This is a genomic window from Aeromonas sp. QDB31, assembly GCF_027707605.1.
Taxonomy (GTDB): domain Bacteria; phylum Pseudomonadota; class Gammaproteobacteria; order Enterobacterales; family Aeromonadaceae; genus Aeromonas; species Aeromonas media.
The window spans coordinates 56,411-102,945 of record NZ_JAPCIX010000014.1 but is presented as its reverse complement, the minus strand read 5'-3'; the positions used below and the strand labels follow the sequence as shown (position 1 = coordinate 102,945).

36 protein-coding genes and 1 pseudogene (1 of these 37 cut by a window edge) are annotated in these 46,535 nt (G+C 61.9%); 19 read left to right on the top strand and 18 right to left on the bottom strand.

Translation table 11 applies throughout. The features are described 5' to 3' along the window. Window positions 1–286 precede the first annotated feature (286 nt). Window positions 287–913 (bottom strand): annotated as a pseudogene (locus tag PG898_RS14645) (methylated-DNA--[protein]-cysteine S-methyltransferase); the annotation flags it as partial. 158 nt (window positions 914–1,071) lie between these two features. On the opposite strand from PG898_RS14645, the gene PG898_RS14640 reads away from it, so the two are divergent. Continuing rightward, window positions 1,072–2,433: a leucine-rich repeat-containing protein kinase family protein gene (locus tag PG898_RS14640; RefSeq protein WP_270824337.1), complete on the top strand. Its 1,362-nt coding sequence runs from the start codon at window positions 1,072–1,074 to the stop codon at window positions 2,431–2,433. A gap of 117 nt (window positions 2,434–2,550) precedes the next feature. Further along, window positions 2,551–3,198, top strand: coding sequence for a thiopurine S-methyltransferase (locus PG898_RS14635; RefSeq protein ID WP_226173092.1), 648 nt, complete (start codon window positions 2,551–2,553; stop codon window positions 3,196–3,198). Between the two features lie 300 nt (window positions 3,199–3,498). On the opposite strand, the gene PG898_RS14630 is transcribed toward PG898_RS14635, so the two are convergent. Continuing rightward, entirely contained in the window at window positions 3,499–6,273 is a 2,775-nt protein-coding gene (locus tag PG898_RS14630) for an insulinase family protein (protein WP_270824336.1), read from the bottom strand. 162 nt (window positions 6,274–6,435) lie between these two features. Here PG898_RS14630 and sixA point away from each other — a divergent pair, with 162 nt between their 5' ends. From sixA to PG898_RS14615, 3 genes are all read left to right on the top strand, one after another. After that, window positions 6,436–6,903: a phosphohistidine phosphatase SixA gene (sixA, locus tag PG898_RS14625; protein WP_043130778.1), complete on the top strand. Its 468-nt coding sequence runs from the start codon at window positions 6,436–6,438 to the stop codon at window positions 6,901–6,903. Window positions 6,904–7,036: 133 nt separating this feature from the next. Beyond that, a complete protein-coding gene (locus PG898_RS14620) occupies window positions 7,037–7,243 on the top strand; it encodes a DUF1107 domain-containing protein (protein ID WP_005324080.1) in 207 nt (68 codons plus the stop codon). A gap of 198 nt (window positions 7,244–7,441) precedes the next feature. Continuing rightward, window positions 7,442–8,362 (top strand): DMT family transporter, encoded by a 921-nt coding sequence (locus PG898_RS14615; RefSeq protein WP_182785600.1) that lies wholly within the window; start codon window positions 7,442–7,444, stop codon window positions 8,360–8,362. A 49-nt stretch (window positions 8,363–8,411) separates the two neighbouring features. On the opposite strand, the gene PG898_RS14610 is transcribed toward PG898_RS14615, so the two are convergent. After that, window positions 8,412–10,028, bottom strand: coding sequence for a peptide ABC transporter substrate-binding protein (locus tag PG898_RS14610; protein WP_182785599.1), 1,617 nt, complete (start codon window positions 10,026–10,028; stop codon window positions 8,412–8,414). 372 nt (window positions 10,029–10,400) lie between these two features. On the opposite strand from PG898_RS14610, the gene fbp reads away from it, so the two are divergent. Continuing rightward, window positions 10,401–11,435: a class 1 fructose-bisphosphatase gene (gene fbp / locus PG898_RS14605; protein WP_042650393.1), complete on the top strand. Its 1,035-nt coding sequence runs from the start codon at window positions 10,401–10,403 to the stop codon at window positions 11,433–11,435. A gap of 78 nt (window positions 11,436–11,513) precedes the next feature. Here the strand turns inward: fbp and mfd are convergent, their stop codons facing one another. Both mfd and PG898_RS14595 read right to left on the bottom strand, forming a co-directional pair. After that, the gene (mfd, locus tag PG898_RS14600) at window positions 11,514–14,966 is read right to left on the bottom strand and encodes a transcription-repair coupling factor (protein WP_182788912.1); all 3,453 of its coding nucleotides are present in this window, start codon (window positions 14,964–14,966) and stop codon (window positions 11,514–11,516) included. 40 nt (window positions 14,967–15,006) lie between these two features. After that, window positions 15,007–15,582, bottom strand: a complete 576-nt coding sequence (locus tag PG898_RS14595) for a PilZ domain-containing protein (RefSeq protein WP_106886938.1) — start codon at window positions 15,580–15,582, stop codon at window positions 15,007–15,009. A gap of 312 nt (window positions 15,583–15,894) precedes the next feature. Here PG898_RS14595 and PG898_RS14590 point away from each other — a divergent pair, with 312 nt between their 5' ends. The 3 genes from PG898_RS14590 to lolE all read left to right on the top strand — a co-directional run bounded on the left by PG898_RS14590 (window position 15,895) and on the right by lolE (window position 19,167). Further along, the gene (locus PG898_RS14590) at window positions 15,895–17,130 is read left to right on the top strand and encodes a lipoprotein-releasing ABC transporter permease subunit (RefSeq protein ID WP_042650390.1); all 1,236 of its coding nucleotides are present in this window, start codon (window positions 15,895–15,897) and stop codon (window positions 17,128–17,130) included. Between the two features lie 97 nt (window positions 17,131–17,227). Continuing rightward, complete coding sequence (lolD, locus tag PG898_RS14585; RefSeq protein ID WP_042650389.1) at window positions 17,228–17,926, top strand: lipoprotein-releasing ABC transporter ATP-binding protein LolD; 699 nt, start codon at window positions 17,228–17,230, stop codon at window positions 17,924–17,926. Then, a complete protein-coding gene (gene lolE, locus PG898_RS14580; RefSeq protein ID WP_270824335.1) occupies window positions 17,926–19,167 on the top strand; it encodes a lipoprotein-releasing ABC transporter permease subunit LolE in 1,242 nt (413 codons plus the stop codon). The genes lolD and lolE overlap by 1 nt, the downstream gene beginning before the upstream one ends. 100 nt (window positions 19,168–19,267) lie before the next feature. Here the strand turns inward: lolE and yfbR are convergent, their stop codons facing one another. Then, window positions 19,268–19,858, bottom strand: a complete 591-nt coding sequence (gene yfbR, locus PG898_RS14575; protein WP_042650387.1) for a 5'-deoxynucleotidase — start codon at window positions 19,856–19,858, stop codon at window positions 19,268–19,270. A 90-nt stretch (window positions 19,859–19,948) separates the two neighbouring features. Then, entirely contained in the window at window positions 19,949–20,383 is a 435-nt protein-coding gene (locus tag PG898_RS14570) for a YccF domain-containing protein (RefSeq protein WP_043130771.1), read from the bottom strand. 133 nt (window positions 20,384–20,516) lie between these two features. Here PG898_RS14570 and PG898_RS14565 point away from each other — a divergent pair, with 133 nt between their 5' ends. The 7 genes from PG898_RS14565 to ppiD all read left to right on the top strand — a co-directional run bounded on the left by PG898_RS14565 (window position 20,517) and on the right by ppiD (window position 29,250). After that, complete coding sequence (locus PG898_RS14565) at window positions 20,517–20,771, top strand: hypothetical protein (protein ID WP_042650385.1); 255 nt, start codon at window positions 20,517–20,519, stop codon at window positions 20,769–20,771. 42 nt (window positions 20,772–20,813) lie between these two features. Beyond that, window positions 20,814–22,124, top strand: a complete 1,311-nt coding sequence (gene tig, locus PG898_RS14560) for a trigger factor (protein WP_042650384.1) — start codon at window positions 20,814–20,816, stop codon at window positions 22,122–22,124. An 86-nt stretch (window positions 22,125–22,210) separates the two neighbouring features. Next, on the top strand, window positions 22,211–22,834 hold the full coding sequence (gene clpP / locus PG898_RS14555) for an ATP-dependent Clp endopeptidase proteolytic subunit ClpP (protein ID WP_005324106.1): 624 nt from the start codon (window positions 22,211–22,213) through the stop codon (window positions 22,832–22,834). A 70-nt stretch (window positions 22,835–22,904) separates the two neighbouring features. Next, the gene (gene clpX, locus PG898_RS14550; RefSeq protein WP_005324108.1) at window positions 22,905–24,179 is read left to right on the top strand and encodes an ATP-dependent protease ATP-binding subunit ClpX; all 1,275 of its coding nucleotides are present in this window, start codon (window positions 22,905–22,907) and stop codon (window positions 24,177–24,179) included. Window positions 24,180–24,319: 140 nt separating this feature from the next. Beyond that, a complete protein-coding gene (gene lon / locus PG898_RS14545) occupies window positions 24,320–26,674 on the top strand; it encodes an endopeptidase La (protein WP_270824334.1) in 2,355 nt (784 codons plus the stop codon). A gap of 240 nt (window positions 26,675–26,914) precedes the next feature. Then, window positions 26,915–27,187, top strand: coding sequence for a nucleoid-associated protein HU-beta (gene hupB, locus PG898_RS14540; RefSeq protein ID WP_270824333.1), 273 nt, complete (start codon window positions 26,915–26,917; stop codon window positions 27,185–27,187). Between the two features lie 149 nt (window positions 27,188–27,336). Then, entirely contained in the window at window positions 27,337–29,250 is a 1,914-nt protein-coding gene (ppiD, locus tag PG898_RS14535; protein WP_270824332.1) for a peptidylprolyl isomerase, read from the top strand. Between the two features lie 301 nt (window positions 29,251–29,551). On the opposite strand, the gene PG898_RS14530 is transcribed toward ppiD, so the two are convergent. The 5 genes from PG898_RS14530 to PG898_RS14510 all read right to left on the bottom strand — a co-directional run bounded on the left by PG898_RS14530 (window position 29,552) and on the right by PG898_RS14510 (window position 35,843). After that, window positions 29,552–31,144: an ABC-F family ATPase gene (locus tag PG898_RS14530; RefSeq protein ID WP_005324115.1), complete on the bottom strand. Its 1,593-nt coding sequence runs from the start codon at window positions 31,142–31,144 to the stop codon at window positions 29,552–29,554. Between the two features lie 211 nt (window positions 31,145–31,355). Then, window positions 31,356–33,011 (bottom strand): cation acetate symporter, encoded by a 1,656-nt coding sequence (locus PG898_RS14525; RefSeq protein WP_042650381.1) that lies wholly within the window; start codon window positions 33,009–33,011, stop codon window positions 31,356–31,358. Then, the gene (locus tag PG898_RS14520) at window positions 33,008–33,319 is read right to left on the bottom strand and encodes a DUF485 domain-containing protein (RefSeq protein WP_005324119.1); all 312 of its coding nucleotides are present in this window, start codon (window positions 33,317–33,319) and stop codon (window positions 33,008–33,010) included. Before PG898_RS14520 ends, PG898_RS14525 begins: the two co-directional genes overlap by 4 nt. Before the next feature lie 107 nt (window positions 33,320–33,426). After that, a complete protein-coding gene (locus PG898_RS14515; protein WP_270824331.1) occupies window positions 33,427–34,053 on the bottom strand; it encodes a 3'-5' exonuclease in 627 nt (208 codons plus the stop codon). A 2-nt stretch (window positions 34,054–34,055) separates the two neighbouring features. Further along, window positions 34,056–35,843, bottom strand: coding sequence for a putative nucleotidyltransferase substrate binding domain-containing protein (locus PG898_RS14510; RefSeq protein ID WP_270824330.1), 1,788 nt, complete (start codon window positions 35,841–35,843; stop codon window positions 34,056–34,058). A 158-nt stretch (window positions 35,844–36,001) separates the two neighbouring features. On the opposite strand from PG898_RS14510, the gene PG898_RS14505 reads away from it, so the two are divergent. Further along, window positions 36,002–36,808 (top strand): crotonase/enoyl-CoA hydratase family protein, encoded by an 807-nt coding sequence (locus PG898_RS14505; protein ID WP_226169361.1) that lies wholly within the window; start codon window positions 36,002–36,004, stop codon window positions 36,806–36,808. Window positions 36,809–36,881: 73 nt separating this feature from the next. Here the strand turns inward: PG898_RS14505 and PG898_RS14500 are convergent, their stop codons facing one another. Further along, the gene (locus PG898_RS14500) at window positions 36,882–38,381 is read right to left on the bottom strand and encodes an alanine/glycine:cation symporter family protein (protein WP_041205868.1); all 1,500 of its coding nucleotides are present in this window, start codon (window positions 38,379–38,381) and stop codon (window positions 36,882–36,884) included. Between the two features lie 306 nt (window positions 38,382–38,687). On the opposite strand from PG898_RS14500, the gene PG898_RS14495 reads away from it, so the two are divergent. Together PG898_RS14495 and PG898_RS14490 are read left to right on the top strand one after the other, a co-directional pair. Then, window positions 38,688–39,119, top strand: coding sequence for a GNAT family N-acetyltransferase (locus PG898_RS14495; protein WP_270824329.1), 432 nt, complete (start codon window positions 38,688–38,690; stop codon window positions 39,117–39,119). Window positions 39,120–39,138: 19 nt separating this feature from the next. Then, window positions 39,139–39,948 (top strand): zinc-dependent peptidase, encoded by an 810-nt coding sequence (locus PG898_RS14490; protein ID WP_043130757.1) that lies wholly within the window; start codon window positions 39,139–39,141, stop codon window positions 39,946–39,948. A 78-nt stretch (window positions 39,949–40,026) separates the two neighbouring features. Here PG898_RS14490 and PG898_RS14485 read toward each other — a convergent pair whose 3' ends face one another. The 5 genes from PG898_RS14485 to PG898_RS14465 all read right to left on the bottom strand — a co-directional run. Then, a complete protein-coding gene (locus PG898_RS14485; protein ID WP_005315399.1) occupies window positions 40,027–40,623 on the bottom strand; it encodes an acetate uptake transporter in 597 nt (198 codons plus the stop codon). 761 nt (window positions 40,624–41,384) lie between these two features. Further along, window positions 41,385–44,288: a DUF748 domain-containing protein gene (locus PG898_RS14480; RefSeq protein ID WP_408850820.1), complete on the bottom strand. Its 2,904-nt coding sequence runs from the start codon at window positions 44,286–44,288 to the stop codon at window positions 41,385–41,387. Window positions 44,289–44,492: 204 nt separating this feature from the next. Further along, the gene (locus PG898_RS14475; protein ID WP_270824327.1) at window positions 44,493–44,906 is read right to left on the bottom strand and encodes a MerR family transcriptional regulator; all 414 of its coding nucleotides are present in this window, start codon (window positions 44,904–44,906) and stop codon (window positions 44,493–44,495) included. Window positions 44,907–44,978: 72 nt separating this feature from the next. After that, on the bottom strand, window positions 44,979–45,950 hold the full coding sequence (locus PG898_RS14470; protein WP_270824326.1) for a hydroxymethylglutaryl-CoA lyase: 972 nt from the start codon (window positions 45,948–45,950) through the stop codon (window positions 44,979–44,981). After that, window positions 45,947–46,535 carry the final stretch of an ATP-binding protein gene (locus tag PG898_RS14465; protein WP_270824325.1) on the bottom strand. The gene runs 1,373 nt beyond the window's last position, so only the last 589 of its 1,962 coding nucleotides appear in the window; its start codon lies beyond the right edge, outside the window — the gene reads right to left on this strand; the stop codon is at window positions 45,947–45,949. The genes PG898_RS14470 and PG898_RS14465 overlap by 4 nt, the downstream gene beginning before the upstream one ends.

Genomic DNA, 46,535 nt, shown 5'->3' with positions numbered 1-46,535 from the left:
AAATCGGCTCAAACATGAAGAAATGAAATGACTGAGTCAGCCGAGAAGAATTTCCCCGCTTATTCGCACCTTCCTTAGAAAACCTACCAAAGCCATATTCTGAAATAAAAGTTGGATACAATATTCCGGTTTTGAAGAAAACTCCTGATAATCAGGTTTTTGTTATATGGCTTAATGACAGAGACATTATCTCATCATGGAGTGAGAGCCGTGTGTTCACTGACGAGATAAGAGTGAATCTTTATAGGCGCTGATAAGAGAAAAGGCTGATTATGGAATCGGGAAACTACTCATACCTCGCCGCTTCCCAGGCGTGTATCGCCTGTTTGCGGGTCTCGCCCCAGTGATAGCCGCCGAGTTTGCCGTTTTGCTGGATGACCCTGTGGCAGGGGATCATCAAGGCGACGGGGTTGGCGCCCACCGCCAACCCCACGGCGCGGGCAGCCTTGGGGTTGCCGACGGCGCTCGCCACCTGGGCGTAGCTCACCACCCTGGCGGGCGGGATCTCGAGCCGCGCCCGCCAGACGCTGATCTGAAAGTTGGTGCCGCTCACGTGCAAGGAGATGGGGCGATCCGGCGTTTTGCTGTCATCGAACATGGTGTGGATGACCCCCTGGGTGCGTGATGGCGCCTCCCTAAGTTCTGCCTCTGGCCAGTTGTGGGCGAGGGCGGTCAGCGGCGCCTGTGGGGCCTGGTCATCGAGAAACGAGAAGTTGCACACCCCTCGCGGGGTCAGGGCGACGAACGCCTGGCCGAAGGGGGTGTCGTGCACCCCGTGATCGATAACCAGACCGGCCCCGCGCTGTTTGTACTCGCCCGGCGTCACCGCCTCGAGCTGCACGAAGTGATCATAGAGCCGCGAGCCGCTGCTCAGGCCCAGGGTATCGGCCACCTCCAGCAGGGAGCGCGACTCGTACTTTCTTTACGAGGCAGGCTCTTGTGCCTGAGTCCTGGTGGCAACAAAACAGGGGATCTCTGGCCGTCGTTCTTTATAATGCCCCTCCTTTGTGGTCTGGGGGGAGTGCCCCGCAGTGAGCCACCGCAAGCCCGAATGTTGATAGAGACGATCCCATGCATACCCTGGAACAGCTTCGCGCAGGCGAACTCTGCGGCGCCCGCCACCTCAAACTTGCTGAAAACCTGACGGTGTTCCCCTCCGAGATCCTGAACCTCAAGGAGACGCTGGAGGTGCTGGATCTCACCGGCAACGATCTGGATCGGCTCCCTGACGAGCTGGCCGAGTTTAGCAAACTGCGCATCATCTTCTGCTCCGAGAACCGCTTTACCGAGCTGCCCGAGGTGGTGGGGCGCTGTCCGGCGCTCACCATGGTGGGGTTCAAGGCCAACCGGATCGCCACGGTTCCCGCCGCGTCGCTGCCTGCGGGGCTGCGCTGGTTGATCCTGACCGACAACGCCATCGAACGGCTGCCAGACGAGCTGGGGCAGTGCGCCGCTCTGCAAAAGCTGATGCTCTCTGGCAACCGGCTGCGCGAGCTGCCGGCAAGCCTTGCCAACTGCCAGCGTTTGGAGCTGTTGCGCATCGCCGCCAACCGGCTGGAGGCGCTTCCCGAGTGGCTGCTCGGTTTGCCGCGCCTCGCCTGGCTGGCCTATGCAGGCAACCCCTTTAGCGACGAGCAGGAGCGCCGACTCGGCGAGACGACAGCCGCGGCCGAGATCCCCTGGCAGGCGTTGACGCTGGGGGAGCAACTGGGGCAGGGGGCGTCCGGGGTAATCCACGACGCAGCACTGCGCTCCGATGAGGGGACGCAAGGGGTGGCGGTCAAGCTCTTCAAGGGGGCCATGACCAGCGATGGCCTGCCTCGCTGCGAGATGGCGGTGTCGCTCGCCGCAGGCATGCACCCCAATCTCATCGGCGTGGCGGGGCGAGTCAACAACCACCCCTCCGGCATACCGGCCCTGGTGATGGCGCTGATAGACCCCGGGTTTGTCAACCTGGCGGGGCCGCCGAGCCTGGACTCCTGCACCCGGGATGTCTATCCGGTGGATCTGACCTTCACCCCGAATGCGCTGCTTGCCATGGCGCAGGGGGTGGCGAGTGCCGCGCTGCATCTGCACGGGCGGGGCATCCTGCACGGGGATCTCTACGCCCACAACCTGCTGCACTCTCTGCTGCACTCTGTTCAGGAACATGGCCGGGTGCTGCTCGGGGATTTCGGCGCCGCCTCCTGTTATGACGGCGCCGATCGCGAGCGGGCTGCCCGGCTCGAGCGCCTGGAGGTCAGGGCCTTTGGCTGTCTGCTGGAGGAGCTGCTGGCGCGCTGCCACCCCAGGGACGAGGCGCTTGGGGCGCTCCATTCACTGGCCGAAGCGTGTCTCCTGGAGGCTGTGTTGCAGCGCCCCTCGTTTGCAGAGATTCTTGCCCGGATAGACGCCGTGGCGACCACCATGGCTGCTGAGCCCGCCTGCGCCTGAGCGCGGTCGGCTGGACGTCATCGAGCCCTCTCTTCCGGTGCAGTGGACAACAAGGCTTGCGCCGTTCCGATGAAGTTGTGATATTGATGCATCAATGCAGATGACGAGAGGAAGATGATGGAAGCGGCGTTTTGGCATCAGAAGTGGAAAGAGAACCGGATTGGCTTTCATCAGGCAGATTTCAACCGCTGGCTGCAATCCTGGTGGTCGGCCCAGCAGCAGGGTGAGCCCGTGCTGGTGCCCCTGTGCGGCAAGTCCCGCGACCTGCTCTGGCTGAGCGGCCAGGGGCATCCGGTGGATGGTTTCGAGCTCTCCGAGCTCGCCATTACCCAGTTTTTTGACGAGAACAATCTGAGTGCAGAGACAAGCGAGGTGGGCCCCTATCGGTGCCACCGGCACGACGACCTGCGCATCTATCAGGGGGATTTCTTCGCCGTCCCCGAGCTTGGCCGCCGCTACCGGCTCGCCTATGACAGGGCCGCCCTTATCGCCCTGCCGACGGCCATGCGCCGCCAGTATGCAACCCTGATGAGCCGCCTCATCGAGGCGGGTGGTCAGGTGCTGCTGGTGACCCTCGAGTATCAGCCGGAGCAGCAGGTACAGCCGCCGTTCTCGGTGGGGGAGATGGAGGTGCGCACCCTGTTCGAACGCGACTTTAGCGTGGAAGTGCTGGGGCGCGCCGCCGAGCTGGATCACCCCAGGGTGCGCTCGGGGCAGCTCTCCTATTTCGATGAGGTGGCCTATCGCCTGATCCGTCGGGGCTGAGGTGACTGCGTGATCCCGCCACTGAAGAGGAAAAGCGCGCTTCTTTACCTCCTTTGACATAGATCAACGTGACAAATCGGGGGAATGCCTAAGATGAGGCTGTTTCTCAATCACTGCAGGTGTCGACCGATACGCTCTGGTTTGAACCATTCGGCCGTTCATCGACTCAGTGTCTGATTTTCACGCTCATGTTCACTTTTGGCGGCTCTGGTCGCAATTGACTATGGTTTTTCCAGCCGACCCTCAGGGGTCGGCTTTTTATTGCCCGCAATCTGCCGTGGGGAGGGAGTCGAGGCCTGATCAGGCCTCGAAGGTGGCGGCATTGAGCCGGAAGGCCCGGGGATCGTCGATGAACTGGCCGGTGATCCGCTCGTCGTGCTCGTGGCCCAGGCCATAGCTGCAGAGGATCAGCCTATCCGAGGTGCGTGAGCGCAACTGGGTGATGAAGCGCACCAGGTCGGCGCGGCTGAGACTGCCCACCTCCTCGCGCACCCGTTCGCGTTGATCGAAGCCGAGATCCTTGTTGCCTATGCTGACCCAGAGCCGCTGGCCGCGGCTGCGCAGGTTGGCATCCCGCTCGCTGAGCTGGGCCTGCAGCCCCGCCTTGCTGTCCTGCCACTGCTGCTCGGTGAACTCCAGCATGGCCAGCGGGAAGAGATCGATGAACTCCTCCACCGCATCCAGCAGGATCTGCGGCCCCGCCACCGGCGACTGTATATAGAAGATGAGGCCGGGGTGGCGATTGAGGGGCAGGTTGCCGGCCCCCACCACGTAACCGAGCTGCTGGCGGGTGCGCAGCTCGTGGAAGAAGGTGGAGGACATGATGTGGTTGGCCAGGGTGAAGCAGGCGAGATCCCGCGCCCGGGTGGTGCGGGACTGGTAATAGACCAGCAGCGCAGAGTCTTCGTGATCGCACCCCTGCTCGCGAATGAGGGTGCCCCTGTCCTGAATGGAGATGAGGGGGCGGCGGGTCTCGGCACTGGGCTGACTTCTGACGCCGAGGTGACGCTCCAGCAGGGCGGCCAGTTCAAGCGCCTCGGCGGCGGTCCAGTCGCCGTGCACCAGGGTCTCTATGTGCACCTCGGCAAAGAGCCGGCTGACGAAGTCAGGCATTTCGTCGAGTGCTATGGTGCGCAGGTGGCGCAGCAACTGCTCGAACGGCGGGTTGTTCGGTTGCAGCAAACTGGTGAGCTGGCTGAACAGCTGGGAGATGGGTCGGGTCTTGGACTGGTTCTCCCAGTTGCGGATGAGCTGCTCCTTGATTTCACTGAAGCGCGCCGGATCCGGGTAGCCCAGGGTCCGGTTGCCGAGGATCATGTCGAGCAGCAGCGGCAACTTGTCGGCAAAGCCGCTCAGGTTGATGGTAAAGCCCCCCTGATGGGCATAGATCTGGTAACCGAGCCCGGCGAGCTCGGCCGGGTAGGTGAGGGCATTGAGGTGATCCGTGAGCAGCTCCACCGCAAGCCTGGCCATGGCGATGTGGCGCGGGCTTCTGACCGCATGCTCGCTGTCGATGGAGATATAGAGGCTCCCCTTGGGCACCCCAAACAGGTGCTCGTGCAGATGCCAGAGCCGAAAACCGGGGCGGTCGACCAGACAGGCCGGCATGTCGGCGCTGAGGGCCGGCGTTCTGGCATCGAGGCGGCTGCTGATAAAGGGGTTGGGGGAGGGCAGGTGCAAGGCGGGATCCGGCTCGCTCTGCTGCCAGCGGATCTTCTCCGCCTCGGTGATGCTCTGGACGCTGTAGGGGGTCTGATACCAGCGGGCGAGGCGATCCGTGCTCACCTCCGGCGCCTGTATGGTCACCCGAAGGTTGTGGGGGGTCAGCTTGGCGAGGAAGCGCCGGATCAGGGGCTCATCGTACTCGCGCATCATGTAGTCGCCGTGGATCAGATCGTCCGGGGCATAGCTGAACAGGTTGAGCACGAGACCCGAGACGGTGTCGAGCGCCCGGCCCCGCTCCTGGAAGCGGAAGGCCGATTCCAGCACGCTGCGCTTCTCGTCATAACGCCAGGCCTGCAAGCCATCGCGTTCGATGAGCTTCAAGTAGCCGAACAGGTCGGCGATGATGTCGTCCACATGGGCAAGCCCCAAGGGAGTGAGGCCGAAGCTCACCCCAAAGTCCTTGAAGTTGGCACCGCTGATACCGCCTCCGGCGGCGAGCTGGTTGACCCAGCCTCTTGCCTTCAGCAGAGAGAGCAGGCTGCCTTCCCCTTCGTAGCCGATGAGGTGGCTCAGGAAGGTGAGGGGTTTCTTGTCGTAGAGTGCATCCACGCTCGGCAGCGGGAAGGTCAGCACCAGTTTGCGGGTCTCCTTGACCGGGGCTATCTGGATGCGGATGCCGAGATCATCGAGCCGGTAGAGGGGGGCCGAGAGGGCGGGGGGGCCCAGGCGGCGATCCAGAATGGTGCCAAAGAAGCGATCGCACCAGCCGAGCTGGGTTTCAATGGATGCCGGAGAGAGCATCACCAGCGCCATGCGATCCGCACTGTAGTGCGTTTCGTAGAACGCAATGAGGTCGGAGCGCAGATCCCGGCCGGGCAGATCCGCCAGGGTATCCAGGTTGCCGACCGAGAACTTGGAGAAGGGGTGGGCCGGGTTGACCGTCTCCTTGTGCACCTGATAGCTGCGGCGCACATCGTCTTGCAACTTGAGGCGGTATTCGGAGTCGACCGCGTTGCGCTCCTTGTCGACCCACTCGGGGGCGAAGGTGGGGCAGATGAAGAACTGGGAGAAGCGATCTAGCCCCGCTTCGAAGAAGCCGTTGTCGATGTCGAAGAAGAAGTTGGTGAACTCGGTGCCGGTCCAGGCGTTGTTGCTGCCCCCATGGCGACTCATGAACTGCTGGTACTCGCCGGGTTTGGGATAAGTACGAGTACCGAGGAACAGCATATGCTCAAGGAAATGGGCCATGCCCTGGCGATCGACTGGGTCATCGAAGTGGCCGGTGTTGACGGCCAGGGAGGCGGCCGATTTATCGGTCTCGGGATCGCAGATCAACAAGACCCTGAGCCGGTTTGCCAGCTCCAGATAGTGATACCGCCGATGGTCGTTGGGACTGGCATATGGGCTCATTGGGGAGTGACTCGCGGTGAATTTATTTGAATTTAAACATGATTATCGACCCCGCTATCTCACGAGGCAAACCCTTTTCTGAGAGGTAGCGCAATTGTTTCCCCCTGCATGGCGGGGTAAGATCCCCCCGCTATTTAAACAGGCCCCCTGGGCGAGGTTGTAATGAAAATCTACATCATGCGTCATGGCCAGGCTGGCATGAACGCAAAGACTGATGAACAGCGTCCACTGACCGAGCAAGGCATCGAAGAGTCCATCCACATGGCGGGCTGGTTGGCCCCTCAGCTGACAGGCTCTCTGAGCCTGGTGATCCACAGCAACTACGTGCGTGCCAGACAGACCTGGCAGGCCATCTCTGCCGAGCTGCCCGAGGCCCTGAAGGTCGAGGAGAGCGGCGAGATCACCCCCTATGGGGATCCGGCCTTCGTGGCGAGTTATCTCACCGCGCTGGCGGAGACCCACGACAATATCCTGATGGTCAGTCACCTGCCTCTGGTCGGGTATCTGGTGCAAAGTCTCTGCCCGGCGGCAGGGGCGCCCATGTTTGCCACCTCGGGTCTGGCCTGCATCGAGTGGCAAGATGGCAAGGGGGTCTTGCTCTGGCTGGAAGGACCGCATACAATACGATAAAAGTTAATAAAAAGTTACAGATTGGTTTTTTGGGGAAGAGAGAGTCGATTTTTCCGGTTTTTTATACAAATTTAACGGAATTATCTCGCATAAGCTGCTGTCATACGGATACAACTGCAAGAGGTTGCAAACGATGAGAGTGTTCAAGAAGTACCTGCCACTGATGGTGGCAAAGCATGTCAAAACCTTCTTCAAGGGACGGATCTACATCCACGGCAGGGGGCGCTTCGATTTCCAGTCGGGCCTGCTGATGATGCCACTGCAAGCCGATATTCCCCATCGTCAGACGGTGCTCGAAGTCAACGAGTTGATATCGAGGCTGCACATGGATGCCGCTTGAGTTGCATCAGCATGGCCATCTCCCCCTCATGCCCGCCCTGTGCGGGCATGATTGTATCTGGGGCTGAGTGAAGCAGTTTGAGCCCGTTCAAGTTTATTTCTGGATGAGGTTGTCGCGCCCCGCATCAGTGCGCTTGCTTATCCTGTTTGCCTCTCTATACTCCCGCGAAATATCCGCCCCCTTTCTCTGGACATAGTGATGCCCCTTGCCTTTCTGTTCCCCTTCTCCTGCATGGCCATCTGGGCCGGCAACGGCATCGTCAGCAAGCTGGCGGTGGGGGTGCTCTCGCCGGCCGCTCTGGCCTGGTCCCGCTGGATGGTGGCGGCCCTGGTACTGACTCCTTTCCTCGCGCGGCGGGCCTGGCGCATGCGTGACCAGTTGCGGGCCGGTTTCTCCCGGCTGACCATGCTGGCCCTGCTCGGCATGGTGTTGAACCAGACCTTCGGTTACTACGCGGCCCAGACCCTGGGAGCCACCGAGATCGGGCTGATGATGGGACTGACCCCGCTGATGACGGTGCTGCTCAGCATCTGGCTGCTGCGCGAGCGCCCCACCTGGGGCGCGCTGATAGGCGGTGTCATTTCCATCCTGGGGCTGGCCATCTTGCTGGGGCAGGGGGACCCGACCCGCTTGTTCACCCAGGGTATTCATATCGGCTCCGTCTACATGCTGCTCTCGGCGGCCACCTATGCGCTCTACAGCGTGCTGCTCAAGCGTTGGGATCTGGGGCTCGACAACTGGTCCATGCTCTACGGCCAGGTGCTCTGCAGCCTGCTGTTCCTCACCCCCTTCTACCTGCTGGTGGATGGCAAATGGCCGGATGGCAGCGCGCTCTGGCTCATCCTCTATGCGGGGATCCCGACCTCGGCCCTCTCACCCTGGCTCTGGATGCAGGGGATAGCCCTGCTGGGGGCCAGCCGTACGGCTATCTTCATGAACTTGCTGCCGGTGATGACGGCGGCGCTGGCCATCAGCTGGCTGGGGGAGGAGCTGACCAGCTATCACCTGATTGGTGGCGGCATGACACTGCTTGGCGTGCTGCTGGCGCAGCTGCTGGTCAAACCGGTGAGGGTGCGGCGGCGGGCCCGGCTCGCGATGGCCACCTGCCGGGAAGATTAAGAAGAAAGACCGCCGAAAGGCGGTCTTTTTGTATGCGGGATAGCGAACCTTATTGCGCGGTCAGATAGAGGTCTTTCGAGTAGACCAGATCCTGCGGGTTCTGATAGGGGTAGCCCTTGATGTTGGGCTTGAGAAGGCGGGATTTGACGTAGAAGTAGACCGGAGCGATGGGGGCCTCCGCATCGATCAGGGCTTCGGCCTGTTGATAGAGCTGGTTGCGCTCGGCCGGATCTCTGGCGTCATGGGCTTTGGCCAGCAGGGCGTCATACTGCTTGTTGAACCACTTGCCGCTGTTGGCGCTGCTGCTGGAGGTCATGATGTCGAGGAAGGTGGAAGCATCGTTGTAATCCCCGTTCCAGGCGTAGCGGCTGACCCCGAAATCTCCCTCGTTGAGGGCCGATACCATGGTCTTCCACTCCATGTTGTTGAGCTTGGCCTGGACGCCCAGGTTGTGCTTCCACATGGAGGAGATGGCCAGCGCTATCTTCTTGTGTCCCTCGTTGGTGTTGTAGAGGATATCTACGTCCAGGGGCTTGCCCGGGCCGTATCCGGCCTCGCTCAGCAGCGCCTTGGCCTGGGTGATCCGCTCCTCCTTGCTCATCAGCTCGCTCGCCGGGCGCTTGAGTTCGAAGCCGTCCACAATGGGCGGTGTCAGGCTGAAGGCAGAGAGCTGGCCCTGTCCCAGGATCTTCTCGGTGATGGTGTCCCTGTCGATGGCAAGAGACAGCGCCTTGCGTACCTTGGGGTTGTCGAACGGTTTGCGCTGGGTGTTGAACACGTAGTAGTAGGTGGCCAGGGTCGGTACGCTCACCAGCTCCTGCGGACTCTGCTGCTTGAGCTGCTTGTACTGCTCCAGCGGATAGCTGGTGTAGTGCAGCTCGCCGGCGCGATAGCGGTTGTAGGCGGCGGTGTCGGAGACTATCTCCAGATAGAGCACCTTGTTCAGCACCGTATGCTGGTTGTCCCAGTAATAGGGGTTGCGCTCGGAGATGAGACGCTCGTTGGGAGTCCACTCCTTGAGCACGAAGGCGCCGTTGGAGACGATGTTGCCCGGCTTGACCCACTCATGTCCGAACTTCTCTATGGTCGCCCTGGGGGCCGGGAAGGTGGTGTAGTGGGAGAGGGTCTTCAGGAAGAAGGGCACCGGGTTCTTCAATGTGATCTGCAGGGTATGGGCGTCGAGTGCCTTGATGCCCAGCGCATCCGGGCTCTTCTTGCCCTGCACCACGTCACTGGCGTTGGTGACACCGGTCAGCTCGATGAACCAGGCATAGTTGGAGGCATTCTTGGGGTCCGCTGCCCGCTGCCAGCCATAGACGTAATCGGCTGCCGTCACCGGCTCGCCGTTGGACCACTTGGCATCGGGTCTCAGTTTGAAGGTGTAGACGGTGCCCGTGGGATCGAGCTCGTAGCTCAGGGCGCCGGCAGGCTGCAACTTGCCGTCGCCATCCAGGGTGTAGAGTCCTTCGAACAGATCGTTGACGATGTCGCTGCCTGCGGTCTCTTCCACCATCTGGGGGTCGATGGAGGCGGGTTCGGTGCCGATGTTGCGGATGAAGGTTTGCTGTTCTGCTGGCAGCAGCTTGGTACCGGCCGGTACCTGGGCCGCCAGCGCGGGGAGCGCGAGCAGGGCGGCAACCGCACCGGCAATGAGAGTCCTTTTCATTGAATATCCTTATGTTTTTTTGCTTCCAAAGCCAGAGCAGTGTGCGGGATTGATGGCGAGATCTCAAGAGGGGGACCGACTGGCATTGCGGGGCGAATGCCGGATGGGGAAGAGTGGAGACAGGAAGTGTGAAGTAGCATTCTCGTCACGAATTAACATGATGAAAGACGCCAATCGAAGCCCTTTTTTCAGCGCTGCATGCCGTACTGACGGGGTTTTCTGGTGATTTATACGCCGGCTTAATTCGCTGCAAAAACAAAAAACAGGCGTTACATTGGGTTACAAAATAACGCTGCCGAGGATCGGCACTTTTTTTGCCGACACTTGCAAACGTTTTCAACGGCCAACGGAAACGATCTTAAAGGAACAAGAATGCGAAACATGATCACCATGGGCGAGTTCATCGTCAAGAAACAGGCGGACTACCCTACCGCGACCGGCGAGCTGACCTCCTTGCTCAGCTCCATTCGCCTGGCCGCCAAGGTGGTGAACCGGGAGATCAACAAGGCGGGGCTGGCGGACATCATCGGTTCCATGGGGGCCGAAAACGTGCAGGGGGAGGTGCAGCAGAAGCTGGACGTCTACGCCAACGAGCGCTTCAAGGCGGCGTTGGAGGCCCGTGGCGAGGTGTGCGGCATGGCGTCCGAGGAGGAGGAGGACTTCGTCTCCTTCGATTCCGAGCTCTCCCGCCACTCCAAGTATGTGGTGCTGATCGATCCGCTCGACGGCTCTTCCAACATCGATGTCAACGTCTCGGTCGGGACCATCTTCTCCATCTATCGCCGGGTCAGCAAGCCGGGCGCCGGGGTGACTCTGGAGGACTTCCTGCAGCCGGGCAACCGTCAGGTGGCCGCCGGTTATGTTGTCTACGGCTCCTCCACCATGCTGGTCTACACCACGGGCTTTGGGGTCAACGGCTTTACCTACGACCCTTCCATCGGCTGCTTCTGCCTCTCCCACGAGAACATCCGCATTCCGGAGGAGGGCAAGATCTACTCCATCAACGAGGGCAACTACATCAAGTTCCCGGACGGGGTGAAGAAATACCTGAAATATTGCCAGGAGCGGGACGAGGCGACCCACAGGCCCTACACCTCCCGCTACATCGGCTCCCTGGTGTCGGATTTCCACCGCAATCTGCTCAAGGGCGGCATCTACATCTATCCGTCCGGTACCAACTCCCCGAACGGCAAGCTGCGCCTGCTCTACGAGTGCAACCCCATGGCCTTCCTGGTGGAGCAGGCCGGTGGCAAGGCGTCCGACGGCTTTGGTCGCATCATGGATATCCAGCCCACGGCGCTGCACCAGCGTACCCCCTATTTCGTGGGCTCCACCAAGATGGTGGAGCGGGCCGAGGCCTTCATGCGGGAATTCTCCGCCCACGAGGATCCGGCCCGTCAGGGGTGATGCCAGGCGTGTCGCGGCGAGAGTCACATAAAAAACGGGAGCCGATATGGCTCCCGTTTTGTTTGGCGCTGGCAGCCATTAGAGGCTGTGGCTGGCGAGATCCGTCAGCAGTGCATCCACCAGTTTGAGCCGCATGGCCCTGTCCTGGTTCGGCACCTGGAAGCGCAATCGGGTGGGTCCATCCATTTTATAGATACGTGGCTGCTCGGATAGCAGTTTTACTAGATAGGTCGGGTTGACCTTGGTTTCCTGGGTGAAGTCCAGGTAGCCGCCGCGATCGCTCATCTCCACCCGGCGAATGCCCAGCGCCGTGGCACGCTGGCGGAAGGCCGCGATCTCCATCAGCGTCTTGGTCGGCTCCGGCAGCAGGCCGAAGCGGTCGATGAGCTCCACCTTCAGCTCGCGCAGCTCCTGCTCGTCCGCCGCACTGGCGATGCGCTTGTACATGGACAGACGCATGTTGACGTCCGGGATGTAGTCGTCCGGCAACAGCGCCGGCAGGCGCAGCTCCACCTCGGTGTGCTGGCTCATCAGCTGTTCGAGCGATGGCTCCTTGCCGTTCTTCAGCGCCTCCACCGCCTGCTCCAGCATCTCCATGTAGAGGGTGAAGCCCACCGATTCGATCTGGCCGCTCTGATCGTCGCCGAGCAGCTCGCCCGCGCCCCGGATCTCCAGATCGTGGGTCGCCAGCGCAAAACCGGCGCCGAGATCTTCGAGCGACGCGATGGCTTCCAGCCGCTTGGCCGCATCCTTGGTCATCAGCTTGGGATGGGGGGTGAGCAGGTAGGCATAGGCCTGGTGGTGGGAGCGGCCGACCCGACCCCGCAACTGGTGCAACTGGGCCAGCCCCAGGTGATCCGCCCTGTCCATGATGATGGTGTTGGCGCTCGGCACGTCGATGCCGGTCTCTATGATGGTGGTGCACACCAGCAGGTTGAAGCGCTGGTGGTAGAAGTCCGACATGATGCGCTCGAGGTCGCGCTCGCGCATCTGGCCGTGGGCGATGCCGATACGCGCCTCCGGTACCAGTTCGGCGAGATCGCTGGCGCACTTCTCGATGCTCTCCACGTCGTTGTGCAGGTAGTAGACCTGACCGCCGCGCTTGAGCTCCCGCAGCACAGCCTCGCGCACCACGGCTGGCTCGTGCTGGCGCACGAAGGTCTTGATGGCGAGCCGCTTGGCAGGCGGGGTGGCGATGATGGAGAGATCCCGCATGCCGGACATCGCCATGTTGAGGGTGCGCGGGATCGGTGTTGCCGTGAGGGTGAGGATATCCACATCGGCCCGCAGCGCCTTGATCTTCTCCTTCTGGCGTACCCCGAATCTGTGCTCCTCGTCGACGATGAGCAGCCCCAGATCCTTGAAGGTGAGGTCGGAGCCGAGCAGCTTGTGGGTGCCTATGATGATGTCCACCTTGCCATCGGCCAGCTCCTTCAAGACGCTGGTCTGCTCCTTGGCGGAGCGGAAGCGGCTCAGCACCTCCACTCGCACCGGCCAGTTGGCGAAGCGATCGCGGAAGTTGTCGTAGTGTTGCTGGGCCAGCAGAGTGGTGGGCACCAGCACGGCCACCTGCTTGCCGCCGTGCACCGCTACGAAGGCCGCCCGCATGGCCACTTCGGTCTTGCCAAAGCCCACATCGCCGCACACCAGCCGGTCCATGCTCTTGGCCTGGCACATGTCCCCCAGCACCGCATTGATGGCATTGAGCTGATCCTCGGTCTCCTCGAACGGGAAGCTGGCGGCAAACTGGCGGTAGCTCTCCTTGTCGTGCTTGAAGGCAAAGCCGGCACGGGCCGCGCGTATGGCATAGACGTCGAGCAGCTCGGCCGCCACGTCGCGCACCTTCTCCGCCGCCTTGCGCCGTGCCTTGACCCAGGCCTCGCCGCCGAGCTTGTGGCTGGGGGGGTTATCCGACCCCGTGTAACGGCTGATGAGGTGGAGGTTGGTGACCGGCACGAACAGCTTGTCGCCACCGGCGTATTCCAGGGTGAGGAACTCGGTGGGCAGGCCGCCGGCATCCAGGGTCTCGAGCCCGAGATAGCGGCCGACCCCATGATCCAGGTGCACCACGGGCTGGCCCTGGGTCAGTTCGCCGAGGTTTCTGATCACCGCATCCGAGCTCAGGTTCTTGCTCTTCTCCCGCTGCCGCTTGCTTCTGATCTTGCCGCCGAGCAGCTCGGTCTCTGTAATGAGGGCCAGGGCCTCTGCCCCAGCGGGTTCCAGCAGGAAGCCCCGCTCCAGCGGGCTGACCAGCAGGCCATGGCGCGCCTTGCTCCCGACGAACTCATCGAGGGAGGCGAACTCCTTGGGTTGTAGCTTGATCCGCGCGAGCAGATCGCCTAGCCCCTCGCGCCGCCCCTCGGACTCCACCGCGAACAGGGTGCGGCCGGCAAAGCCTTGCAGGAACTGGCTGAGGGCCAGCAGGGGCTGCTCCTTGCTGTGATCGAGCTGCAAGTCGGGCAGGGGGGCGATGGGCAAGTCGTGCTGGCCCGTGCCGCCGTCGGTGGCGGCCTCCTGCAGGCGCACGGCGCCGTACTGACCTAGGGCCGCAAACAGCTGCTCCACCGGCAGGTAAATTTGCTGGGGAGGCAGCAGGGGGCGGGTATTGTCCCAGCGCCTGTCTTCATAGCGCTGGCCTATGTCGTTCCAGAAGCGCTGGGCCGCCGGGTAGATCTCCCCCACGGTGAGCAGCAGGGTGTTGTCTGGCAGGTAGTCAAACAGGCTGGCGGTCTGGCTGAAGAAGAGCGGCAGATAGTATTCGATGCCGGCGGGCCAGCGCCCCTTGCTCACCTCCTGATAGACGGAGCCCTCGGCGCGCGACAGCTCGAACTGCTCGCGGAACTGACCGCGAAACAGCTCGATGGCGGCCTCGTCGGTGGGAAATTCCCGGGCGGGCAACAGGCTCACCGACTTGACCGGCTCGCTGGAGCGCTGGCTCTCGGGATCGAACGGGCGGATGGAGTCCACTTCGTCGTCGAAGAAGTCGATGCGATATGGCCGGTTGCTGCCCATGGGGAAGAGATCCAGCAGGGAGCCGCGGGCGGCGAACTCGCCGTGCTCCAGCACCTGCTCCACCGCCACATAGCCCGCCTCGGCCAGCCGCCCCCGCAACTGTTGCAGGTTGAGGCGCTGGCCGCTGGTCACCATCAGGCTGTATTTGTCGAGATAGGCCTGGGGCGCGGTGCGCAGCATCAGGGTAGAGATGGGCACGATCAGCACGCCGCTGCTCATCTGCGGCAGCCTGTAGAGGGTCTCGAGGCGCTGGGAGATGATGTCCTGGTGGGGGGAGAAGGTGTCGTAGGGCAGGGTTTCCCAGTCCGGGAACATCAGCACCGGGCAGCCTTGGTCGGCCAGCAGGTACTGCAACTCCTGTTCGAGGCGCAGGGCACTCGGGGTATCGGCAGTCACCAGCAGGACGGGGCGGTTGGCCTCCCGGGTGAGGCGGGCTGCAACCAGCGCCAGGCTGCTGCCGACCAGCTGGCCCAGGGTCAATTTCTGGCCCGCTTTGGCGGGCAAGGCGGGGAGTTTCATTGGCATCGTTTGATTCTTTTAACGTTGACGTTGGCTGTGATTAGCGCTGACGCTCTTGGGCACGTAGTTTGAGCTGCTTGGATTGCACGTGCAGACTGGCACGCACCAGCAGCTCCCTGTCATCCTCGCGGATCCGCACATAGTCGAGCACCACATGGGTGCCATGCTCGCCGGGCTCCCGCTGCTTGACTTCGCCATAGCAGTAGACGGCGGAGGCCTCTTCCCGCAGGAAGATCTTGAGCCGCACTAGCTGGTGCAACTGCGGTGGCTCGCCGTGACCCTGGCGTGGGTGCAGGTAGGTGAGCTGACCGGCGCCAAAGCGCAGGGTGTGGAAGCGATGTTCGGGGTGATCCTGCGCCGCCAGCACGAAGCCCATGATCATGTCGATCTTGCGGGACTGCTGATTGATGATCTCCACCAGATCGTGCATGGACTCGTTCTGGTTGCGTAGCAGGCGGCTGCTCACCAGGTCGATGGAGGTGATGGCGGAGGCGATGCGAAAGGGCTCGGGCAGTTCGGCATCAAGGGCCTCCAGCGTCGGCAGGTGAAAGTCGGCCGGCATGGGGATCACATTGACCGGCGTGGCATGGGTGACGCTGAAGAACTGTTCCTGCATGGAGGCTATCCCTTGTTGTCATAGACGATTTTTTATAGGCACTGTTGACCTTGCCCCGCCGCGGCGTCCCCGGCCTGGTGCGAGACGCCATCTCCGGCCGTCCCCGGGGCTCTCCCGTCACTGTGGGCGCGCAACATGGCGGCGGGGGCCTGCGCATTGGGCAAAACATGGCGCCATAGGCTGTCTCTTGGGCTCAGGGGAATGGGCCATTGCGCCAGCCCCGGCGTCATCTGCTGCGGCAACGCGGCTTGCGTTGAGGCGTCAACAGACCCTATTATCCGGCATCTTATTTTGTTGGCAACGTAGATATCCTTGAAGACCGGACTTTTTCAGCCACTCTCGCTGGCCATAGGCCTGCGTTATGCAGGCTCGCGACGCAGTAACCGCTTCGTCTCCTTTATCTCCCTGTTTTCCACCTTTGGCATCGCCATCGGGGTTGCTGCCCTGATGGTGGTCATTTCGGTAATGAACGGGTTCGAGGGGCAGCTCAAGGGGCGCATTCTCGGGGTGATCCCCCACGTGGTGGTGACCAATCCGGCGGGGCGCATCGATGCCCATCCGCCCGGTCTGCCCGATCTCGACAAGCTGCCCCACGTGGTGGCCACGGCCCCCATGCTCGACAGCGAAGGCATGTTGCAAAGCCCGGGCCAGCTCACCGGGGTTAGCGTGCAGGGGATAGATCCGGCCCGCTGGCCCAAGGATGACATCCTCCATGCCCAGATGCTGGGGGGGCGGCTGGACAGCCTGCAGCGCGGCCAATACCACATAGTGCTGGGGCAGGGGGTGGCCAACCGCCTCAAGGTCTCCATTGGCGACGAGGTGCGTCTCATCCTGACCGAAGGGACCCGTTTCACCCCCTTTGGCCGGGTACCGGCCCAGCGGATCTTCACCGTCTCCGGCATCTTCGGGGTCGGCGCCGACGTGGATAGCCAGGTGGCGCTGATTGCCCTTGGGGACGCCCAGCGCCTGCTGCGCCTGCCCGAGGAGACAGTGGGCGGCATCCGCCTCTGGCTCGACGATCCCTTTGCCGCCGACCAGGTGGTGAAAACCGCGCTGCCGGACGGGCTGGAGTGGCAGGACTGGCGCCGGGAGCGGGGTGAACTCTTCCAGGCGGTGGCCATGGAGAAACGCATGATGGGGCTGATGCTGGTGCTGATCATCGCGGTCGCCACCTTCAACATCCTCTCCGCCCTGGTGATGGTGGTCACCGACAAGGAAGGGGAGGTGGCCATATTGCGCACCATGGGCATGAGCGAGTCGGGGATCGTCAAGATTTTCATGGTGCTGGGGGCGTCGAGCGGCGTCATCGGCGCCCTGTTTGGCGGTCTGGCGGGGCTGGCCCTGTCGTTCGGACTCAACCCCCTGCTCGATGCAGTGGGGCTCAACCTCTATATGGCGGCGGGGGGCAGCGGTCTGCCGGTCATCGTCGAACCCGCCCAGGTCATGACCATCTTGCTGGGGGCCGTGCTGCTGAGCTTCAGTGCCACCCTCTATCCGGCAGCCCGTGCGGCCCGGGTCAAACCGGCCGAGGCATTACGTTATGAATAGCGCTGTGAATCCATCATCTTCTGTTGTTACCTCCGGTGCGAGTGCCGGCGTTGTGACTGGTGCCAATGTGGTCACTGGTATAAGTGGAGCCCCTGTTATGAATGAACCCCAGTCCTGCGAGCCTCTGCTGCGCTGTCAGGCCCTCAACCATGTCTATAAAGAGGGCAATCTGGAGACCCAGGTGCTCAAGGGGATAGATCTCTGCGTCGCCCCAGGCGAGATGCTGGCGGTGGTGGGGAGCTCGGGCTCGGGCAAGACCACCTTGCTGCACCTGATGGGGGCGCTGGACAACCCCTCGAGCGGCGCCGTGTTGTTCAAGGGGCAGGATATCCACCACTGGGACAGCAAGACCCAGGCTCGTTTTCGCAATCAGGAGCTGGGCTTCGTCTATCAGTTCCACCACCTGCTGGCCGAGTTCACCGCGCTGGAAAACACTGCCATGCCGCTGCTGATCGCCGGCGAGTCGGTGGCGAGCGCCACTGACAAGGCGACCCGGATGCTGGGACGGGTGGGGCTCTCCCACCGTCTCAATCACCGGCCTTCCGAGCTCTCCGGTGGCGAGCGCCAGCGGGTGGCCATCGCCCGTGCCCTGGTCAACGAGCCGAGCCTGGTGCTGGCGGACGAGCCTACCGGCAACCTGGATCATGCCAGCGCCACCGCGGTGTACGAGCTGCTCTGCGAGCTCAACCGCGAGCTGGGCACCGCCTTCGTGGTGGTCACCCATGACTTGAGCCTCGCCGCCAAGCTGCACCGCCGGGTGACCCTGGTGAGCGGCATCATGGCGGAGGTCGCCTGATGTTCAAGCCGCTGCCCCTCTTTCTGGGCCTGCGTTACAGCCGCTCCCGCCGTCGCAACGGCTTCATCGCCTTTATTTCCGCCTCCTCCCTCATCGGCATCGCCCTCGGGGTGATGGCCCTGATTCTTGGCCTCTCCGCCATGAACGGCTTCGAGCGGGAGCTCAAAAACCGGGTGCTCTCGGTGGTGCCCCACGGGGAACTCATCGGCATGGAGGCGCCCCTGCTGGACTGGCCGAGGCTTCGGGACTACCTGCTGGCCCAGCCCGGGATCGAGGCCGCAGCCCCTGTCATCCGCCTCGATGGCCTGCTGGAGCACGGCTCCGCCATCAAGGGGGTGCAGGTGCGCGCCGTGCTGCCAGAGCTCGAGGCGAACCTGTCAGATGCAGGCAACTACATGACGGGGCTGGGGTTTCGTGAACTGCAGGCGGGCGAGCACGGGGTGATCCTCGGCAAGACCATCGCCGACAAGCTGGGGGTCAAAATAGGTGACCCCGTGACCCTGCTGCTGCCCCAAGGGGGAGACGAGACGGGGATCAAGAATCCCCGGCGGGAGACCCTGACCGTGGTGGGGCTGCTGGAGATCGGCGGCCAGCTCGACGGCGTGCTCGGCTTCATGCACCTGACCGATGCCCAGTCCATCACCGGCATGGGCAGCGCGGTGGAGGGCTTCAGCCTCAAGGTGAACGACGTGCTCAAGGCGCAGTCCATCACGGTGGCGGCCGCCCGCAAATTCCCGCACTACGTCTACATCAGCAGCTGGATGAGCCGCCAGGGGTACCTCTATCAGGACATCCAGATGGTGCGCACCGTCATGTACGTGGTGATGCTGATGGTGGTGGCGGTGGCCTGTTTCAACATCGTCTCCACCCTGGTGATGGCGGTGAACGAGAAGCGTAGCGAGATCGCCATCCTCAAGACCATGGGGGCGAGCCCGGGCCAGATCCGGCTCACCTTCGTCATCCAGGGGATGGTGAACGGGGTGGCGGGGGCCTTGCTCGGTGCCCTGCTCGGCGGCCTGCTCTCCAGCAAGCTGACCCAGATCCTGAGCTTTATCGAACAGCTCATCGGCCATCGCTTCTTGAACCCGGACATCTACTTCATCGACTTCCTGCCGACCGAGCTGCACATGCAGGATCTGGTGATAGTGACCAGTGCCGCCATCCTGATGAGTCTGCTGGCCACCCTCTATCCCGCCTGGCGGGCGAGCGGTCTGGTGCCCTCCCGGGAGCTGGGTCACTGATCCGCGAGCCAGGTCTGCCAAGCCTGGCAATATACTGAAAAAGAAGGGCCCGCCGGTCTGCACCGGCGTGCCCTTCTCTCTTCTGGTCGTTCCGACTGGCTTAGTGGGCGTTGAGCTCATCGAGGGGCAACGAGAAGCTCGCCACGAACACATCGATAAAGTAGCGCATTGCCGGGTTCATCCTGGCCTCCAGCATCTGTTCGAGGCGCTTGCGCGCGGGCTCGAACTCCCGGTTACCTGCATTTATCTCCTCCAGGCACTTGGTATAGGCGCAGAGGGTGTCGGCATCCTTCACCAGCCGGGCCAGGGTGTCGTCCTGGGCGCCGGAGTCGAGCAGGGGGCGAAAGTCTTCCACCAGCTCGGGGGGTAGCATGCCCAGCAGGCGCTGTTCGGCGGCGAGTTCAATCTTCTTGTACTCGCGGGCTATCTCGGGATTGAAATACTTGACGGGGGTGGGCAGATCGCCGGTCAGCACCTCGCTGCTGTCGTGGTAGAGGGCCATGACGGCGGCGTGGTTGGCATCCACCTTGCCATCAAACAGCCGGTTGCTGATGACGCCGAGGGCGTGGGCCACCATGGCGACCTGCAGGCTGTGCTCGGCGATGTTTTCCGGCTGTATGTTGCGCATCAGCGGCCAGCGGTAGATGAGCCGCATGCGGGCGAGGTTGGCGAAGAAGTGGCTGGGCAGCATGGAAGACCTCGAACTGGGGCAATGAAAAAGGGCAGACCCTAGTCTGCCCTTTTTTGACATCCCAGGCATAGCCTGGCGATGCATTCTTGTTTAGCGAATATAGCGACCGGACTCGGCCTCGTGGTTGGTCACCACCATCTGGCCTATGGGGGCCAGGGCAATCAGGGCCAGCTTGAGGTGCTGGATGCCGAACGGAATGCCGATGATGGTCACGAAGCAGGCCAGGGCCGAGGCGATGTGGCCGATGGCCAGCCAGATCCCGATCACCAGGAACCAGAGGATGTTGCCAATCATCCCGAGCGCACCTGTGCCGATGTCGCTCTGGCCGGTCATGCTCTTGCGGCTCACCGCCTGCTTGCCAAACGGGAAGAAGGTGAAGGTGCCGATGACGAAACAGGCCCGTCCCCAGGGGATCCCTATCAGGGAGACGAAGCAGAGCAGCCCGGCCAGCCACCAGGCCAGCCCCATGAAGACGCCTCCCAGTACGAACCAGAGCAGATTGAACAAGAAGCGGAAAAAGGACATGTGGGTCACTCCAGACTCATAAATTGGCAGTCACCATAGCGAGCGGCGCAGAGGGACGCAATGGCTGATGCGAGAAGGTGGACAATTTGGGTCGCAGACCCGCTGATCGGATGCACCCTGACGACGCAGGAAGATGAAAAAAGCATGGTGTGGCGCACAAAAGGGTGAGCAAGCGCAAATTATTGCGGGCCGGATGCTTGAAGTAGGCGCAAGGCTTCCCCATATAGGAGGCAGTCTTGCGCAAATTGTGCTGTCTGTGCCCCGGATGGGGGATGTGCGGCTCGACGCGACCAATGTGCGCCGCTATAATGTCGCGTCATATTTTCTCATCACAAAGACAGTCGTTGTCTTTATAAACAGGAAGACTCCGGGCTTTGCCCAGGGGTAATAAAGGGTCAGCACACAGTGCTGAGTTGAACGAGGTAAAAGAATGCAAGTTTCTGTAGAGACAACCCAAGGTCTGGAACGCCGTCTTACCATCACTGTACCGGCTGCTACCGTTGACGCTGCCGTGCGTAAAGAATTGAATGGCCTGGCCAAGACTCGTCGCATCGACGGTTTCCGTCCTGGTAAGGCTCCGGTTGCCATCATCAAGAAGATGTTCGGCGCCATGGCCCATGCCCGCGTTGCCGATGAAATGATGCAAAACAACTTCATCAAGGCCATCATCGAAAGCAAACTGAGCCCGGCCGGTGCCCCGACCATGGATCCGAAAGAGATCAAGGAAGGCCAGGATTTCGAATTCACCGCCACTTTCGAAGTGTACCCGGAGTTTGAAGTTGCCGGTCTCGAGAGCATCAAGGTTGAGAAGCCGGTTGCCTCCGTCAAGGATGCCGACCTGGCCAACATGATCGACACCCTGCGCAAGCAGCACGCCACCTGGTCTGACGTCGATGCCGCTGCCGCCAATGGCATGCGTGTCACCCTGGACTTCGTCGGTTCCATCGACGGTGAAGAGTTCGACGGTGGCAAGGCCGAAGGTTTCACTCTGGAACTGGGCGCCGGTCGCATGATCCCTGGCTTCGAAGACGCCATCCTGGGCAAGAAAGCGGGTGACGAGTTCACCATCGAGGTGACTTTCCCGGCTGACTACCACGCCGAAGCCCTGAAAGGCAAAGCGGCCAAGTTTGCCTCCAAGCTGATCAAGGTTGAAGAGCAGGTGCTGCCTGAGCTGACTGAAGAGTTCGTCAAGCGTTTTGGCATCGAGAGCGGCAGCGTTGAAGAGCTGAAGGCCGAAGTGCGCAAGAACATGGAGCGCGAACTGGCTCAAGCCCTGAAAAACAGCGTGAAAGAGCAAGTGCTGAACGGCCTGGTTGAAGCCAACCAGATCGATCTGCCGAAGGCTGCCGTTGCCCAGGAAATCGACGCCCTGCGTCAGCAAGCCCTGCAGCGTTTCGGTGGCTTCCAGGGCGGCAACGCTCCTGAACTGCCGGCCGAGCTGTTCCAGGCGCAAGCCGAGCGCCGCGTACGCGTCGGTCTGCTGCTGGGTGACGTCATCCGCACCAACGAGATCAAGGCTGACGACGCCCGTGTGACCAGCATCATCGAGTCCATGGCCACTGCCTACGAAGATCCGAAGGAAGTGATCGAGTACTACCAGAAGAACGAGCAGATGCTGAACGGCGTTCGCAACCTGGCGGTAGAAGATCAAGCCATCGACCTGATCCTGTCCAAGGCGCAAGTGACCGAGAAAGAAGTTGCATTTGACGACGTGATCAACAAGTCCGGTGCCGCTGCCTAAGAACATTTGACTTAAGGTCAAAACTGTTAAGTATAATGGCTCGTGTGATCTCCACTCGGGCCATTTTATTTTAGGGACAATGCCTTATGTACAAGAACTATAACGATGTGACTGAATCCCCACGCAATGCGCTCATCCCTATGGTGGTCGAGCAGACGGCTAAGGGTGAGCGTTCCTACGACATCTATTCCCGTCTGCTCAAGGAGCGGGTGATCTTCCTGACCGGTCAGGTTGAGGATCACATGGCGAATCTGGTGGTGGCTCAGCTGCTGTTCCTGGAGTCCGAGAACCCGGATCAGGACATCAGCATCTACATCAACTCGCCGGGTGGTGCCGTCACAGCAGGGATGTCCATCTATGACACCATGCAGTTCATCAAGCCGGACGTCAGCACCGTCTGCATGGGGCAGGCCTGCTCCATGGGCGCCTTCCTGCTGGCCGGCGGTGCCAAGGGCAAGCGTTTCTGCCTGCCTAACGCTCGGGTGATGATCCACCAGCCGCTGGGCGGCTTCCAGGGCCAGGCATCTGACATCCAGATCCATGCCCAGGAGATCCTGAAAATCAAGAATACCCTGAATGATCGTCTGGCTTTCCATACCGGACAGGACATGGCCACCATAGAACGCGACACCGACCGTGACAACTTCATGTCGGCCGAGCAGGCTGTGGCCTATGGTCTGGTTGACGGCATCCTGAGCCAGCGCGGCTGAGCAGGGTATCCCGTCCTGTTGTAAACTCAACAGGACGATCCATCCTCTATTGATAAAACGAGGTCGCTGAATGACAGAGAAACGCAAGGGTGAGGGCGACAAGCTGCTTTATTGCTCTTTCTGCGGCAAAAGCCAGCATGAAGTGCGTAAGCTGATCGCTGGCCCTTCCGTCTACGTATGTGATGAGTGTGTCGAGCTGTGCAACGACATCATCCGCGAGGAGATCCGCGAGATCTCTCCCAAGCGCGATGGTAGCGAGCTGCCGACCCCTCATGAAATCCGCGCCCATCTGGACGACTACGTGATCGGGCAGGAGTACGCCAAGAAGGTGCTGGCAGTTGCCGTCTATAACCACTACAAGCGTCTGCGCAGCGGCAGCGAGTCCGGTGGTGTGGAGCTTGGCAAGTCCAACATCCTGCTGATTGGCCCGACCGGCAGCGGCAAGACCCTGCTGGCCGAGACGCTCGCCCGTCTGCTGGATGTGCCCTTCACCATGGCCGATGCCACCACATTGACCGAAGCCGGTTATGTGGGCGAGGACGTGGAGAACATCATCCAGAAGTTGCTGCAAAAGTGCGACTATGACGTGGAGAAGGCCCAGCGCGGCATCGTCTACATCGACGAAATCGACAAGATCTCCCGCAAGTCGGACAACCCTTCCATCACCCGCGATGTGTCCGGGGAAGGGGTGCAGCAGGCACTGCTGAAGCTGATCGAAGGCACCATAGCCTCAGTGCCACCGCAAGGTGGCCGCAAGCATCCGCAGCAGGAGTTCCTGCAGGTTGATACCTCCAAGATCCTCTTCATCTGTGGTGGCGCCTTCGCCGGCCTGGACAAGGTGATCGAGCAGCGTTCCGTCAAGGGGACCGGCATCGGGTTTGGCGCTGACGTCAAATCCAAGAATGCCAAGGCGACCTTAAGCGAGAACTTTGCCAAGGTGGAGCCGGAGGATCTGATCAAATACGGTCTCATCCCCGAGTTCATCGGTCGTCTGCCGGTGGTGGCGACGCTCACCGAGCTGGACGAAGCGGCCCTCATCCAGATACTGAAAGAGCCGAAGAACGCACTGACCAAGCAATATGCTGCGTTGTTTGCCCTGGAAGAGGTGGAGCTGGAGTTCCGTGACGACGCCCTGAACGCCATCGCGCGCAAGGCAATGGAGCGCAAGACCGGTGCCCGTGGCCTGAGGTCCATCGTCGAAGCCGTGTTGCTCGACACCATGTATGACCTGCCCTCCCTGGAAGGGGTCAGCAAGGTGGTGATCGACGAGACGGTGATCAAGGGGGACTCCGCGCCCCTGATGATCTACGACAATCCCGAGACACAGGCCGCAGCGTCAGAGTAACTGACTGATTTTTAATCACATAAAGGGGCATTTTGCCCCTTTCATGCTTTTTACGGCCAAGGCGATTGAATCTCATCTTTGCGCCCCCATATACTCAGCCAAGCGCTTTGCCAACGGTATAACAAGCCGAGAGGACATATATGAACCTAGAGCGTTCAGAACGCATCGAGATTCCCGTCCTGCCTCTTCGTGACGTGGTGGTTTACCCCCACATGGTCATTCCACTCTTTGTGGGGCGGGAAAAATCCATTCGCTGTCTGGAAGCGGCCATGGAGCAGGACAAAAAAGTCCTGCTGGTGGCCCAGAAGGATGCGTCGACTGACGAGCCTACGGTGGAGGAGATCTTCTCCGTCGGGACAGTGGCCAACATTTTGCAGATGCTCAAGCTGCCTGACGGCACCGTCAAGGTGCTGGTGGAAGGGGGCCAGCGTGCCCGTCTTGAGCGGATGATCGATGACAAAGACTTCTTCGTCGGTGAGGCGCAGTACATAGCGTCTGCCCCCATCGAAGAGAAGGATCAGGATGTGCTGGTGCGCTCCGCCATCGGCCAGTTTGAAGGCTACATCAAGCTCAACAAGAAGATCCCGCCCGAGGTGCTGACCTCGATTTCGGCGATCGACGATGCGGCGCGCCTGGCTGACACCATGGCTGCCCACATGCCGCTCAAGCTCGAAGACAAGCAGAAGGTGCTGGAAATCGCCTCTGTATCCGAGCGCATCGAGTTTCTGATGGCCATGATGGAGTCGGAGATCGACCTCTTGCAGGTCGAGAAGCGCATCCGCTCCCGGGTCAAGAAACAGATGGAGAAGAGCCAGCGGGAGTACTATCTCAACGAGCAGATGAAGGCCATCCAGAAAGAGCTGGGTGAGCTGGAAGACAGCCCGGACGAATTCGAAGCCCTCAATCGCAAGATTGACGAGGCGGGGATGCCGGACGATGCCCGTGAGAAGGCTCTGGCCGAGCTTGCCAAGCTGAAGATGATGTCCCCCATGTCCGCGGAAGCCACAGTGGTGCGCAGCTATGTGGACTGGATGGTGCAGGTGCCGTGGAAGGCCCGCTCCAAGGTCAAGAAGGATCTCGCCAAGGCACAAGAGGTGCTTGATTCGGATCACTATGGCCTGGACAAGGTCAAGGATCGCATCCTCGAATACCTGGCGGTGCAGGCGCGGGTGAACAAGCTCAAGGGCCCCATCCTCTGCCTGGTCGGGCCTCCCGGTGTGGGCAAGACCTCGCTCGGTCAGTCCATTGCCAAGGCGACCGGTCGCAAGTACGTGCGCATGGCGCTCGGTGGGGTGCGTGACGAGGCGGAGATCCGCGGTCACCGCCGCACCTATATCGGCTCCATGCCCGGCAAGCTCATCCAGAAGATGGCAAAAGTCGGCGTGAAGAACCCGCTGTTCCTGCTCGACGAAATCGACAAGATGAGCTCGGACATGCGCGGCGACCCCGCGTCCGCCCTGCTGGAAGTGCTGGATCCCGAACAGAACAGCAGCTTCAACGATCACTATCTGGAAGTGGATTATGACCTGTCGGACGTGATGTTCGTGGCCACTTCCAACTCCATGAACATCCCGGGTCCGCTGCTGGACCGGATGGAAGTGATCCGTCTGTCCGGTTACACCGAGGACGAGAAGCTCAACATTGCCAAGCAGCATCTGCTGGCCAAGCAGATCCAGCGCAACGGTCTGAAAGAGTCCGAGATCACCATCGAAGACTCTGCCCTGATCGGCGTCATCCGCTATTACACCCGCGAGGCGGGGGTGCGTAGCCTGGAGCGCGAGATCTCCAAGATCTGTCGCAAGGCAGTCAAACGCATCCTGCTGGACAAGAGCATCAAGCATGTTCTGGTCAATCAGGAGAACCTCAAGGAGTTCCTCGGGGTACAGCGTTTCGACTATGGCAAGGCCACCGATCAGAATCAGGTAGGCCAGGTGTGCGGGTTGGCGTGGACCGAAGTGGGGGGCGATCTGCTCACCATCGAGACCACCAACGTGCCGGGCAAGGGCAAGCTCACTTACACCGGTTCACTCGGTGACGTGATGCAGGAGTCCATCCAGGCCGCCATGACGGTGGTGCGGGCCCGTGCCGAGAAGCTGCGCATCAACGCCGACTTCTACGAGAAGCGCGACATCCACGTGCACGTGCCGGAAGGGGCGACCCCGAAAGACGGCCCGAGCGCCGGTATCGCCATGTGTACCGCCCTGGTCTCCAGCCTCACCGGCAACCCGGTGCGTGCCGACGTGGCCATGACCGGCGAGATCACCCTGCGCGGCGAGGTGCTGCCCATCGGGGGTCTCAAGGAGAAACTGCTGGCGGCTCACCGTGGCGGCATCAAGCGGGTGCTCATCCCGAAAGAGAACGAACGCGATCTCGAGGAGATCCCGGACAATGTCAAACAAGACCTTGAAATTTATCCGGTTCGCTGGATTGATGAGGTGCTTGCACTGGCGTTGCAGGACAATCCGCAGGGTTTCGAACGCGTTTCTGTCGTGTAAATGTTGATGCGCCGCAAATTTGGCGCATTCGGGGGGTGGTTAAGGCTTGCATGCACCGGATAACGGAAGTAGCCTTGACCACCGATCGGGTACTCATGATGAGTCGCAATGCGTGATGTGGCGCGGGTTTGCGCCAGATTGTCACTTGCAACTGATCAGGAGGCTTGTTATAAAACCTCCACTTGTTGTGGCCAGGGAAATCAGTGCCGCAGCGATGTTCGATAAAAGGGGAATATAAGAGTGAATAAATCTCAACTGATTGACAAGATTGCAGACGGTGCTGATATCTCCAAAGCTGCCGCTGGCCGTGCGCTGGATGCTTTCATTGACGCCGTGGGTGAAGCCCTGAAAGAGGGTGACCAGGTTGCTCTGGTTGGCTTCGGTACTTTCGCCGTTCGCGAGCGTGCCGCTCGTTCTGGCCGTAACCCGCAAACTGGTGCGACCATCGAAATCGCCGCCGGTAAAGTTCCTGCCTTCAAAGCCGGCAAGGCCCTGAAAGACTCGGTCAACTAAGCCGGGCGCTGATGTTCATCGGCTCCGACCTTGGTCGCTGACCAGACAAGTGAGAGGGCTCTCCCTCATACTGATTGACCAAGGCGCATCGCAATCGGTGCGCCTTTTCATTATTTACGCCCATCGAGTTCGGGAGCATAAGTACAAACATGATGTTGGATAAACTACGCGAAGGGGCGCAGGGCAAGGTAGCCAAGATTATCTTGGGCCTGATCATCCTCTCCTTTGCCTTGGCCGGTGTAGGCAGCTACCTCAATGGCCCGGCACGTACCGCCCCCGCTACCGTCAACGGCAATGACATCAGTGCCCCCGCACTGGAGAATGCCTATCGCAACGAGCGGGCCCGCATGGAATCCCAAATGGGTGAGGCCTTCAATCAGCTGGCCGCCAACCCCGACTACATGAAACAGTTCCGCCGCGGCGTGCTGGACCGGCTGATCGATCAGGCGCTGATCGATGACAAGGCCCGCTCCCTCGGCCTGCGCGTCAGCGACGAGCAGATCAAGCAGGCCATCGTGGAGATGCCGGAGTTTGCCGAGGACGGCAAGTTCAGTAACGATCGCTACCTGCAGCTGATCCGCCGCGCCGGCATGACGCCTGAGATGTTCCGCGACTCCCTGCGTCAGGACATGGTGCGCCAGCAACTGATGGGCGCCCTGCTGGGCTCCGAATTCGCCCTCAAGGGCGAGGCCGAGCAGCTCGACAAACTCTACAACCAGACCCGGGACCTGCGCCTGGTGCGCCTGGCTGCCTCCGCCTACATGGGTGAGGTCGATGTAAGCGACGCCGAGGTGGATCAGTTCTACAAGGCCAACAGCGGTCGCTTCATGAATGACGAGAAGGTCAAGGTCGACTACCTGCTGCTCGATGCCGCCAACCTCAGCAAGAACATCAAGGTCACCGAGCAGGATGCCCAGGATTACTACGATCAGCACCAGGACCTGTTCCAGCGTGCCGAGCGTCGCCGCGTGGCACACATCCTGATCCCCTTTGGCAAGGATGAGAAGGCGGCCCAGCAGAAGGCTGACGAGCTGCTGGCCAAGGTCAAGGGCGGTGAAGACTTCGCTACCCTGGCCAAAGCCAACTCCAGCGATACCTTCTCCGCCAAGAAGGGCGGCGAGCTGGACTGGTTCGAGAAAGGGGTGATGGATCCTGCCTTCGAGCAGGCGGCCTTTGCGCTGGCCAAGACTGGGGATCTTTCCGCAGTGGTGAAGAGCCCGTTTGGTTTCCACATCATCAAGCTGCTGGCCGTCGAGCCCGCCAAGACCAAGATGTTCGCCGATGTGATGAGCGAAACCATCAGCCGTCTGCAAGCGGACAAGGCCAAGGAGCTGTTCTTCGCCGAGCAGCAGAAGATGGCCGACAGCAGCTTCGAGAACCCGGACTCGCTGGATCTGACTGCCGAAGCCATGGGTCTGAAGGTGATCTCGTCTGATTACTTCAGCCAGGCCGATGCCCAGGCACCCCTCAATGATCCCAAGGTGCTTGCGGCTGCCTTCTCCGAGCAACTGCGCGACGAGAACACCAACTCCGATGTGATCGAGCTCTCCGATGGCAAGGCGCTGGTGCTGCACATCATGGGTCACCAGCCGAAAGCGGCCAAGCCGCTGGCGGAGATCAAGGATCAGGTGATTGCGGCCATCAAGCATGAGAAGGCCAGTGAAGTAGCCCGTGGCAAGGCCCAGGGCCTGCTCGACAAGCTGCACGCCGGCGAGGACATCCAGGCCGATCTGACCGCCCTCGGGCTGAAGGTGGAGAGCCACAAGGGTGTCTCCCGCTTCGCCCAGGAGATGGATCAGAACCTGCTGGCCCAGGCGTTCCGCATGCCCCATCCGAAGGATGGCAAGCCGAGCGTCGAGTTGGTGGCCGAAGCCAATGGCGATCGCGTAGTGGTGGCGCTCGACAAGGTCAATGTGACCAAGGAACCGTCCCAGATGGTGAGCCTGCTGCAAGGGCAGCTCGGTCAGGGCAAGGCTCAGGCCGACTACAAGTCGCTGATCGACGAGCTGCGCAAGGCGGCCAAGATCGAGTACTTCACCGACGTGGAGGCAACCGTCGAGTAATCGACTCACGCCCTCATTGAAAACGGCTCCCTGATGGAGCCGTTTTTTTATGTCCCGACCATGCTCCGCTCGGCAAGCTCGGGCGGGTTGAAGAGGGAAGGGCCGGGTACCGGCTTGTGCAGTCTATCCTGGCAGAGGATAAGCCGGACAGCTGGATGACAAGCGTGCGGCTCCTGTACAGCGCTCTTGCTCTCCTAACCCAGCTCTCGCAGTGGGAGACGCAGGGGAGAAGGGAACAAGGAGGAATAAAAAAACCGGCGCCACTGGCGCCGGTTTTACGATGAAAGACCTGGGGAAGGAGTTACACCACACCCTGGCTGCGCAGGTAATCCTCGTAGGTGCCGCCGAAGTCGCGGATGCCGTTCTCGGTCAGTTCCATGATGCGGGTCGCCAGGGACGACACGAACTCACGGTCGTGGGAGACGAAGATCAGGGTGCCCTGGTACATCTCCAGCGCCAGGTTCAAGGATTCGATGGATTCCATGTCCAGGTGGTTGGTCGGCTCATCCATGATCAGGATGTTGGGGCGCTGCATCATCAGCTTGCCGAACAGCATGCGACCCTGTTCGCCACCGGAGAGCACCTTGACCGGCTTCTTGATGTCGTCCTGGGTGAACAGCAGACGACCCAGTACCGAGCGCACCGCCTGCTCGTCTTCGTTGGCCTGTTTCCACTGGGCCATCCAGTCGAACACGTTGAGGTCGGTGTCGAAATCGTCGGCGTGATCCTGGGCGTAGTAGCCGATCTGGGCATTCTCGGACCACTTGATGGTACCGCTGTCCGGCGCCAGCTCGCCCATGAGCGTCTTGATCAGGGTAGATTTACCGATGCCGTTGGTACCCAGGATGGCGACCTTCTCGCCCACTTCCAGCATCATGCTCAGGCCCTTGAACAGCGGCGCCTCACCATAACCCTTGGACACCCCTTCCACTTCCAGGATGTTGCGGTAGAGCTTTTTGTCCTGCTCGAAGCGGATGAAGGGGTTCTGACGGCTGGAGACCTTCACTTCCTCGATCTTGATCTTGTCGATCTGCTTGAGGCGGGAGGTAGCCTGGCTCGACTTGGAGGCGTTGGCACTGAAACGGGAGACGAAGGATTGCAGGTCTGCAATCTGAGCCTTCTTCTTGGCGTTGTCGGAGATCAGACGCTCGCGGGCCTGGGTGGCCGCCGTCATGTACTCGTCGTAGTTGCCCGGGTAGACGCGCAGCTCGCCGTAATCCAGATCCGCCATGTGGGTGCAGACGGAGTTCAGGAAGTGACGGTCGTGAGAGATGATGATCATGGTACTTTCACGATCGTTGAGCACCTGCTCCAGCCAGCGGATGGTGTTGATGTCCAGGTTGTTGGTCGGTTCGTCCAGCAGCAGGATGTCGGGGTTGGAGAACAGCGCCTGTGCCAGCAGCACCCGCAGTTTCCAGCCCGGGGCCACTTCGCTCATGGGGCCGTTGTGCAGCTCGATGGGGATGCCGGCACCCAGCAGCAGCTCGCCGGCGCGGGATTCGGCGGTATAGCCGTCGTATTCTGCGACCAGGCCTTCCAGCTCGGCAGCCTTCATGTAGTCGTCGTCGGTGGCGTCGAGGTTGGCATAGATGGCATCACGTTCGGCGATGGCAGCCCACAGCTCGCTATGGCCCATCATGACCACGTCCAGCACGCGCATCTCTTCGTAGGCGAACTGATCCTGGCGCAATTTACCGATGCGCTCGTTGACGTCCAGGCTCACATTACCGCCAGTGGGCTCCAGATCGCCGCCGAGGATCTTCATGAAGGTGGACTTGCCACAGCCGTTTGCGCCGATGAGGCCGTAGCGGTTGCCGCCGCCAAACTTGACGCTGATGTTCTCAAACAGCGGCTTGGCGCCGAACTGCATGGTGATGTTGTTGCTGCTTAACAAAGGAGATGTCCCGGGTTGTCTGTCAAATGGCGCGCATTATGGCACAGATCCCCCGAAAGTTTTAGCAAGAACTGTGATCGAGACCCATTGCAAGGGGGGAATGTGACGGGAAAGGCACCACTCGCTGGTGGGCCGGGAAAGAGGTGGCGAGGGGGAATGCCCTGAATGAAAAAAGCCGGCACTGGGCCGGCTTGGGGGCGGTCAGACAACCTTAGTGGGCGGAGGCGCCGGAGGCACCGAGCCCGGTCTGGGAGCGGACGAACTGCGGGAAGAACTTCTGGTGTTCCTCGGAGGCGTTCTGGGACTTGTCGGTGACCGAGAAGAACCAGATCCCGATGAAGGCCAGCGCCATGGAGAAGAGCGCCGGGTATTCGTAGGGGAAGATCGCCTGCGCATGGCCCAGTACCTTCACCCACACGGTCGGGCCCAGGATCATCAGGGTCACGGCGCTGATGAGCCCCAGCCAGCCACCATAGACGGCGCCGCGAGTGGTCAGGCGAGACCAGAACATGGAGAGGAAGAGCACCGGGAAGTTGCAGCTTGCCGCGATGGAGAAGGCCAGACCCACCATGAAGGCGATGTTCTGCTTCTCGAACAGGATGCCCAGGCCGATGGCCACCACTCCCAGCACTAGCGTGGTCATCTTGGAGACGCGCAGCTCGTCGGCTTCGTTGGCCTTGCCTTCCTTGATGACGCAGGCATAGAGGTCGTGGGAGACCGCAGAGGCGCCCGCCAGGGTCAACCCGGCGACTACGGCGAGGATGGTGGCGAAGGCCACGGCGGAGATGAAGCCGAGGAACAGGCTACCCCCCACGGCATCGGCCAGATGGATGGCAGCCATGTTGGTGCCCCCCAGCAGGGCGCCGGTGGCGTCCTTGAAGTCCGGGTTGGTGCTGACCAGCAGGATGGCACCGAAGCCGATGATGAAGGTCAGGATGTAGAAGTAGCCGATGAAGCCGGTGGCATAGAACACCGATTTACGGGCTTCCTTGGCGTCGCTCACGGTGAAGAAACGCATCAGGATGTGGGGCAGGCCGGCGGTGCCGAACATCAGCGCCAGGCCGAGGGAGATGGCGGAGATGGGGTCGGCCACCAGACCGCCCGGGCTCATGATGGCGGCGCCATTGGCATGAACCTTGACGGCCTCGCTGAACAGGGCGCCGATGTCGAAGTTGACGGACTTCATCACCATGATGGCCATGAAGGAGGCGCCGGAGAGCAGCATGACCGCCTTGATGATCTGGACCCAGGTGGTGGCCAGCATGCCGCCGAACAGCACGTAGAGCACCATCAGGATGCCGACCAGCACCACGGCCACATGGTATTGCAGGCCGAACAGCAGCTCGATGAGCTTGCCGGCACCCACCATCTGGGCGATGAGGTAGAGGGCCACCACCACCAGGGAGCCGCTGGCGGAGAGGCTGCGCACCGAGGTCTGCTTGAGGCGGTAGGAAGCCACGTCGGCGAAGGTGTACTTGCCGAGGTTGCGCAGCCTTTCCGCTATCAGGAACAGGATGATGGGCCAGCCCACCAGGAAGCCGATGGAGTAGATGAGACCGTCATAGCCGGAGGTGTAGACCAGGGCGGAGATGCCGAGGAAGGAGGCGGCGGACATGTAGTCACCGGCGATGGCCAGCCCGTTCTGGAAGCCGGTGATGCGCCCGCCGGCGGCATAGTAGTCGGAGGCCGAGCGGTTGCGCTTGGAGGCCCAGTAGGTGATGAACAGGGTAGCGGTCACGAAGACCACGAACATCACGATGGCCGAGATGTTGAGGGGCTGGCGTTGCACCTCGCCGGTCAGCGCATCGGCCGCCAGCAGGGGGGTGGAGACCAGGCCGGTGAGCAGCAGCAGAGACTTGCCTTTCATGATTGCACTCCCTTGAGGATCTTCTGGTTCAGCTCGTCAAACTCGCCGTTGGCCCGCAGCACATAGATGCCGGTCAGCACGAAGGAGGAGACGATGAGGCCTACGCCAACCGGGATGCCGCGGGTGATGCTGGAGCCTTCGCTGAGCGGAGTGCCGAGCCAACCCGGGGCAAAGGCGATGAGCAGGATGAACGCCAGGTAGAGCCCCAGCATCAGAATGGAGAGGGTCCAGGCGAAGCGCTGGCGTTTGCTGACCAGCTCCTGGAAGTTGGGATCTTGCTGGATCCTCAGATAACGTTGCTGTTCCATTGCAGTTCTCCGTGACGGTTGTGTCAGCTGTGATTGAAGGGTGTCCCTACCGAGCAGCAGACCTGCTCATGTAATCAAAATGTGAAGCAAATGTTATTTTCGGACAATTAGACTTTGGGATAAGCCAGAGGGCCACCCTGATGCAGGCGCAGAAAGATGAGGGCGGCGGCGGTGGCGTCACTCAGGGCGTCGTGCAGGGGCAGGGCCGGCAGTCCCAGATGCTGGCAGATGGCGGCCAGATGCAGATCGATGACGGCGTCAGGGTAGCGTCGGTAGAGGCGGTCATGATAGAGCCGGCTCACCTCCAGGCCGCGCTGGGGCAGGGTCAGCCCCCAGAGCCGCTGGCAGGCCAGGTTGATAATGTGCAGGTCATAGGCGATGTGGTAACCCACCAGTTCACGGGGCCCGATGAAGGCAAGCAGCAGGCGCAGTGCGGCTTCCAGCGTCATGCCCTGTTGCAGATCCTGATGGCGCAGGCCGTGGATCACCACCGACTGCGCGCTCAGACTGGTCGGTGGCTGCACCCTGATGCTGAGGGCCTCCCCGGTCAATACTTGGTTGCCCTGGATGCGCACCGCGCCGATGGAGACGATCTCCGCCTTGGCAGGATCCAGGCTGGTGGTCTCGAAGTCCAGCGCCACCCACTCCTCTCCTGGGGGGGTTGCAAAGAGCGGGGCAAACTCCCCGTCCCGGAAGCCTCTACCCAGCCAACGACGTCGCCAGCGGCGCCACATGCCTATTGCCTAAGACGAAAGTGCAAGGTGAGCCACTGCTGGAACTTCTTCACCTGATGCAGGGCATGGCGCAGCAGATCCCGCTCCCCGTGCGCGAGTTCGGTGACCAGTACCCAGCTGTCGCCATCCTTGAGCTGGCTGCGCAGCCGCAGCCGCACAAACAGCCGGAAGGCTTCCGCCAGGTTGGCTCCATAGTCGGGGCTGAGGCGCCCCATGGCCACCAGGGCGTCAATCCGTCCCAGGGTCGAGGTCTCCAGCACTTCTGCCTCCAGGGCCAGCACCCGCAGGCCGTGCACCAGAGGGAAGAGGCCGCCCCGCTTGAGATCCAGCCCCTCGGGGGCCTGCTCCAGCCGGCCAAAGAGGGTGAGGGGGGTGTGAAAGGCGACCGCCGCCCGGGCCATCTCCGCCAGCAGATCCGGCCTGTCGGCCAGGCACTGTCTCAGGTGGCGGGCGAGGGGAGTAAGCAGAGGACGATCCCCCATGATGGCCTGGGCATCGGCCAGGGTGGCGAGCCACAGCAGATCGGCCTCGCTGGCACGTACGCACGCCTGCTCTATCTCGTCCTGCCACTGTTGTGCGCTCTTCACCCAGTCCGGGTTGCTGACCATCACCCGCCCCGGGCAGGGGGGATAGCCCAGGCGCTCGAGCAGGGCGCTGAAGGCGGCCAGATCGGCCTGTCGAGCGGGCCAATCCAGGTCATCTCGCAGGATCAGGGCATTGTCCTGATCGGTCTTCTGGATCTGCTCGCCGCGTCCCTCCGAGCCCAGCATCAGCAGGCACACCTGCTCCTGCACCTCGGGGGGGATCACCAGGGCGAAGGCCTTGGCGATCAACTGCTCGTTGATGGTGGCGATGAGCTTCATCAGAAACAGGGTATGGATCCCCTGGGCAAACAGGGAGCGGGTCAGCTGTTGCTGCTCCCGTGCCACCGCCTCCAGTGCTGGCAAGCTGTCGGCTCGAGCGATGCGCAAGGTCAACACATGGGAGTGGGTGGAGAAGAGCCCCAGCACCTGGGTCAGGTGAAGGATCCCCACCACCTCCTGCCCCTGCCAGATGACCAGCCGCTTGATGCGGTGGCGGGTCATCAGCAGCAGGGCATCGAACAGATAGCTGCCTTGCGCCAGGCCGATCAGGGGGGCCGGGGTCAGCACCGCGAGCGGCGCCGTCAGGGGCAGTCCCTTGAGGGTCAGGGCATGGAGCAGGGTCTTGCGGGTGGAGAGGCTCAGACTGCCGTCAAAGGCGGGATAGAGCAGGCAGTCGGTGCCCCGGCTGGCCATGGCTTCGCTGGCGGCCAGCAGACTGGTCTGACTGTCCAGTTGCAGTGCTGGCTGCAGATGTCCGGGGTCGATGCGAGTCAGGATGAATTCCGCCAGGTTCTGTTGTCCGAGCTGGCCGCGCCGCTCCTGCTCTCGTTGGCGCTCGGCCAGGGTTGCGGTGAAATAGTGTGCGAAGGGGGGGTGCGCGTCGCACAGCGTCTGGAAGGTGTCGCGGGGGATCAGTTGGCAGAGGGTGTCTTCCAGGGCGCTGAAGCGATGGCGGCAGCGGCCGTCGAACTGGGCGCGCACGTCGAACATGTCCCCCACGCCATAGTCGCCGAAAGGCTGGTGGGGCGCCGACTCCTCCACCGCGCCCTTGATGACGAGGTAGAGGCCGGGGGGCTCGTCCCCGGGGTGCAGCACCGTCTGACCGGTGCGAAAGTAGCAGATGCTGAGGCGCTGGCCGAGCCGTTCACGGGCAGCCACGTCCAGGCAGTCAAACGGCGGGCGGGCAAAATCGAACAGGAGTGACATGGCAATTCTCGGCCGTGAGCATGGGGCCAGTCTGGCAAAGGGGCCGGCGCGGGGCCAGCCGACTTTAGTCGCAGAGCGGGGCTGGCCTCCCTGTACCTGTCGATCACACTCTGGTAACTTGTGGTATGACCAGTTTCGGCACAAGGAAGAGGAAGAAAATGGACAAGCCAAGGATCAGGTGCGAGATCCGGGACGGCATCGCCGAGGTGATGCTGACCCGGGGGGACAAGCTCAATGCGCTGGACAGGGCCATGTTCGGCGCCATCGACGAGACGCTGAACCAGTTGGCGCGGCAGAAGGGACTGCGGGCGGTGATCCTGCACGGCGAGGGGCGGGCGTTCTGCGCCGGACTGGATGTGAAATCCATGCTGAGGCAGCCGGTGGCGGCCCTGGAAATATTGAGGCGCGAGGCGGATGAGGCGACCAACCTGGCCCAGCGGGTCGCCTACGGCTGGCACCAGTTGCCGGTGCCGGTGATCGCGGTGACTCAGGGGGTTTGTTTTGGCGGTGGCCTGCAGATCGCGCTCGGGGCCGATTTTCGCTTCAGCACCCCGGATTGCCGCTTCTCGGTGATGGAGATCAAGTGGGGCATCATTCCCGACATGAGTGGCAGCGTCACCCTGCGCAATCTGATGGGGGTGGACGTGGCCATGGAGCTGGCCATGAGTGGCCGCGAGCTGGATGCCCAGGAGGCCAGGGCGCTCGGGCTGGTGAGCCGGGTCTGCGAGGAGCCCCTCGACGAGGCGCGGGAGTTCGCCAGGACCCTGATCACCAAGTCACCGGATGCGCTGGCGGGGATCAAGCAGCTCTACCATCAGGCCTGGGCCCGCAGTGACGAGGTGATGCTGAAAGAAGAGACCCGTTTGCAGCAGCAGATCCTGGGGCGTCCCAACCAGTGGCGGGCGACCCTCAACAGCCTGTTTCGCTGGCGACTGCCGTTCGGACCCCGCCGCAACGCGCTCTGAACCGGCGCCCCCCTCAAGAGAGCACCAAATGAAAATGGCAGCCGAAGCTGCCATTTTGCATTGTGCCCTTTGATCACTTGGCAACGATATCCGGGTCTGCCTCGAAGGGATGGCCGGTTTGCTCGCGCATCAGGTTGACCTCGGCACGGTTGTCAATCCAGTAGTCGGCGTTCTTGATGCCGAGTTTCTCCGGGTGGAATACGGGATCAATTCCCTGCGCCAGCTGTGCCTCGTAATCCTTGAGGCAAGCGAAGGCCGGTTTTTGCAACATCAGGATGGCACCGATGTTGAGCCAGGCCATCAGACCGACTCCGATGTCACCGAGGCCCCAGGCCAGATCGGCGGTCTTGACGGTACCATAGACGGTGGCAGCCATCAGCGCGATCTTCAACAGGAAGGTGAGCCAGGGACGGTTAATCTTGCGGTTGATAAAGGCGATGTTGGTTTCGGCGATGTAGTAGTAGGCCACTATGGTGGTGAACGCGAAGAAGAACAGGGCGATGGCGACGAAGTAGTTGCCAAAGCCGGGCATCATGCTCTCCATGGCGGTCTGCACATAACCGGGGCCTGCCGCGATGCCGGCGATGCCGGTATAGATGGCGGCCCCGTCCGGACCCTGTACGTTGTACAGGCCGGTAATCAGCAGCATGAAACCGGTGGCGGAGCAGACGAACAGGGTGTCGATGTAGACGGAGAACGCCTGCACCAGGCCCTGTTTGGCGGGGTGGCTTACCGCGGCGGCGGAAGAGGCGTGTGGCCCCGTGCCCTGTGCCGCTTCGTTGGAGTAAACGCCACGTTTGACACCCCACATGATGGCCAGACCCAGAATGGCACCGAAACCGGCTTCCATCCCGAAGGCGCTCTTCCAGATCAGCAGGATCACACCGGGCAGTTGGCCGATGTTGAGGGCGATGATGACGCAGGCGACGATGATGTAGCCGAGCGCCATGAAGGGCACCACAGTACTGGCGAAGTTGGCGATGCGTTTCACGCCGCCGAAGATGATGAAGCCGAGCAGCAGCGCCAGACCGGCGGCGGTGACGTTCGGATCGATGTCAAAGGCGGTCTGCAGGCTGGAGCCGATGGAGTTCGCTTGCACCCCTGGCAGCAACACGCCGCAGGCGAAGATGGTGGCGATGGCGAAGGTCCAGGCGTACCACTTCATGCCGAGCCCTTTCTCGATGTAGAAGGCCGGGCCGCCGCGGTACTCGCCGTTGATCTTCTCCTTGTAGACCTGACCCAGGGTGGACTCCACGAAGGCGGAGCTGGCGCCGAGGAAGGCGACCATCCACATCCAGAACAGGGCGCCCGGGCCCCCGAAGGTGATGGCGGTGGCGACACCGGCGATGTTGCCGGTACCGACCCGACCGGCCAGCGTCATGGAGAGCGCCTGGAAGGAGGAGACACCGGCATCGTTGCCCTTGCCCTGGAACATCAGGCGTATCATGCCCTTCAAGTGACGCAGTTGCAGGAAACGGCTGCGCAGGGAGAAGTAGAGGCCCACCCCCAGGCACAAATAGATGAGCGCTGGGCTCCAAATCACGCCATTGATGGCATTGACGATCTCATTCATGTACAACAACTCCTTTGTTGCGCTGTCTTGGCGAGGTCTATATGCCTCGCTCCCTTAATATTGAAATATGCGGTGACCAAGGGGGTCACTCAGTATTGTGCGGGACTTTCGACTGGTTAGTCCGCGGGATTTAACATATCGGTTTGTATCGACCCTTCCTAGTGAAAAGTGTTGTCACTTTGTTAATTTGTGAATTGACATTAACAAATGGTGAATGGAACTGGACAAGATTCGGAACTTGCAGGTGCATGTTTTTCGTATCCAGGGTTCAGAGGGGATAATGCAAATGGGAGGCCAGGAGTGACAATGAAAGAAAATGACTGCACCATTCGTCTCGCCGAGCAGGGGGATGGCGCCCTGCTGTCAGCGCTGTTCGCGCAACTGGGGTATCCGACCCTGGGCGATGCAGTGGACGGGCGGCTGGCTGAACCGGATCCGGCCCGGGAGGTGCTGGTGGCCCTCTATCATGGGGAGATGGTCGGGGTGCTGGTATGGCATAGGTTGCAACCCATGCACCTTGCACCAGCCTGGGGCCTGATCTCGGCGCTGGTTATCGATGAAGGTGCAAGGGGCGGCGGCATGGGGGCCCGGCTGCTGGCGGCGGCCGAGGCGCGAGCGCTGGCCTCGGGTTGCAGCCAGCTGGAGCTCTCCAGCAGCCTCAAGCGCGAGGGGGCTCACCGCTTCTACCTGGCGCAAGGGTATGGCGAGCGGCCGAAACGGTTCGTGAAATTATTCTGATGTGGCATGAGGAGTCTGTGTGTTCTGGTCCAGGTTGAAAGCGGTATTCGGTCTTGCATCCCCTGCTGAGAGTCATGCCTTGGGAGCGCTGGAGTGGCAGCAGGCCCTGGCGGCCGTGCCCATCTTGCAGGGCTTCTCCCGCGATGAAGAGCAGCAGCTGATCGAACTGGCCAGCCACTTCCTCTCCCGCAAGACGCTGACCCAGCTCGGGGTCGAGCTTACACCCCGTCAGCAGGGGGTGCTGGCCCTGCAGGCGGTGTTGCCCATACTGCATCTGGGGTTGGAGTGGTATCGCGGTTTTCACGAGGTGATCATCATCCCCGAACCCGTGACCCGCCGTCAGGAGGTGCAGGACGAGTTCGGGCTGGTGAGCGAGTTTGAAGAGGAGAACGCCGGCGAGTCCTGGCCCCAGGGACCCCTGGTGCTGGCCTGGAGCGAGTTGCAGCAGGATGGGGACTGGGATGGCTTCAACCTGGTGATCCACGAGCTGGCACACAAGCTCGACATGCTGGGAGGGGATGCCGACGGGGGGCCGCCGCTCCCGAGCAGCATGGATCAGCGGCAATGGACCCAGGCGCTGCAGAGCGCGTTCGATGAGATGAATGCAGCGCTGGCCAGGGGAGAGGTAACGCAGATAGACCCCTATGCCGCCACGCACCCCGCCGAGTTCTTCGCGGTGTGCAGCGAGAGCTTCTTCACCGAGCCCCTGCGCCTGCGCGACACCTATCCGGCGGTATATGAGCAGTTCACCCGCTTCTACGGTCAGCAGCCTGCCGCCCGTTTTCCGGCCACCCGATTGCTGGCGGGAGATGGTGAGCTGCACAGCTGACTGGCGTCCCGGCGACAGAAAAACAAAAGGCACCCGAGGGTGCCTTTTGCATGGGCGCGAGCGCCGGGGCGCGGCAGATTATGCGGCAGCCTTGAGCTGGACTGCGGCGGCCTTCTTGTGATCGCCGATGGGCAGCACGGTGCGGCCGAACTGCTCGTTGATCACGGTGGCCATGGCCAGGTAGATGGCGCTGGCGCCGCAGATGATCCCTTCAAAACCAGCGATGGTGCCGATCAGGGTGCTGCCGGTGAAGTCACGGGCGGCCAGCAGGAAGAACAGCACGGTCAAGGAGGCGAACACGAACTGCTTCACGCGCGGGAAGTTGACGGTGCCCACCAGCATGAAGAGGGTGAACATGCCCCACATCAGCAGGTACCAGCCCATGTAGGCGTGGGGAGTGGCTTCGGCCAGACCCATGGTCGGCATCACCAGCAGGAACACCAGGCTCCACCAGAAGGTGCCGTAGGAGATGAAGGCGGTGACACCGAAGGTGTTGCCACGCTTGAACTCCATGATGCCGGCGATGATCTGGGCCAGACCGCCATAGCACAGACCCATGGCCAGGATCATGGCGCTGATGGGGAAGAAACCTGCGTTATGGATGTTCAGCAGAATGGTGGTCATACCGAAACCCATCAGACCCAGAGGGGCAGGGTTGGCCAATTTTTCGCTCACGTGGCGTTCTCCAAAAATAGAGGTGGGGGTTGATAAAAGACGCGCGATTTTAGGCAGGCTCTCGGCCCCGAGCAAGGGGGTGAGGAGGCTAAATGGTAAAAAAATGACAGGAAATTTTAAGTGACCAACCATTCGTGTCATTCAGGTAGACGACGGGTGAATGGATAACGTTTTCAATGTTGCTTTTTTGTATGAAAGGCTCCCGAAATGAAAACGGGTAACAAAAGGAGCGTCTGCCGCGATGACCGGTTTGCGGGCCCACCGCGCGCTGGAACAAGCGACGCTTGGGTTGAAAATTCACCTCATATGCCATCAGACAAGAGGTGTTCAACACCACTTAATCCTCTGGAACCCTCTGCTGATTGACGGCACAGCCCCGACGCCAGGCAGAGGCGCCCTCAGGACCGGGCAGGGGCGTGGTACTGGTCCCGACACAGGAGACCGGCCAGCGGAGCCTGGAATCTTCCTTCAGGAAGTACGAGGAAAAGGACGGCGCGCATATCTGCTGCCAACCGGCTTGAGGGGAGCGCAGGTTTACAGAGGCGGTCTGCTCACCACCTGGAAGCTGGCCTGTGTGGGAGCGCCGGATTTTCCACCCGCCCATGGGGTGGGTTGGTGCTTATGCGCAAAGGATGATGCAGGGCCAAGGGCGTGTGGCCAGCAAGGAAGCAAAGAGGCGAGCAGAGAAGGGAGCAGGAAGACCGGCAGGGAGGGCGAGCCAGAAGGGGGAAATCCCCCCTTCGCGGGGCCATCATCGCGGCTCAATTATCCAGGGTGAGGACTACCTTGGCCTCCTTGTCGCTCTCCTTGACCTGGCTGTCGAGCACGAACAGGCGATCCGGCGTGATGCCCTGGGTATCCACCAGGTACTCCTTGGTGTTCTGGGCCCGGCGCATGGCGAGGTTGCGCAGGGACTTTGCGGTGATCAGCTGCTGGTCCCGCAGCAGGATCACCGCCTGGGTGCGCAGGGCACCGCTCCCTTCATCGAGTTGCAGCCGGTCGGCCAGGGTGCCGAGATCTTCGTTGAACTTGGCCTCATAGGCCTCGGCCAGGGCACTCTGCAGGGCGGGGTCCTGCTCCAGCAGGGCGAGATCCACCGGGTTGCCGGTCAGCTTGGCCAGCACCCGCTCCAGCTTCTGGCGCTGCAAGATGGGGCGCTCCTCGTTGAAGTTGACCTTGCCGCGGATGTTCATGCTGAGCCTGGGTCTGTCTTTCAGTGCCTGAGCCAGGGTGGTCAGCTTGCTCTGCTGGCTCGGGGTGAGGGCGGGATCACCGGGTAGGAAGGGGAGCTCATCGAGATCCTGGGTGCCCCCTGTCAGGGAAGCCAGCAGGGAGAAGGGGGAGGTGATGGCCTTGCTCAAGGTGTTGCCGAGCACGTCCCAGAAGATGTTGCCCAGGCTGAAATCCGGCTGATCCAGGTTGCCCTTCACCTTGAGGTTCATCTTGATGACGCCGCTGGCGTCGCTCAGCAGGGCGATGGCGAGCCCCAGCGGCAGATCCCTGGCCTGCTCGCTTTTGACCTTCTCGCCGAGTTGCAGCTTCTTGATGGTGATGTCGTTGTCTCCCTCCAGCCGGTTGCCTTGCAACTTGTAGTTGAGCTTCATGGAGAGCTGCCCCTTGTCGATGGCGTAGCCGGCATAGGTGCTGGAGTAAGGGGTGAAGGTGGTGAGCTCCAGGTTGTTGAAGGCCACGGCGACGTCGAGCACGGGATCGTCGATCAGCAGGTTGGCGCCCCCCCGGATGGTGACGGGGGCGTACCTGTCCACCTTGCCATGAAAGGCGAGCTCGGAGCGTTGGCCCGGTGTGTTGCTGATGTGGCGGTTCTGGCCCTCAAGGGAGGCGATGTCCACCACGAATTCCGGGCTCAGGCTGCGGTCGGCGAAACGCAGGTTGCCCTGGGTGGTGCGGACCTGGTCGATGAGGATATGCGGTGCGGGCGCGCTCTGTTTGCTGGCCGGTTGCGGCAGCAGCAACTGCTGGACGTTGGTGACGCCCGTTTCGCTTATCTCGATGCGGGCGAAGGGCTTGCTCAGCAGGATGTCGGCAATCTTCAGCTGCTGGCCGATGCCGTCATAGTGCAGCCCGCTTAGTTGCAGCTTCTCTATCTGCAGCAGGCGCTGGTTGTCGGCCCGATCCAGCACATCGAGCCCCTCGATGTCGAGCCCGCCACTGACGTCCAGCTTGCTGAGGGCCCCCTTGTCGTTGGTGGCCAGGTCCAGCCGGGTGCGGCTGGCAAGCATGCCGTCCCGCACGCTGATGCGCAGCAGATCCTGCAGGTAGGGCTGCGCCAGGGTGAGCGGCAGGCCCTGCTGCTTGAGGGTGCCGTTCAGGGCGAAGGGACTAAGATCCAGGGTGCCATCAAAGGCCACCGTCGCCTGTGGAGGGAGTGTGCCGGTCAGGGTGAGGGGGCTGGGTTGGTCGGTCTGGCTGCCGAGGGGGCCCAGGGTGAGATCCAACCCGGAGAGATCCCGCAGCAGGGGCTTGCCGCTGCTGGACTCGGTCAGCTTGAGCGCCCCCTGGCTGATGCGGGCCTGTCTGAGTTGCCAGCGCCAGGGCTTGGCGGGTTTGGCCGGTTTCTTGTCCGGTTTGGGGGCTGGCTGGGGGATCAGAAGATCCGCGAGGTCCAACTGTTGGTGGTGGTCGAGCACGGCGGTGACGGCGGGGGCCTTGAGGGTGATGGCCTCGATATCGAGGGACTGCTTGCTGCCATCGACCCGGATCCCGGTCAGGGCCAGCTGGTTGAAGCGGGCAAATTCGCCACCCTTTGCCCCCTTGAGCTGCCAGTTGGCCAGGGTCAGCCTGCCCTTGGCGATCTGCCATGCCAGACCCTGCTTGCCGGATGTGAGCCGATACGCCAGCTCGGCGCTGGCCTCGCCCCTGGCCAGTGTGGCCTTGAGATAGGGGGCCCAGAGCGGGGAGAAGGGGGCGAGGGCGACCTTGCCGAGGTTGAGCTGCCCCTTGCCGGCCCCGGTCATGATGTTGAATTCACCGTCGGCCTTGAGGGGGCTCTTCTCATTGAATGTGGCACTCAACTGATAGCGGTTGAGGGCCGACGGCGCGCTGGAAAAATCGGGCAACTGCAGGGCGAGCTTGCCGAGGGTGAGGGGCGGCAGCCAACCCGGGCTGCGTTGCTTGCGGCTATCGCGGTAGTGGAATTGCCCCTGGGCCAGGGCCAGCTTGCCGATGCTCACCACCAGGGGCTCGCCGGTCGATGCTGCCTGTTCCCTGGTTTGCAGGGAGTCAAGCAGGGGGGTCAGGGCCTCGGTCAGGTTGAAACTAGCCTCTCCCTTGTTATCCGCCAGGCGCACAAGATCCACCTTGGGGGTGGTCAGGGTCAGCTCCTCCAGCACCAGGGCGCGCTGTTGCCAGCTCGCTTTCAAGGCGGGAATGACCTTCAGCTCTTCAAACGACACCAGGGGCTGCTGCCGCTCATCGAGCAGGGCGCTGGGCCCCAGGGTGAGGGAGGGGGAACGCAGCCCGACCTCTATCTTCCCCAGGGTGAGCTGCAGACCATAATGGGTGGCGAGCCAGCCCGGCAGGTGGCGCTGGATGAGGTTGGGGGCTTGCCACAGCAAGATGGAGAGGGAGACGAGCAGGGCGGCGCAGAGATAGAGGGCGTAACGCAACAGGCGAGCGGGCAGAGGCTTGAGCATGATGGTCTCCATTGGATGCGCATATGGTAGCAAGTAATCGAGAGGGGATCATGGCTGGGGCTCATGGGTTGCGCCGTACTCTGACCGGGATGGCACAAATGTTGAACACCATGTTGAGCAAGGGGCACAGAGCCACTCCTGCCGGGGCTGTCGGCCTGTACCTGGGGCGCATCTGTGGCATGGGGGACTCCGGGGGCGATATGCCCCCAGATTCGGTCAATCCGCGTCGGTTTTCAAGCCATCGAGGGAGTGGATGCAGCGCTGCTCGGCGGCATCCAGCTCGGCCATCACCATCTGGATGTCTTCGAGCTGCTGGCGCAGGGAGTGGCGCCGCGCTTCGATGAGCTGGATCATGGAGTGCAGCTGCATCCGGCTCGAGCGGTCGGTGTCATACATGTCGAACAGCTCGCGGATCTCCGCCAGGCTGAAGCCGAGTCGCTTGCCACGCAGGGTCAATTTCAGGCGGATCCTGTCCTTGTGGCTGTAGATGCGTGTCTGCCCCTCCCGGGCCGGGGTGATCAGCCCCTCGTCCTCGTAGTAGCGGATGGTGCGCGGGGTGATGTCGAACTCCTGAGCCAGCTCGGAGATGCTGTAGGTTCTCTCCTTGCCGCAAAGGTTGCCGGCTCTCATGGCCTGATCCTGCATGGGTCAATCTCCTGACATAACGACATGCTGCCGCTCTTCTTTCTGGCGGGGGCGTTTTCAGGGGTCATGGCACTCTCCTTGTGCTATCTCATCGAGTCCTGGCTGCAGCTCTCTGGCCCTAGCATGGAGCGCCTGCCCGACTCGCGAGCCGTTGGGACGACCGAGCTGCTCGCTCACCCACTGACCGGTGGCGGCCAGCTTGTCGAGGTTTACCCCCGTACTCATGCCAAGGCCGTGCAGCAGATAGACCACCTCCTCCGAGGCGACGTTGCCGGAGGCCCCGGGGGCATAGGGGCAGCCACCCAGCCCCGCCACCGAGCAGTCAATGGTGCGGATGCCGCGCTCGAGCGCCGGCAGCAGGTTGGCGAGCCCCTGGCCATAGGTGTCGTGAAAGTGCACCGCGAGCCGGCCGGCCGGGACTTCGTGCAGCACCGCATCCAGCATGGGGGCGACGGTGCCTGGGGTGCCTATCCCTATGGTGTCGCCGAGGGAGATCTCGTGGCAGCCGAGATCCAGCAGCCGCTCGGCCAGGGCGGCGACCCGTTTCGGGCGGGTCGGGCCGTCATAGGGGCAGGCGATGACGGTGGAGAGGTAACCCCGCACCTTGATGCCGAGGCGGCGTGCCTCAGCCACCAGAGGGGCGAAGCGGATCAGTGACTCTTCGACGCCGATGCCGATGTTGGCGCGGGTGAAGCCGTCTGAGCAGGCGGTGAAGAGGCCAATCTCGTCGACCCTGGCCTGGATCGCGGCCTGCAGGCCCTGCAAATTGGGCACCAGGGCACCATAGCGGGTAGGTCCCTTGCGCGGCAGGGCCTTGAACAGTTCGGCGGAGTCCGCCATCTGCGGCACTCGCTTCGGGGAGACGAAGGCCCCCACCTCGATCCGCTGCAGGCCGCTCTCTGCGAGGCGGTTGACAAGCAGAAGCCGCTGCGCCAGCGACAACAGGCGGGGTTCGTTCTGCAGGCCATCCCGCGGCCCCACCTCCACCAGGCTGACCCTGTCGACGGGGGTGCCATGCTCCTTGCTCATGCTGCACCTCCCTCGGCGTTCTCTGCGCCTGGGTCGGCAAAGTGCACCAGGACGGCGCCCTGGCTCACCTGATCCCCCTGGCGGCAGGAGAGGGCGGTGATCACCCCCTCCTTGTCTGCTTTCAAGACGTGTTCCATCTTCATCGCCTCCAGCACCAGCAGGGATTGCCCCTTGCTGACGGATTGCCCGACCTCGACCATCAGTGCCACCACCATGCCGTGCATGGGGGCCACGGCGCCCTGGGCCGTGTCGTGATCATGGTGTGGTCGATGGCGTTGATCATCGGCGGCGAAGGGAATGCGCCGGCCATCCAGCTGCAGCACGAAAGCCGCGTCTGCCGCCGGGGTGATGGGGCAGTGTACCCAGCGGCCCGCCCGCTGCAGGCGGATATGATCCACACCTAGCTCATAGGGGTAGGTTTCCCCTTGCCATGTGAGCCGACCGGCGCGCTCGGCAAGGGTCAGCACCCGGGCCTCCTCGCCGATCCGCACTGCCGCCGTCAGGCTTCTGAGGTCGCCCAACCGAAAACCGGGGGCCTGCTGCCAGGGGGAGGGGCCGGTGCGGCTGGCGAGCCAGAGGGTGGCG

Bases quoted from the DNA above. Each gene is read 5' to 3' on its own strand.
- PG898_RS14640 (WP_270824337.1), top strand. From the start codon at position 1,072: ATGCATACCCTGGAACAGCTTCGCGCAGGCGAACTCTGCGGCGCCCGC.
- PG898_RS14635 (WP_226173092.1), top strand. From the start codon at position 2,551: ATGGAAGCGGCGTTTTGGCATCAGAAGTGGAAAGAGAACCGGATTGGC.
- PG898_RS14630 (WP_270824336.1), bottom strand. From the start codon at position 6,273: ATGAGCCCATATGCCAGTCCCAACGACCATCGGCGGTATCACTATCTG.
- sixA (WP_043130778.1), top strand. From the start codon at position 6,436: ATGAAAATCTACATCATGCGTCATGGCCAGGCTGGCATGAACGCAAAG.
- PG898_RS14620 (WP_005324080.1), top strand. From the start codon at position 7,037: ATGAGAGTGTTCAAGAAGTACCTGCCACTGATGGTGGCAAAGCATGTC.
- PG898_RS14615 (WP_182785600.1), top strand. From the start codon at position 7,442: ATGCCCCTTGCCTTTCTGTTCCCCTTCTCCTGCATGGCCATCTGGGCC.
- PG898_RS14610 (WP_182785599.1), bottom strand. From the start codon at position 10,028: ATGAAAAGGACTCTCATTGCCGGTGCGGTTGCCGCCCTGCTCGCGCTC.
- fbp (WP_042650393.1), top strand. From the start codon at position 10,401: ATGCGAAACATGATCACCATGGGCGAGTTCATCGTCAAGAAACAGGCG.
- mfd (WP_182788912.1), bottom strand. From the start codon at position 14,966: ATGAAACTCCCCGCCTTGCCCGCCAAAGCGGGCCAGAAATTGACCCTG.
- PG898_RS14595 (WP_106886938.1), bottom strand. From the start codon at position 15,582: ATGCAGGAACAGTTCTTCAGCGTCACCCATGCCACGCCGGTCAATGTG.
- lolD (WP_042650389.1), top strand. From the start codon at position 17,228: ATGAATGAACCCCAGTCCTGCGAGCCTCTGCTGCGCTGTCAGGCCCTC.
- lolE (WP_270824335.1), top strand. From the start codon at position 17,926: ATGTTCAAGCCGCTGCCCCTCTTTCTGGGCCTGCGTTACAGCCGCTCC.
- yfbR (WP_042650387.1), bottom strand. From the start codon at position 19,858: ATGCTGCCCAGCCACTTCTTCGCCAACCTCGCCCGCATGCGGCTCATC.
- PG898_RS14570 (WP_043130771.1), bottom strand. From the start codon at position 20,383: ATGTCCTTTTTCCGCTTCTTGTTCAATCTGCTCTGGTTCGTACTGGGA.
- PG898_RS14565 (WP_042650385.1), top strand. From the start codon at position 20,517: ATGAAAAAAGCATGGTGTGGCGCACAAAAGGGTGAGCAAGCGCAAATT.
- tig (WP_042650384.1), top strand. From the start codon at position 20,814: ATGCAAGTTTCTGTAGAGACAACCCAAGGTCTGGAACGCCGTCTTACC.
- clpP (WP_005324106.1), top strand. From the start codon at position 22,211: ATGTACAAGAACTATAACGATGTGACTGAATCCCCACGCAATGCGCTC.
- clpX (WP_005324108.1), top strand. From the start codon at position 22,905: ATGACAGAGAAACGCAAGGGTGAGGGCGACAAGCTGCTTTATTGCTCT.
- lon (WP_270824334.1), top strand. From the start codon at position 24,320: ATGAACCTAGAGCGTTCAGAACGCATCGAGATTCCCGTCCTGCCTCTT.
- ppiD (WP_270824332.1), top strand. From the start codon at position 27,337: ATGATGTTGGATAAACTACGCGAAGGGGCGCAGGGCAAGGTAGCCAAG.
- PG898_RS14525 (WP_042650381.1), bottom strand. From the start codon at position 33,011: ATGAAAGGCAAGTCTCTGCTGCTGCTCACCGGCCTGGTCTCCACCCCC.
- PG898_RS14520 (WP_005324119.1), bottom strand. From the start codon at position 33,319: ATGGAACAGCAACGTTATCTGAGGATCCAGCAAGATCCCAACTTCCAG.
- PG898_RS14515 (WP_270824331.1), bottom strand. From the start codon at position 34,053: ATGTGGCGCCGCTGGCGACGTCGTTGGCTGGGTAGAGGCTTCCGGGAC.
- PG898_RS14510 (WP_270824330.1), bottom strand. From the start codon at position 35,843: ATGTCACTCCTGTTCGATTTTGCCCGCCCGCCGTTTGACTGCCTGGAC.
- PG898_RS14505 (WP_226169361.1), top strand. From the start codon at position 36,002: ATGGACAAGCCAAGGATCAGGTGCGAGATCCGGGACGGCATCGCCGAG.
- PG898_RS14500 (WP_041205868.1), bottom strand. From the start codon at position 38,381: ATGAATGAGATCGTCAATGCCATCAATGGCGTGATTTGGAGCCCAGCG.
- PG898_RS14495 (WP_270824329.1), top strand. From the start codon at position 38,688: ATGAAAGAAAATGACTGCACCATTCGTCTCGCCGAGCAGGGGGATGGC.
- PG898_RS14480 (WP_408850820.1), bottom strand. From the start codon at position 44,288: ATGGAGACCATCATGCTCAAGCCTCTGCCCGCTCGCCTGTTGCGTTAC.
- PG898_RS14475 (WP_270824327.1), bottom strand. From the start codon at position 44,906: ATGAGAGCCGGCAACCTTTGCGGCAAGGAGAGAACCTACAGCATCTCC.
- PG898_RS14470 (WP_270824326.1), bottom strand. From the start codon at position 45,950: ATGAGCAAGGAGCATGGCACCCCCGTCGACAGGGTCAGCCTGGTGGAG.